This is a genomic window from Bradyrhizobium sp. SRL28, from assembly GCF_018596315.1.
GTDB lineage: Bacteria > Pseudomonadota > Alphaproteobacteria > Rhizobiales > Xanthobacteraceae > Bradyrhizobium.
This window is the reverse complement of record NZ_JAHEAG010000043.1, coordinates 1-44,927: the sequence shown is the minus strand read 5'-3', so window position 1 is coordinate 44,927 and position 44,927 is coordinate 1. Positions and strand designations below refer to the sequence as shown.

General features: G+C 58.9%; 36 protein-coding genes and 8 pseudogenes. 23 read left to right on the top strand and 21 right to left on the bottom strand.

Annotated features, from left to right (window positions below; all coding sequences use genetic code 11):
* The coding region (locus KIP88_RS38950) for a DUF736 domain-containing protein (protein ID WP_214493446.1) at positions 1-285 on the bottom strand (285 nt) is incomplete at its 3' end.
* 1,135 nt (positions 286-1,420) lie between these two features.
* Between KIP88_RS38950 and KIP88_RS38945 the strand changes: the two genes are divergently transcribed.
* The 4 genes from KIP88_RS38945 to KIP88_RS38930 are packed head-to-tail and all read left to right on the top strand — an operon-like array spanning position 1,421 to position 4,192.
* Positions 1,421-1,684, top strand: coding sequence for a hypothetical protein (locus KIP88_RS38945; protein WP_108522697.1), 264 nt, complete (start codon positions 1,421-1,423; stop codon positions 1,682-1,684).
* Positions 1,684-2,463 (top strand): glucose-1-phosphate cytidylyltransferase, encoded by a 780-nt coding sequence (rfbF, locus tag KIP88_RS38940; RefSeq protein ID WP_213256854.1) that lies wholly within the window; start codon positions 1,684-1,686, stop codon positions 2,461-2,463. Before KIP88_RS38945 ends, rfbF begins: the two co-directional genes overlap by 1 nt.
* Positions 2,460-3,215 (top strand): GDP-mannose 4,6-dehydratase, encoded by a 756-nt coding sequence (locus tag KIP88_RS38935; protein WP_214493445.1) that lies wholly within the window; start codon positions 2,460-2,462, stop codon positions 3,213-3,215. The genes rfbF and KIP88_RS38935 overlap by 4 nt, the downstream gene beginning before the upstream one ends.
* A 35-nt stretch (positions 3,216-3,250) precedes the next feature.
* The gene (locus KIP88_RS38930) at positions 3,251-4,192 is read left to right on the top strand and encodes an NAD(P)-dependent oxidoreductase (protein WP_214493444.1); all 942 of its coding nucleotides are present in this window, start codon (positions 3,251-3,253) and stop codon (positions 4,190-4,192) included.
* 447 nt (positions 4,193-4,639) lie between these two features.
* Here the strand turns inward: KIP88_RS38930 and KIP88_RS38925 are convergent, their stop codons facing one another.
* Both KIP88_RS38925 and KIP88_RS38920 read right to left on the bottom strand, forming a co-directional pair.
* Complete coding sequence (locus KIP88_RS38925; protein WP_108522692.1) at positions 4,640-5,953, bottom strand: DUF4910 domain-containing protein; 1,314 nt, start codon at positions 5,951-5,953, stop codon at positions 4,640-4,642.
* Between the two features lie 254 nt (positions 5,954-6,207).
* Positions 6,208-7,434, bottom strand: a complete 1,227-nt coding sequence (locus tag KIP88_RS38920) for a class I SAM-dependent methyltransferase (RefSeq protein ID WP_213256850.1) — start codon at positions 7,432-7,434, stop codon at positions 6,208-6,210.
* Positions 7,435-8,806: 1,372 nt separating this feature from the next.
* Here KIP88_RS38920 and KIP88_RS38915 point away from each other — a divergent pair.
* Complete coding sequence (locus KIP88_RS38915) at positions 8,807-9,892, top strand: NAD-dependent epimerase/dehydratase family protein (protein ID WP_214493443.1); 1,086 nt, start codon at positions 8,807-8,809, stop codon at positions 9,890-9,892.
* Entirely contained in the window at positions 9,892-11,235 is a 1,344-nt protein-coding gene (locus KIP88_RS38910) for a UDP-glucose/GDP-mannose dehydrogenase family protein (RefSeq protein ID WP_108522689.1), read from the top strand. Before KIP88_RS38915 ends, KIP88_RS38910 begins: the two co-directional genes overlap by 1 nt.
* Positions 11,236-11,384: 149 nt before the next feature.
* Here KIP88_RS38910 and KIP88_RS38905 read toward each other — a convergent pair.
* The 3 genes and pseudogenes from KIP88_RS38905 to KIP88_RS48680 form a co-directional block, all read right to left on the bottom strand.
* Positions 11,385-11,727 (bottom strand): annotated as a pseudogene (locus KIP88_RS38905) (transposase); the annotation flags it as partial.
* Between the two features lie 66 nt (positions 11,728-11,793).
* Positions 11,794-12,628: pseudogene (locus KIP88_RS48685) on the bottom strand (tyrosine-type recombinase/integrase).
* Positions 12,625-12,960: a site-specific integrase gene (locus KIP88_RS48680; protein ID WP_249727267.1), complete on the bottom strand. Its 336-nt coding sequence runs from the start codon at positions 12,958-12,960 to the stop codon at positions 12,625-12,627. The pseudogene KIP88_RS48685 and the gene KIP88_RS48680 overlap by 4 nt, the downstream one beginning before the upstream one ends.
* A gap of 1,126 nt (positions 12,961-14,086) precedes the next feature.
* Here KIP88_RS48680 and KIP88_RS38890 point away from each other — a divergent pair.
* From KIP88_RS38890 to KIP88_RS48670, 4 genes and pseudogenes are all read left to right on the top strand, one after another.
* Positions 14,087-14,302, top strand: a complete 216-nt coding sequence (locus KIP88_RS38890; RefSeq protein WP_249791352.1) for a hypothetical protein — start codon at positions 14,087-14,089, stop codon at positions 14,300-14,302.
* A complete protein-coding gene (locus tag KIP88_RS48675) occupies positions 14,302-14,580 on the top strand; it encodes an IS3 family transposase (protein ID WP_213290051.1) in 279 nt (92 codons plus the stop codon). The genes KIP88_RS38890 and KIP88_RS48675 overlap by 1 nt, the downstream gene beginning before the upstream one ends.
* A 114-nt stretch (positions 14,581-14,694) precedes the next feature.
* Positions 14,695-15,009, top strand: a pseudogene (locus tag KIP88_RS38880) (DUF736 domain-containing protein); the annotation flags it as partial.
* Positions 15,010-15,146: 137 nt separating this feature from the next.
* Positions 15,147-15,356 (top strand): annotated as a pseudogene (locus KIP88_RS48670) (type II toxin-antitoxin system RelE/ParE family toxin); the annotation flags it as partial.
* Between the two features lie 1,106 nt (positions 15,357-16,462).
* Here the strand turns inward: KIP88_RS48670 and KIP88_RS38870 are convergent.
* The 4 genes and pseudogenes from KIP88_RS38870 to KIP88_RS38855 all read right to left on the bottom strand — a co-directional run.
* Complete coding sequence (locus KIP88_RS38870; RefSeq protein WP_214493442.1) at positions 16,463-17,503, bottom strand: IS110 family transposase; 1,041 nt, start codon at positions 17,501-17,503, stop codon at positions 16,463-16,465.
* Between the two features lie 190 nt (positions 17,504-17,693).
* A complete protein-coding gene (locus tag KIP88_RS38865) occupies positions 17,694-18,341 on the bottom strand; it encodes a J domain-containing protein (protein ID WP_214493441.1) in 648 nt (215 codons plus the stop codon).
* A 295-nt stretch (positions 18,342-18,636) separates the two neighbouring features.
* Positions 18,637-18,972 carry an adenosylmethionine decarboxylase gene (gene speD / locus KIP88_RS38860; RefSeq protein ID WP_249791354.1) on the bottom strand — a complete coding sequence of 112 codons (336 nt, stop codon included), beginning with the start codon at positions 18,970-18,972 and terminating at the stop codon, positions 18,637-18,639.
* Positions 18,973-19,078: 106 nt separating this feature from the next.
* Positions 19,079-19,665, bottom strand: a pseudogene (locus KIP88_RS38855) (transposase); the annotation flags it as partial.
* A gap of 1,738 nt (positions 19,666-21,403) precedes the next feature.
* Here KIP88_RS38855 and KIP88_RS38845 point away from each other — a divergent pair.
* Entirely contained in the window at positions 21,404-27,973 is a 6,570-nt protein-coding gene (locus KIP88_RS38845; RefSeq protein WP_249791351.1) for a non-ribosomal peptide synthetase, read from the top strand.
* Positions 27,966-29,399 carry an MATE family efflux transporter gene (locus KIP88_RS38840; protein ID WP_214493439.1) on the top strand — a complete coding sequence of 478 codons (1,434 nt, stop codon included), beginning with the start codon at positions 27,966-27,968 and terminating at the stop codon, positions 29,397-29,399. The genes KIP88_RS38845 and KIP88_RS38840 overlap by 8 nt, the downstream gene beginning before the upstream one ends.
* A gap of 30 nt (positions 29,400-29,429) precedes the next feature.
* On the opposite strand, the gene KIP88_RS38835 is transcribed toward KIP88_RS38840, so the two are convergent.
* On the bottom strand, positions 29,430-29,777 hold the full coding sequence (locus tag KIP88_RS38835) for a TauD/TfdA dioxygenase family protein (protein ID WP_374226566.1): 348 nt from the start codon (positions 29,775-29,777) through the stop codon (positions 29,430-29,432).
* A 271-nt stretch (positions 29,778-30,048) separates the two neighbouring features.
* Between KIP88_RS38835 and KIP88_RS38830 the strand changes: the two genes are divergently transcribed.
* Positions 30,049-31,374 (top strand): MFS transporter, encoded by a 1,326-nt coding sequence (locus tag KIP88_RS38830; protein WP_108522680.1) that lies wholly within the window; start codon positions 30,049-30,051, stop codon positions 31,372-31,374.
* 586 nt (positions 31,375-31,960) lie between these two features.
* On the opposite strand, the gene KIP88_RS48665 is transcribed toward KIP88_RS38830, so the two are convergent.
* Together KIP88_RS48665 and KIP88_RS38820 are read right to left on the bottom strand one after the other, a co-directional pair.
* Positions 31,961-32,089 (bottom strand): DUF433 domain-containing protein, encoded by a 129-nt coding sequence (locus KIP88_RS48665; RefSeq protein ID WP_213253677.1) that lies wholly within the window; start codon positions 32,087-32,089, stop codon positions 31,961-31,963.
* Between the two features lie 465 nt (positions 32,090-32,554).
* Positions 32,555-32,965, bottom strand: a pseudogene (locus KIP88_RS38820) (cation:dicarboxylate symporter family transporter); the annotation flags it as partial.
* Positions 32,966-33,511: 546 nt separating this feature from the next.
* Between KIP88_RS38820 and modB the strand changes: the two are divergent.
* From modB to KIP88_RS48305, 5 genes and pseudogenes are all read left to right on the top strand, one after another.
* Positions 33,512-34,198 carry a molybdate ABC transporter permease subunit gene (modB, locus tag KIP88_RS38815; RefSeq protein WP_214493438.1) on the top strand — a complete coding sequence of 229 codons (687 nt, stop codon included), beginning with the start codon at positions 33,512-33,514 and terminating at the stop codon, positions 34,196-34,198.
* A pseudogene (gene modC, locus KIP88_RS38810) lies at positions 34,195-35,277 on the top strand (molybdenum ABC transporter ATP-binding protein); the annotation flags it as partial. The gene modB and the pseudogene modC, both read left to right, overlap by 4 nt.
* 433 nt (positions 35,278-35,710) lie before the next feature.
* Positions 35,711-36,286, top strand: a complete 576-nt coding sequence (gene modA, locus KIP88_RS48660) for a molybdate ABC transporter substrate-binding protein (RefSeq protein ID WP_374226565.1) — start codon at positions 35,711-35,713, stop codon at positions 36,284-36,286.
* Between the two features lie 324 nt (positions 36,287-36,610).
* Entirely contained in the window at positions 36,611-36,997 is a 387-nt protein-coding gene (locus KIP88_RS38800) for a DUF2478 domain-containing protein (RefSeq protein WP_308163742.1), read from the top strand.
* A 16-nt stretch (positions 36,998-37,013) separates the two neighbouring features.
* The gene (locus tag KIP88_RS48305) at positions 37,014-37,388 is read left to right on the top strand and encodes a DUF2478 domain-containing protein (RefSeq protein ID WP_308163741.1); all 375 of its coding nucleotides are present in this window, start codon (positions 37,014-37,016) and stop codon (positions 37,386-37,388) included.
* Positions 37,389-37,408: 20 nt separating this feature from the next.
* Here KIP88_RS48305 and KIP88_RS38795 read toward each other — a convergent pair whose 3' ends face one another.
* Entirely contained in the window at positions 37,409-37,636 is a 228-nt protein-coding gene (locus KIP88_RS38795) for a hypothetical protein (protein ID WP_214493435.1), read from the bottom strand.
* A gap of 34 nt (positions 37,637-37,670) precedes the next feature.
* On the opposite strand from KIP88_RS38795, the gene KIP88_RS38790 reads away from it, so the two are divergent.
* Positions 37,671-38,225 (top strand): peroxiredoxin, encoded by a 555-nt coding sequence (locus KIP88_RS38790; protein WP_057847949.1) that lies wholly within the window; start codon positions 37,671-37,673, stop codon positions 38,223-38,225.
* Between the two features lie 3 nt (positions 38,226-38,228).
* Positions 38,229-38,801: a carboxymuconolactone decarboxylase family protein gene (locus KIP88_RS38785; RefSeq protein WP_249791350.1), complete on the top strand. Its 573-nt coding sequence runs from the start codon at positions 38,229-38,231 to the stop codon at positions 38,799-38,801.
* A gap of 184 nt (positions 38,802-38,985) precedes the next feature.
* On the opposite strand, the gene KIP88_RS38780 is transcribed toward KIP88_RS38785, so the two are convergent.
* The 4 genes from KIP88_RS38780 to KIP88_RS38765 are packed head-to-tail and all read right to left on the bottom strand — an operon-like array spanning position 38,986 to position 41,916.
* Positions 38,986-40,521, bottom strand: coding sequence for an E2 ligase fold family C protein (locus KIP88_RS38780; protein ID WP_214493433.1), 1,536 nt, complete (start codon positions 40,519-40,521; stop codon positions 38,986-38,988).
* A 3-nt stretch (positions 40,522-40,524) separates the two neighbouring features.
* On the bottom strand, positions 40,525-41,013 hold the full coding sequence (locus KIP88_RS38775) for a Mov34/MPN/PAD-1 family protein (protein WP_108522674.1): 489 nt from the start codon (positions 41,011-41,013) through the stop codon (positions 40,525-40,527).
* Positions 41,010-41,633 (bottom strand): putative metal-binding protein, encoded by a 624-nt coding sequence (locus tag KIP88_RS38770; protein ID WP_214493432.1) that lies wholly within the window; start codon positions 41,631-41,633, stop codon positions 41,010-41,012. Before KIP88_RS38770 ends, KIP88_RS38775 begins: the two co-directional genes overlap by 4 nt.
* Positions 41,626-41,916: a DUF2604 domain-containing protein gene (locus KIP88_RS38765; RefSeq protein ID WP_214493431.1), complete on the bottom strand. Its 291-nt coding sequence runs from the start codon at positions 41,914-41,916 to the stop codon at positions 41,626-41,628. The genes KIP88_RS38770 and KIP88_RS38765 overlap by 8 nt, the downstream gene beginning before the upstream one ends.
* A 190-nt stretch (positions 41,917-42,106) precedes the next feature.
* On the opposite strand from KIP88_RS38765, the pseudogene KIP88_RS47040 reads away from it, so the two are divergent.
* A pseudogene (locus KIP88_RS47040) lies at positions 42,107-42,312 on the top strand (SOS response-associated peptidase); the annotation flags it as partial.
* Between the two features lie 482 nt (positions 42,313-42,794).
* Here KIP88_RS47040 and KIP88_RS38760 read toward each other — a convergent pair.
* The gene (locus tag KIP88_RS38760; protein ID WP_156434170.1) at positions 42,795-42,947 is read right to left on the bottom strand and encodes a hypothetical protein; all 153 of its coding nucleotides are present in this window, start codon (positions 42,945-42,947) and stop codon (positions 42,795-42,797) included.
* Positions 42,948-43,446: 499 nt separating this feature from the next.
* Positions 43,447-43,818, bottom strand: a complete 372-nt coding sequence (locus KIP88_RS38755) for a hypothetical protein (RefSeq protein WP_214493450.1) — start codon at positions 43,816-43,818, stop codon at positions 43,447-43,449.
* Positions 43,819-43,900: 82 nt separating this feature from the next.
* On the opposite strand from KIP88_RS38755, the gene KIP88_RS47035 reads away from it, so the two are divergent.
* Together KIP88_RS47035 and KIP88_RS47030 are read left to right on the top strand one after the other, a co-directional pair.
* Positions 43,901-44,386 (top strand): hypothetical protein, encoded by a 486-nt coding sequence (locus KIP88_RS47035; protein ID WP_057847955.1) that lies wholly within the window; start codon positions 43,901-43,903, stop codon positions 44,384-44,386.
* A complete protein-coding gene (locus KIP88_RS47030) occupies positions 44,280-44,567 on the top strand; it encodes a hypothetical protein (protein ID WP_308163740.1) in 288 nt (95 codons plus the stop codon). Before KIP88_RS47035 ends, KIP88_RS47030 begins: the two co-directional genes overlap by 107 nt.
* 116 nt (positions 44,568-44,683) lie before the next feature.
* Here KIP88_RS47030 and KIP88_RS38745 read toward each other — a convergent pair.
* A partial coding sequence (locus tag KIP88_RS38745; protein ID WP_214493430.1) for a hypothetical protein occupies positions 44,684-44,927 on the bottom strand: 244 nt, incomplete at its 5' end.

Below are 44,927 nucleotides of genomic sequence, written 5' to 3'. Positions count from 1 at the left end.
CGCAAACTCGCCATCGTCGCCTTCGAAGAGGTTGGCGTAGACGGGCGCGGTGAGGGACGGATCGTCGAGGTTAACCGAGTAGTAGGTGCGGTTGTCCTTCGAGGTCCGGCGCCAGGCGGCACCGATCTCGACCCCGGAGACGATCACGCGCAGGTCTGGCGCCTTGTCGCTGGTGGAGGCGGGCTCGCTGGGGACGAGGCGCGCCTTGGCGTTGATCGCAAGCGTCTTGATGATGCCGGTGTAGGTGCCATCGTTGCTGCGGGTGAACGAACCGATCTGGGACATGGTGGATCTCCTGTGCTGTGAAAGCCTGCGACCATCGCGGCCTTGTGGCGATCTTGAGCCCCGGGACGGCCGACCCGCACCGTCAGGCCGCCGCGCATGCGGAGGACGGCGTGCGGCGATCTTGTTGCTGCGCGAGGAGCGGCGCAGCCGCGGGGAAGAAGATCGCCGGCACGTTATTGCGGGGAACAGGCCGGGTCGCAGACCACATCTCGGGTCCGCCCAGCAAGGCCCGTCGGTCGTAGAGCATCACGGCACGCCTGGAGAACCACCCGCTCCCGTCGGGCTCGCATGGCATGATGACCTCTGGTCCTCTTCACAGCGTCAGGTCGGCACAGTGCGCATGTCGGCCATCAGCCGACGCGATTAATGCGTCGCTGCCGTCAACTACCAACGCTAGTGATTGATCCAAATGAAAGACACGGCAATTATTGGTGAACGTTGGGCCGATCGAACACCACGTGGCGCGAGCATCACATGCAAAGACTTCGGCATATAACATCAACCAAGGGTCCGCTCTCGCAAACGAACTTGATGCGCCGATTCGCCGGTCGCAGAAATGCCGCGTGCGCAGGCTCGATCCAGTATAATTTCTCTTGGAGATAGCATGATGGACTGTTCAGTGTGATCGCAGCCGCAGGCCCAAAGGCCTCGCGCATTGGCCTGTCAATCGTCCGCCCTCTGGACTGAGCATCTCATGATTCCAATTCGCCGACGTAGGCGAGCACATCGTGGACTCAATCGTGGCAGGTCTCAGCCAGATCAACTCGTGAGCCGCCCGAATGAGGCAGAGCTTGGCCAAAGAAGATTCAACGGAAGCAGAGCATCCACGTCAGTATTCTGTCACGCCGCCGCATTTAGGCGCACTTAGTCCTCTCTTAGATTGGATTAGATCGTTCGCAGCAGGGAATGAAGATGGCAGCAAGCGAGACAAGCTTTGAGCAATCGGTGATCCGCATGGCGGCTGGACGCTTCCGCCAGACGTCTACCGAGAAATCGGCTTGGCATTGGCCGCGATCGGCAAGCCGATCTGCATCGTACAGGAGGGCGGCTACCGACTGGACGCGTTGTCGGCCTGCGCAGCGCATTTATCCCCGGGCCTGCGAATTGGAATGAAGGAAACAGGCAGGAGCCATACATGAACGACACCTCAGCCCCCGATGCTGGCCTTCTTCCGTTTCGAGACCTCATCAACGAGTTGGACAACGATGTCATGGCTTCCTTTGGAGCTGGGCAGGCGAACTACGTCGCCGCCGCTACGTTCGATCTCCCCGTCCTCGACGGGAGGTCTCCACATGCTCGGCAGTTTCTGTTCAAGCCCGTACGCCCCGTCGCGCTGGCGGAGCAATCCTGCCGTGAACTCGGGCGACAACGGCCGGATGGCCGGAAGTGGAGCCAGTAGTGAAAGCTGTGATCCTCGCGGGCGGCCTCGGATCCCGAATCTCCGAGGAAACCCACCTTCGGCCCAAGCCCATGATCGAGATCGGCGGCAAGCCGATTCTGTGGCACATCCTCAAAATCTACTCGCACTATGGCATCAACGATTTCGTGATCTGCTGTGGCTATAAGGGTTATCTGATCAAGGAATACATCGCCAACTACTTCCTGCACGTGTCGGATGTCACCGTCGACATGACGAAAAACCGTATGCAAGTCCACCAGCATCATGCCGAACCTTGGAAGGTGACGCTCGTCGATACCGGCGAGAAGACCATGACGGGTGGTCGGCTCAAGCGAGTTGCTAATTACCTGACGGATGAGGACGCCTTCTGCTTGACCTATGGCGATGGTGTGGGAGACATCGACATATCCGCATCGATCGCCTTCCACCGTCGCCAGGGTACGCTCGCCACTCTAACCGCGACCTATCCGCCTAGCCGTTTCGGCGCCTTCAAAATTTGTAGTGATCACCGTGTTGCCAGCTTCAAGGAAAAACCTTGGGGTGATGGGGAAATGATCAATGGTGGCTTCTTCGTGCTCTCCCCGAAAGTATTTGACCTGCTGGTGGATGACTCCACTGTTTGGGAGCACGAGCCGCTCACGACCTTGGCCGAGCAGCAACAGCTTTCGGCTTACCAGCACCACGGCTTCTGGCAGCCCATGGATACTCTGCGTGACAAGACGTTCCTCGAAGCGCTCTGGATTGAGGGCAACGCTCCGTGGAAGGTGTGGGAAAAATGAGCAGCTTCCAGGCGAGCATGCGCATCTTTCTCATAGGGTACGCGGATTTCAAAGGCTCAAGGCTCGCGCTTTGGCTGCAACGTCTCGACGTCACGGTGACCGGGTACGCGCTGACGCCGCCATCCGCGACGCCCAGCCTTTTTGAAATCGCTCGCCTGGCCGGCATGGGGCCGATTCTGGGCGACGTGACCAACTGCAATCATTTGGTCGGCACGCTTCGTAGCGCTGCGCCCGATATCGTTACCCACATCGCGGCACAACCATTGCTACCCTATTCCCATGCCAATCCATCCGAGACCTATCGCGCAAATGTCATGGGAACGGCGCATCTGTTGCAGGCCGGTCGGCAGATGGATTCGGTCCGCGCGGTACTCACCGTCACCTCCGACAAGTGCTACGAGAACCGTGAATGGATCCGGTGCGATCGAGAGAACGGTCGGATTTGCCGTCTGAGCGAAACGAAGGCGGGGCTCGGCACAATTGAGCCCGTGTTCAGCGCTGACGGTTCAAGTGGTCTGACTTGGACAGAATTCGCGGGCATGGAGTCCTGCGTAAGCGCCATCCGCCTTAGCAAGAATGTCGGGGCTCAGCGATCGGTTCTCGTCGACGATAAGCATGCCCGTGGCGACGCCGTGATGCAGATCGAGGCCGATCTCCAGGATCCGTCCGAGCTTCGTGCCGAGCTCTTTGACTTGTGGCGATCGGCCGCCGGGGTGTCTACGGCAATTCGCCGTGTTCATCGTCCGACCTGATGCGCCATAGCAATTTCTGCCATTAGGATGCGGCTATGGAAAAGGTATTGGTGACTGGCGCACGAGGCTTCATTGGATCCCAGCTTTGCAAGAGGCTCACGGGCTTGGGCGTCGAATTACACGCGGTCTCGCGCCAGCCACCGGCCGACGTACCGGCCTGGTGGAAATCGATTGGCGGAGATGTCAGCAATGCCCGACGCGCCACCGCTATCTGTTGGTGGAACGTCAATCTGGTCGATCTGCAGGCAACGCGAGAACTGATCCGGACTGTCCGGCCTGACACGACCTATCACCTCGCTGGTCTGGTGACGGGTTCGCGCAGTTTCGAAATGGTGCTGCCGATCCTGCAAAACAACTTCCTCACCGCATTCAATCTGCTCCTGGTCACCGCTGAAAGCGGCGCCGGCCGGATCGTGTTCGCGGGCTCCGTTGAAGAGCCGCATAACCCCGATCACATACCTTCCTCGCCCTATGCCGCGGCAAAAGGGGCTACGTCGGCGTATGCTCGGATGTTCGAGGCGCTGTATCAGACCGAGGTCGTCATCGCGAAGATCGCCATGGTTTACGGCCCGGCGCAGGCGGACCTCACGAAGCTGGTCCCCTACGTTATCACCACCTTTTTGCGCGGCGAGCGTGCCAAGCTGAGCAGCGGCGTCCGGCCGGTTGATTGGATCTACGTCGATGACGTGGTCGATGGCCTTATAGTGTGCGCCCACGCATCTGGCGCCGAGGGCCGTGTGATAGATCTTGGATGGGGCGAGGTGTGCACGATCCGGGAGATTGTACAGCAGCTAAGAGCATTGATTCCCGGTGCGCCCGAACCGCTGTTCGGGGCAGTTCCCGATCGACCGCTCGAGCGGGTACTGAAAGCCGATGTTGCCACTTCCCGCAAATTGATCGGCTGGAACCCGTCGACAACGCTGTACGCGGGCCTGCGCCGTACAGTGGAATGGTATCGATCCCGACCCGCGGCATGACCGCCGGGCCGTCACCCTTTGCTCGGTTACCACGAACGCGTGGTTCCTGTGGGCCTCGTGCCGATAGTGATCGCGGGCTGCGGCTTGCGTGTCGCCACGCGGCGCGCGTTTCCAAGCGCATCATCATAAGAGGAAACCTCGCAAAACGCCGGGTTCAGGTTCCGCAATCGCGACAGCTCGAACAGGACTTGCATAGGGGGCCGCCGGGCCCAGATAGGCTTCGACATCGGGTTTCGAGCATGCTCGATCAGGTATTGCGTAGAATCTGCACAGGCAAAGCATAGGCCGTCGGCCAAGTCGACAAAGAATGTCTTCGTCGCCATCCAGGCGGAAAAACTCCGAGACGGCGCTACGTCGGCGGCCCGGACACCTATCCACAACGCCACCGAGCCGATCACCGGCAAGATGAACTCGCGGCGTGATGGTGTATCATTCGACCCGCTTCGATCACTCGGAACGTGCGTGGACAAGCCCTGCGTCCAGTGCGACCCGCGCGGCGGACTCAAGCCGAGCAAAGGGTACGTCGGCCCGCATCGCCATGTCCAACAGGCTATGGTCGCCATCCGCGAGGTTGAGCAACCATAACAGGTCCATCTGCGTGGCGCCGCCCGCCTCGCGTTGCCCAGCGATCGTTCTATAGAGATCGCGTCTTCCAAGCTGAGGCTCGCATCGACCGTCGACGCGCTCATACGTGCAGTCCGCATCAAGTAAGTCCAAGACCGTCTCTATTACCGAGTAAGATTGATCGAGGGCCTCCGGCTTCACGAAATCCAGATTGTCTGCCGACGTATGGTATTCGGGGAAAGCACCATGTACACCGCGCATAAGGCAGCCTACCGGCAGATCGAATGCAGGCGAACAAAACTGCCGCTCATCATATCCGTAGGGGGCGAACGGCAGTATTTCATGGCGGAGGCTGGAATGCCTGAGGACATGTGCCACGGCCCGATCGATCGTCGCCCCCTTGCGGCTCTGCTTATAGTGAAATTGCCCGCCATCACCCAAACACGTCAGCACGAGGCCATACTTGATGTTAGCCAATACCGGCTCGTTGCGGGCGAGCCAGGTGATGGCGCCGATCGTCGCTGGAAGGAAAAGAAATCGATATCCTAGCCGTCGTTTTTGGCGCGCCTGCCGCATGGCCAGAGCGGTCATGACTGCGATTCCCGAAAGATTGTCATTTGCGAGGCTGGGGTGACAGACATGGGTGCTGAGCAACACTTCGTTCGGCGTCTCGCCGGGAACGAAACACTCACCAAACGTCAGTGAACCAGCCGAGATATCGCTGTCAATCTCGACATGATAGACGTCATCATTCATGGTCTGCCAGAGATTATGAGGCAGGCAGAAGCCCCAATCGTCGGCGTAATAGCCAGTCCTGTATGGAATAAGATCTGGCTGATCAGGCAGCGTGTGGATGTGCCGCGCGAGTTCGGCACGCGTGAACACGCCCTGCACCGGCCTGCTATATCCAAGAACATGAAGATTGTTGCTGGCGAAGTCGACCAAGCATTTTCCGCCCACCGTGGAGATCGACCCGTGGCGAATATTCCATTCCATCGGAACGTGCCAGTCGAAAACAGAAGTTCCCGTTCGGACTTCATTGATTTCGAGATCAATATGGCGGGCGATGATGCTCAGGGTCTTGCGAACTCCTGAGCCGGTTTGACTGCGGTTGATTGGAAACAGCTCGCAGACCAGTTGATACAGGTCAATCGCAGGCTTCCTCTCAATTTCCCTTACGTCGAGCTTCATTGGCATCTCGTTTCTGCCGGGGTCACTACAGCTCGCGATCTGCGAGCGATGGTCGGGCCCCATCTTTGGGCGAAAACATTGTCACCGGTTCAGGCCGAGTCATAGAAAACATCGGATCGTCGAAGCGGAAGCCACCCGACAAACCTTCGACGTATTCGATATCATCAGACGTCCCACAAAGTGCCAAGCGGGAAGGGGGTACATGACCATCATGTTCGTCTGCCGCCCGATGAAACCGATCGCGCCGGTCAGCAAGACCTTCATGTCAGAACCTTCAGTTCGGGAACCGCAATGACAAAATTGCCGCCCCACCTCCTAGTCTGCTCATGCTGCTGCATCACCTCGGCAGCGATGTTCCAGGGCAGGATCACCACCCAATCTGGCTTTCGCTTCGCGAGTTCTGCTGGGTGAAGGATCGGAATGTGGCTGCCGGGCATGAACTTGTTCTGTTTCGAGGCTGCCGCGTCGCAGACAAAGCTAATCAGGTCGTGTTTCAAGCCGGCATAGTTCATCAATGTATTGCCTTTGGCAGCCGCGCCATACGCGGCGACCGATCTGCCGGCGAGCTTCTGCTCGATCAGGAAAGCTAGGAAGTTGTTCTTTACCTGGTCCGCCTTTTGCTGGAATGCAAGGTACAAACCGAGGTCTTGCAGCCCCAGCCTTGTCTCCTCCGCCAACATGGCCGTGACCGCTGCCGTTGTTTTGCGCGGATCATCCTTGTTGCAGCCATAGATGCGCAAGGAACCGCCATGCGTCGGGAGCTCCTCAAGGTCGAAGACCCGCAGACCGGCCTTTTCGAAGAGTTGGATAACCGCCGTCAGCGACAGGTACGAGAAGTGCTCATGATAAGCCGTGTCGAACTGGTTCTGTACAATCATGTTCTTGAGATGCTGGAACTCCAGGTTCACCGTACCTCCCTGCTTGAGTAGAATACGCAGGCCCAACGTGAAGTCATTGATGTCAGGCACATGGGCATAGACGTTGTTGCCGCAGATCAGGTCTGCTTGCTGCCCGCCTGCCGCCAGCCTCGTAGCGGTGGCTGCGCCAAAGAATTCACGAAGCACCGGCACGCCAATCTGCTCGGCAGCATCGGCCGTGCCGGCGGTCGGCTCGATGCCCAGGCATGGTACGCCCATCGTTACAAAATTTTTGAGGAGATATCCGTCATTGGAGGCGACCTCGACGACAAAACTGTCTCGGGTCAGATGCAGCATCTCGGCGATCTTTTCGCAATAGGTCCTGGCATGTTTCAGCCAGCTCTGCGACGTCGAGGAGAAGTATGCGTAGTCGCTGGAGAACAATTCGTCGGCGGCGGTGTGATCTTCAGTCTGTACGAGCCAGCACGCGTGACAGACAAAGATCTTGAGCGGAAAGGTTCTCTCCGGTTCGTGGAGCTGCGCTTCCGAAAGATAGGCGTTCGATGGCGGCGCGTGTCCCAGATCAAGGACCACGTGTTGCAATTGCGTCTGGCAATTCCGGCACTTCATAAGTCTAGTCCCTTGACGTCCGCATCAAGATGCGGATGCGTCGAGTCGCGTGTGGACAAATCCGTTGATGGAAAAGGCCATGAAAAGTCCGCCATCGGATCATCGAAATAAACAGCTCCTCGTGGGGCGACGGATTGAATGTGGTACTGCAGCGATTTTCGGCACAAAGGACGACATAGAGCGTAACGACGAGGGCAATGGCCGCCGCGGTGTCGGCCTGACCGTGAAGCAGCACCAGCCGCCAACGCCGACCAGGACCCGCCCCAACACCCGGCGGATGCGCCCCGGCCGGTCGGCCAGTAGCCTCATGAGTGATTGAGACGTTAGCGCGGAGTAGCTGGGGCGAGCAGCTAGAGGTAAGGGTTGACCAATGCGAGCCTGCCGATTCCTGCCGATAGCACCGCGGCATGCAGCCAGCCCGCCGTCCAGGGGCCCCCGGACCACGAGGAAGCTGCAAATCCAGCTCAGCGCTATGGTGAACGTGACGTTCGCCATGCGAAGCACTGCGATATCGCTACCTGCCGGGATTGAAACCGAAACTGCTGTAGTATTGCAGCCAAGCGAGACTGCGGTGGTTACGGCGGACAGAGCGAGCAAGGTCCGATCCAGGAAGACTGACGTTCCGTTTGCAAAGTGGTCGTCTCCTGCCATAGGTCTCTTCTTGCCAGCTTCGTCGACGAGCCTCATTCCAACGGGCCTCGAGATCCTTCTAACTGGCCTGAGCTCCGCAATCTCCTCCCAAAATTGGTAGAGTCTATCATTGGCGTGCAGCGAGACCGAAGTTTGGACCACTCAGAACTAGAGTTTTGCGCCTCTAATCAGGTTGGCGGGCTGGTTTGCGCCGACGTGGTTTGCAGCAAAATCGGCGCCTGTCTTCTCTTCCATGGTGGGCATGCCAAATGCTGTGCTCCGGTCAACTACCAGAGCCGGTAATTGATCTAGATGACGGAAGCATGTTGCCTGTCGATGATAAACGTCGGCCGGTCGGATGAAACGGCCGGTCAAACGCAAGGTCCGCTTTTCAACAAGCCCGGAAACCTCACATCGCAGGAGCAACCACAATGGACGTTTTTGGACCACGGAGAGAGCACTCCGAAAAGCCCAAGCAGGGCTCCAGCCGGTTCAACGGCGGGTACTTTTTTCTTCCGTCGGTCACTCTTGAACTACCTTTTAAATCACGCCGATCTCGTGCTGGAGAATGCGCCCTTCACCGATCGCGCCGGGCCACTGGCTTGCGCGTATGTCGTCACGCCGGCTTCTGGGCTTGTATGGATACGCAACATGACACGGATCAGCTCGAAGAACTCTGGGTCTCCGGTCGAGGCCCTTGGGTTCACGCCAACAACGCCCAGCCTTTCGTTCGGAGCGCTACGTGACAATCAGCCTCATCGTCAAAGAAGATATCGAGCAAATCCATGCGGCCTTGCCGCGAGGATGCTTCGCGGGGGCAACGGTCCTGGTCACAGGCTGCGCGGGCTTCCTTGGATATTACTTCCTCCAGTACTTCACGCGAAAGGCATCCGAACTCGGTCTGAAGCGGATCATCGCGCTCGACAGTTTGCTGCTGCATCGGCCGCGCTGGCTGACCGATCTGAGTGCGGAGTTTCCGGACGTGCTCAAAACGCATACGTTCAACATCGCCAGTGATGACCTTCGAATGGTCGACGGCGCTGACGCAGCGGACTACGTCATCCATATGGCCTCGATCGCTTCGCCGACGTTCTATCGTCAGTATCCGGTCGAGACCATTGACGCTAACATCTGGGGATTGCGGCGGCTGCTCGAATCCTATCGGAGTTCGGATCGGCTCAAAGGGCTGTTGTTCTTTTCGAGCAGCGAAATCTACGGCGATCCGGCTGAGACGGCGATCCCGACTGACGAGGAATACCGCGGCAATGTCGCGTGCCTGGGCCCGCGGGCCTGCTACGACGAATCGAAGCGTTTCGGCGAGACGATGTGCTACGTCTTCTCGAAGACGTATGGCATGCCTGTCACCGTCGCCCGCCCCTTCAATAACTATGGGCCTGGTATGCGCATCGACGACCGTCGGCTCCCGGCCGATTTCGCGCGATGCGTGATCAATCGAGAAGACATTGTCATTTTTTCCGACGGCAGCCCGACCCGGACTTTTTGCTACGTCTCCGACGCGATCACAGGCTATATCCTCTGCCTCCTGCATGGGAAATACGATTACTTCAACATCGGGATCGACGGGCCGGAGATCTCCGTCCACAACCTTGCCGAGATCTATCAGCAGGCCTCGCTGGAGGTTTTCGGGCGCCGCGGCGCGGTCGTCTTCGAGAGGAGTTCCGACTCAGAGTATCTTGTCGATAATCCAAACCGACGCCGCCCCGTGATCAAGAAGGCGCGGCACATTCTCGGGTACGCTCCCAAGGTCCTCGTAAATGAGGGCGTGCGCCGCTACCTGTCCTTTCTACGCGACGAGTTGAGGGCGTGATGCGCGTCACAGTTGTCGGGTCCGGTTATGTGGGTCTCGTCTCGGGCGTGTGCCTCGCGGTGAAGGGACACGACGTGACGTGCGTCGATCTGCGGAAGGATGTCGTCGCTCAGCTTAACGACGGCGTGCCGCATATCCATGAGCGCGGTCTCCCTGAACTGCTCAAGTCAGTGCTTGCATCGGCCCGCTTTCGGGCGACCACCGATCTACACGCCCCGATCGAGACAGCGGAAATCGCCCTGATCGCTGTCGGCACGCCGTCGAAGAACGGCGCGATCGACCTCAGCGCCGTCCGGCAGTGCGCTCGCCAGATTGGCGCTTATCTCGCGACTACTCCTCATCACCTATCAGTCGTCGTGAAGAGCACCGTCATCCCAGGAACAACGGACACGATAGTGCGGGAAGAGCTTGAGCACTCGTCCGGGAAGAAGCTCGGGGCATTCGGCTTGGGTATGAACCCGGAGTTTCTTCGCGAAGGAGAGGCGATCGAGGATTTTATGGAGCCCGATCGCATCGTGATCGGTCAGGAGGATGAGAGGACGCTGGCGCGGCTCGAGGAACTCTACGCTCCGTGGAACTGCGACAAAGTGCGGGTGAACACCCGCACGGCCGAAATGATCAAGTACGCCAACAATGCAATTCTGGCCACCCAGATCTCCATCGCGAACGAGATGGCAAACCTCTGCACTGCGGTGGGAGGTGTCGACGTCCTCGACGTCATGCGCGGCGTCTATCTCGACAAACGGTGGTCGCCGATCACTCCCCTGGGCCGCCTTGCTCCACAGATCCTGACTTATCTCGTTCCGGGCTGCGGATTCGGCGGGTCCTGCTTTCCAAAGGACGTACAGGCGCTGCGCAGCCAAGGCGAGAGCCTTGGCCTCCCGATGAATATGCTGAATGCCGTTCTCGACGTGAACGCCGCGCAGCCGGGCCAGATCGTCTCTACCCTCGAGCGGAAGCTCGGAGCGTTGTCCGGCCGACGAACCCTCGTTCTCGGCCTCTCCTTCAAACCGAATACCGACGACGTGCGAGAATCCGCCTCGATCAAGATCGCTCGCGATCTTCTGCGGGCCGAAGCGGATGTCAGGTGTTACGATCCGCTCGCGACGGAGAACTTCAAGCTCGCCATCGGAATCGCCGCGAACCGTATTCAGTTCTCGTCTGACTGGCGGCGCGAAGTCGAATGGGCCGAGATCGTCATCATCGCGACTCGGACACAGGAATACGGCGAACTCACCTCGTTGCGAGTCGCCGGCAAAACGGTGTTCGACGCGCGTCGACTGATCAATCCAGCCGATGTGGCCCCCGCGGACTACCTAACCATTGGCCGCCGCCTGAACTGAGTCGGGCCATGATCTTCGAACTGACACCCATATCGAGAGCTTTCCTCAGCCTCGAACCTAGCGGCGTCGATCGCCGCTTTCTTCCACGCATCTTCTGCGCCGAAAGGTTCGGCGTGCGCCCGCGGCCTGGCGACGGGATTCCGCCTCTGCCGGAAGCGGCCATGCCGGTTCTGGAGAACGTCGAGTGATCCGGCACCGCGCCATCCAAACCGAGCCGGCAGAACCACCGGTAAGCCAGATTGAGGTGGACCTACGCACAGCCGCCGCTCCAATCGGATGCCGAAGCAGTAACCGATCAAGAGCATCCGGATCATCAGTTCGGGATCGATCGAAGGTCGACCGATGCCGCTGTAGAAGGGCGCCAAGTCCCGCCTGACCTGTTCAAGGTCGACAAACCGGTCGATCGACCGCAGCAGGTGGTCGGCGGGGATATGTCTCGAGCGAGAACTCAGAGAACAACACAGCCTGTTCGACTTGCCGATGTCCCATCATGATCTTCAGTCCTGCAATTGGACAGACTGAATCATTGATACCCCTGCGTTGCAACAGCAGTCTTTTTCAACAGAACCGGCCCAACTCGACGCGATGGGTGTAGCGGCCGAGATAGGCCAGGACCTGGGCGGGTCCGCCGAAGGGCCGCTTGGCGTACACAACCCAGTTGATGCGTCGCATGGCGTCGAGGTGGGCCGCAAGGCATCCGGCTCGGCCAGAGCTCCGAGATCGCCGAAGAAAGGCACCGGAGTTGAAGGCTGCGGACAGACGTTTGAGAAAAGTGTGCGAAATAGTCTGGACAATGGTTTGACGGCCAGGAAGAAGTTCGGTCGGCTGGCGATCCAGCGCGCGCCATCGGGCGAGAGGCCGCCGCCCGGCACGACGCAGTGGACGTGGATCTCCAATCGCAGCCGGTCAAGCGGACTCGAGGTCTGGCTGATGGTTTTGGTGGCAACCTGGGCGTAGCGCGCCGTGCTTTGCAGGCTGGCATGGCCAAGCAGAACCTGGATGACACGAATGTCGGCGCCGTTCTCCAGAAGATGGGTCGCAAAACTGTGCCGTAGTGTGTGCAAACGCGCTTGTTCAGACCGGCTGCAATGTGAGCCGAGCGGCACGCCGCGTGCAGCACGGTCGCATCAAGCGGCCGCTCACTGTCGCGGCCGGGAAATAGCCAGCGTGTCGGTCGGGTTAGCCGCCAATAGGCCCTTAGAATCTTCAGAAGCTGCGGCGAGAGCATCAAGTAATGGTCCCGGCCGCCTTTGCCTTGTTCGACCCGGATCACCATCCGCTGGCTGTCGATATCCGCGAGGAAAACCACCTCCGACACGCGTAGTCCGGTGGCATAGACTGTCGTCAACGCTATGCGGCTCTTTAGGCTCGGGACCGCCTCCAGAAAGCTCACCACCTCGTCGGCACTTTCAGTACGACCGGCAGTTTGCGAGGCTCCCGCGCATAGGCGATGCGCTCTGGGATCGTGCTGTGGCCTAACGTCACGCCGTAGAAAAACCGCAACGCACAGACGATCTGGTTAAGTGCCGGCCATGATATCCCCGTCGCCACCAGATGAACCTGGAACGCATGAACATCCCCCAAGCCCAGATGATCGGGGGATCGACCAAAATACCGGCTGAACTTCGATACCGCGTTGAGATACGATCCCTGCGTCGCCGGCGACAAATTGCGGACCGTCATGTCCTCGATCATGCGTCGGCGGAGAGGGCTCACCTGGGCCATCGGAAACCTCCTGTCTGAAGGGTTGGGCTCTGAAAACCCTCGATCCTCTCAGACAGGAGGCGACGACCGTTGCTACCTCTCCTCAAATGCCGCGCCAGCGGCTTCGTTCAATCCCCAACCTCAATTCGCAAGAAAATCGACCCCGGAGCCCCAATTTCCGGCAAATCCAATCGCAGGAATTCCTGCCATTTCTATTGCCATTCAATCGCTTCGGGATATTTCACGGACGACGACCTGAAGACTGTCTACGCGTCGGCAAACGTCCGCAAGTGGGAAACGGAAGCTCGCTCCAGCGCCTTGGCGCTAGCGGGATTTCTCCATGCCACTGGAAATCGAAAGGTGCTGGCGGGCGCGATACTTTGCGCAAGCAATTCGCCTGAACTCAATAATGTTTTTTCTTACGCGAATTCGCGGTTTATGCCACACGTTCTTTGTCCCAAATTCTACGCACACCGTCTCGTATCGATCCTGGGTCGACAAGTGGCCGGCTTTAAACACTGTCCTGAGAGGCCAGCGGCAGTGCTGTGTTGGAACACGCCCACGGACGAGTTCGGCGCTACTCACATGCTCAATGACTCTGGCCGTCGACAGTCACTTGACGGAGCGTTTTTTCGATGAAACTCCGACCTGGAGATAGATTGAACGATGACGAGCGAGAAAATTAGTGGCGTGGAGTGGGACGGAAACGTATTGGTCGGCTGGGTTTCGATCAACGGGTCTCCGATCAGGATTGCGGTCGACCAGGACACCGTTCACCGACATGGCCCAGCTTCGACGACGCGCTCACCTGGAAAATCAAACTTCACGGAGCCGAAATTCTTGAAAGGATGATCCCATTTTTGGGTACGACCAATGGATGATGCTCACTGCAACACGCGTCAAGCTTGAACCAGGGCTTTACGAGTTGAATGCGCAGTCCTGGAGATATCAGGCCGTTAATCCGCTCCCAAACTTGCCCCCTCATTGGAGTAGGCCCCTGGACCCGGACAGGGTTGAATTTAAGGTTTGACCGCTATGCCGGGCTTTTGAAGGACGGAAGCCCATTGCCAAGCATCGAATTCACAGCCTGGAGTTCAAACGTCAGGTCGCGCAAGAGTTTCTCGCCGGCGAGACCTTGCACGGTCTGGTGAACCGCTACGATCTGTCGCGTAATCTGATCCGCATTTGGGTCCAGAAGTTCGAGGCCGGCGCCCTCGATGAGGCCGCCGTCGCGGCCGACCTGGTCGGGCAGTACGAGGCGCGGATAGCTGCCGCTATGAACAGCAGACCGCGGCCGAAAAGTGCGCCTACATCCGTGATTGTCGGCCCGTCGGGCCTTCCATCGCGGAAGGATGCCAGCTGATGGGGATTGCCGGCTCGACGTATTACGAGGCCTTGCCGGCGACGACCGATGACACCGCGATCGTCGCAGCGATGGCGGCGATTTGCGAGGAGTTCGAATGCTTCGGGTGGCGGCGCGTGCGCGCGGCCTTGCGGCAGCGGTGGATGATCGTCAATCGCAAGAAAATCAAGCACCTCATGCGCGAGCATGGTCTCCAGCCGAGGTCTGTCGCCACCATGTCGCAACGACCGATAGCGATCACGACCAGCCGATGTATCCCAATCGTGCGAAGGACATGACCGTTAATGGGCCCGACCAACTGCGGGTCGTCGACATTACCTACGTCGCGAACGCAGTCGGCTTCGTCTATGTAGCCGTCATTCTCGACGCGTGGTTGCGCCGTGTGGTTGGTTATGCGATCAGCCGTTCTAGGGGTCAATATTGCAGGCCGAATGACAACCACGGCCCAGATCGGTTCGTTCACCCGCAGCAACGATCGCACCTACACCGGCATCATCAAGACGCTTGCGATCAACGCCAAGGCGCGCCTCGTCCCCAGCGATCCCGCCTCCGCCAGCGACAAGGCGCCAGACCTGCGCGTGATCGTCTCCGGGGTCGAGATCGGTGCCGCCTGGCGCCGGACCTCGAAGGACAACCGCACCTACTACTCGGTTAGGCTCGACGATCCGTCCCTCACCGCGCCCATCTACGCCAACCTCTTCGAAGGCGACGAGGGCACGGTATCCGTGCGGAGGTGCGCCAGGCACTGGCGGATACCCGGCCCGATCTCGATGATTCCGAGGTCGAAGCACATTTCGCGCAACGCCGTACCGCTGCGCTTCGAAAAAGTGGCGGAGCATGAACGGTGGAACTCGTCTGGTCGCGATTCGCGCTGTCCGATCTCGATGGCATTTTCAGCTACATCGAAGCCGAGAATCCCCGTGCAGCGGTTCATGTTGATGAACAGATTGCCGATGCCGCGCGGCGCCTGCTCGACTTTCCTGACAGTGGCCGGCCCGGGGCGCGTCGCTGGCACGCGCGAGTTGGTCATCCCGCGCACACTTATGTCGCGGCCTACCTGGTCGACGGTGATACTGTTCGCATCTATTGCGTGCTTCACGGCGCGCAGATGTGGCCCGACGAACTTACCAATGACGATTGGGGCCGGCTCCATGCAGTAATCCTGCGACCGGAGCTGGATCTCTTTTTCTTGAATTGGATGTCCAGGTCGCAGTCAGACTACGATAACCTTCAGTAATCTAAATCGGGGGAAGGTCTGCCTCTACTTTAGGGTTCGACCGATCTGCGAGAGGCCCCGCAACGCCGAACGAGTGAGAGTCGGCGCTATACGCCGCGGGCAAATCGCGCCAGCTTCGGACGGATTGGTTCCCTCATTCTTGGCAAGTTGGGGATTTCTCATGCGTCTGACTGGTTCGTTCCAGTGGAGTTATGCGCATCTGCAATGGATTCGATTATCTCAAAGAGTATCAATTCGTCATTGTCCCACTTAACAGGTGCGTACTTCCAGTCGTGCTGCGTTCAGTGCGCGCAAGCAAGTCTGCTTGCGTGCAACGCTCCGATTTGAGGATGGCAAGATGGGTGATCTTGATGCGATACTCGCTCATCCGACTGAGGAAGCACATTGAATAAGTGCATTTTCTAGTCGACTCATTTATTGAGTCGTCCGTGAAGAACATCCTCTCCGCCATCGGCCACAACTTCCGCCGCATCCTCGCTTGGCTGAGGGCTCTTTGGTGCCTTTCCTGACCGCCCTCATCGCAGCCGCCCAGCGACCGGTCACCTCTTGAATCGGCTTCTTAACGGATGACATCGTAGCCCGGATGGAGCGAAGCGTAGTCCGGGAACGGTTAATCTATCTGCGAGAGAGACGCCCGGATTACGCTTGCGCTTCATCCGGGCTTCTGTAACGGGCCTCGATTAGTCAATCCCTTTTACGTCATCCGCTCGCCGGGAACTTGCTTCTGTACGGGATCGGCGCAAGGCCGTCGCCTGATGAGGTTCGTAAGAGGATAGGTCGGCCAATCTACGGAAAGCGTGATCACATCGTTCGATGTGTCGACATCCCGGATGACGGCCTGACCTGATCCATCGTCCCGGCGAAGGGACTTCGCTTCGGGAAGGCTGGTGTCGTGACCCGCCCGAAAACCTTGTTGTTCCTCCTTAAGTCGTTGCAGCGTTTGTCTTGGCGAGCGGATTGAAAGGCGCGCCGTCCTTGAGCATGCGATGCATGATCACGGCGAGCTTACGCGCCAGCGCGACCTTGGCCTTGTTCATGCCGGCACGTTTGGCAATCCGCATCGCCCAGCTCTTGAGCTGCGAACATCCCTTGATCGGCTTGGTCAGCATGAGGTGAGCGGCCTGGTAGAGCGCCTCGCGCACGGAGGCGTCCCCGATCTTGCTGATCCGTCCCGATCGGTCGGTCTCGCCGGACTGGTGCTTCTTCGGCGTCAGCCCGAAATGCGACCCGGCCTTCTTGGAGGATGTGAACCGCGCGGGATCGTCGATCGCCGAGGCATAGGTCAGCGAGATGATCGGTCCCACCGCAGGCGTCGACATCAACAACCTGGCTTTGGCATCCATCCGCGACATCTTGCAGGCCCGCTTCTCGAAGGCTTTGAACTCACTGAGCAGGGCGCTGCGAACCCGCAGCAGCGCTTCTGCGATCACTTCCAGGTTCGGATGCCCCTTTACCAACTCGTTGATCCGTCCGGCAAAATCTGTTCCCGTCGTCTTGCCAACCTTCAGCCCAAAGCCCCGCAGGATCCCGCGTAGACTATTCTCGACATCCAGAAGCTTGCTCTGGACCAGCTTGCGCGCCGTCAGCACGGCACGTACTTCCTGGGCATTTATCGACTTGCAGTGCACCGGCCGGAACCAGCCCAGCCGCATCAATTGCGCGATCCCCCGTGCGTCATTGCGGTCCGACTTCACCGGCATCGCCTTGAACGCATCGTGCACGTGCCGCGTCTCCAGTAGCTCAACCGCGAGCCCAGCCTGCTTCAGTGCCCCGTGCAGCCATTGCGACAGCGGCCCAGCTTCCAGCCCGATCCGGGTCAGCCCAAGCCCGAGTGAGCTGAACCAGCCAATCAGCGCCGCCGGCTCACTTGCCGCCTTGCCTTCCCGGACGATCTTGCCGTTCCCATCCACAACGCACACGCTCGAGCATTCCAAAGACACGTCGATTCCTGCATAATGCTCCATGGTCGTCTCTCCTTGATGCTTGGAGCGAGGTCCAACCCTCGACTCCGTAACACCATCCATGTGAGGGACGACCGCCCGCCTTCCAAGCAAGCCGCGCGAAGCGCGCACTCAACAGCGCCGTAGCAAGCGCGGCTTGCTTGGAAGGCAGACCGGGCCCGTTACCCCATCTACGGGTCTGACGCGCGGGGCGCTACGCCTCGCGCACCACGGTCTTCAGATAGTTGTACGCATTGATGATCTCGATCAGGCGGTCTTCGCCGGAGCGGTCGCCGCCATTGGCGTCGGGATGGTGCTGCTTCACCAGCGCCTTGTACTTGGCCTTGACGTCCCCGAGCGTGGCTTCGGCGGTGAGCCCCATCACCTGCAGCGCCTTGCGCTCGGCGTTCATCACCGTGCGGGTCTCGCGCTTGCCCTGCGCGCCGGGGCCAGGCCGCCAGCCGGCGCGGCCGTTGAGTTCGGCAAACACGTTGAAGGGATCGGCGGCTCCGCCGAGGTCTTCCTCGACGTTGCCCTTGCCGCGCTTGGCGCTGGTGTTGGCGCCCATCTTCCAGGTCGGGCGATGGCCGGTCAGCGCATCCTTCTGGTAGCGCGCAACCGCTTCCGGATTCATGCCCTGGAAATTGTAGGACTGGTTGTACTCACGGACATGGTCGAGACAGAAGTGCCAGTACTCGCGCGCGTTCTCGCGCCCCTTCCGCACGCGGTGCGAGCCCTTGTTCTGGCAGCCCGCCCATTCGCAGGTGACGGCCTCCTGACCCGCCTGCGCCTTGCGCTTCGCACTCACCTTGGTAGGCTTGATGCGAATGGAGTCGAAGAATTTTGATGAATCGATCGGCATGGCTGACTTTGACTACGCAATACTAAACGCTTCAAGTCCTGACATTGCGAATACCTCTCCTTCGACTACGCCATTGACGGAAAGCGGATGCCAAATTATGCCCGCCGCCGCCATGAGCACCAAAGATGTTATCATAAACAAGTTGCGTGAAGCTTTCACACCCGAAAGCCTCGCGGTGAAGCTTTCATACTAGAGGTTAGCCCAAGATGTTTTTCGATTGCGGCAGTGAGCTCGATAACCTCACCCGGGCGGTCGGAAACATGATCGGCTATTCCAATGAGATCGATCATCTGCTTCAACGCGTCGGCTTGATTGACACACCTCTCCGGAAGCTGCGAACGTCAGACTTTTCGGGCTGAAAGGCCTCAACTAGAACTGGCACGGCGCTCGCAGGATCGCTGTCGCCACATACGAAAATATCAGCGGCCGCGTAGGACCTCTCAGGCCAAGTATGTAGGGTAATGTGCGATTCAGCCAACAAGGCTATTGCGGAGACGCCGTGACCCGGACAAAACTTATGAACGTGAAGGTGGAGTAATGTCGCACTCGCCGCGCGGACGGCTTTTCGGATTGCGTCTTCCGCAATGGCCGGATCGTCGAGGTTCTTCGCTCCCCATAGCTCGATGAGCATATGCGTCGCACCGGTCGACAGAGCCGGTGGGGCTTCCCTCTCATTATCAATAGTCATTAAGAAATCTCCATTGAATTATCGGCCCAATAGCTGAGCTATTCGGGATTTAGGCGACGAGGTGATCAGGCGCTTGGTTTGCCGGCACTTGGATGCCCGCAATGCCGTCCTTGAAACTGACAACTGCGACGACCTTCGGCGACTGATTTGTGCTGTTGAGCCGCCGCCGCCAAAGTCCTTGATGCGGCGATCACCAGCTTGAACACCATCGGCCTGGCGTTGGTTGGCGACAAGGAGCCCTTCGTCCGCACGGTCCTGTATCGCCCCGTGGCGAATACGCTCTCGATGAGATTGGTGGTGGTGCGCAAGTGATCCCAATGTTCGGCAAGAAAATCGTAGAAGGCCAGCAGTGCGTCGCGGTCGTTGACCAGGCATTCGATCGCCCGGCCGTGCTTGGCCCAATACTTCTCGGCGAAGACGTCAATCGCCGCTTCGGCGGACGCTCGGTTCGCGCCCAATAGACCTTGCGCAAATCCTTCTTCATGGTGGCCTGCACAGAGAGTGGATCTTGTCCTGGACGTTCACAGTCTTGTGCACCCAGCATCGCTGGTGGCGTGTGCCGGGAAAGACCTCGTCGAGCGCCTTGTAGAAGTCGAGCGCGCCGTCGCCGACATCGGCCAAACTCGTTGTTATTGATGCCGTCGCCTTGATTGCTTTGCCAAGCCACGCCTCCCTTGAGGTAGGCCAGCGTGTGGCCCTCCGCGCCAAAAGCGTAACCGAGGCGACCGGCCCCGGGGACAAAGACGTTTGGACTTGCCTTGCAGTTTGCGCTCATTACTGTGCCGGAGGCTGCGAGGCAGGCATCTGTGCCGTTGGAGACAGCACCGCTGGCATCGAGTTTGAGGCCAAACACCCAGCTATTCTTCTGCCAGTTGTAGCCGATCTGGCCGCCTGCCAGGAACACAGGAGTATCGACGCCGCCGCCATAGACTGACGGACCGTAGGGATTACTGAAGGATTTTTGGCCGTAACCAACGCCTACGTGCCCGCCAATATATCCTCCGGACCAGCTCCACAGGGCCGATGGCAGTTGTACTGCTGGCTCAAGGTCCGCCGAATTGGCTGCACCGCTTGCCGCCAGCGCAATCGTTGTCGCTCCCCAAAAACGAACTCCAGATCGCATCAAACACTCCGCGGCGCTTTCCCGATCCACAACCGAGCGCCTTCAAGCTGGCATCGGTGATAGCACCGCGACTGAAGCAAGCAGCGTGCCGCTTGGAAATTGAGGGGTCTCCAGTTACTTCGTACCGGGTTCATGCGTCAGGTTGTGGACAATGGTCTTGAAGCTGACAATCTCGCTGTAGCGTCCGACAGTATGCTGCGCAGCAGGAAGTCGCCTTTTTCGCTGCAGCAGTAGAAGGAGACTTTTGTTCGCCTGGACAGAATTTCGATCTCACCTATCGAGGCTCTTGGGAAACGGTGAACGCCAATGGATATTACCGACGAGCGGAGCCGGCCTGGACCCTAGACCCGTCTACCCGCACAGGAATCGCACCTGCTATGCCGCGCGTTGTCGAAGTCCGCTCGTGGGAAAATCGCCACGAGCGATCAATCACGCAACGCGACACGCGCAGGAAAGGCTCATCATCAGCGTCTTCCAATTTACCACGAATACCCGCGTGATAATAACAGTCCGGCTCCGGCTTCGCCGTAGTGCTAAGTGGCTTTGCTGCAACATTCTTCGCATCGGTTCTGCTCTAGGAAAGGGAGTTACCGAGCATGCGTCTCGTGGAGGCTAAGCGAAGGCGCCATCCGCAATTCAATTCCGGTTCGGAAACCGTATCGGTACGCCCTTTCGGGTAGACTGGACGTCGCCTGCCGTTCACAGCAAACGTTTCTGAGCGCGTTTTCGTGTGCACCAAGGCGGACGACTGCGAACATCAGCAGACCAAGGACCTCCCGGTGGATGGTTCTGCACGCCCACGACTCGTTACGCCGCCCATAGCTCTCGTTATAGCCAAGAGCGTCAACACGTTTGAGCGCTTAACGACTGCCCTTCGGCGGCTATACAAACAACGCCGGCCTCGTGGAAAACGGTAACACGCCTCTGTGTTGGTTCTTGCACATTCGATGTTACCGCTTGGTCGCCGCAGGCGACCTGCAGCCCGGCGAGCGCCAAATCCGCTTTCATGAGGAGCGCACAAAACCATTGTCCAGGCGCCTACAAATGCAAGAAATCACAAGCCGGAGCGAGTCCCTGGGCGGGTTTGGTTGCGGGCGCCATGCAGACTACCCGCGTGTCTACTACCAGATCCGGTAGATGCCAACGCCAGCTTGAGGCCCTAGCGTCCGGCCGTGTTCCCCTGCCGATCATCGAGGAAACAGTAGTGAACGCAAAGGACGAGAAGCTAAGAAACGGACAAAACGGCACACCATGACTGGCAGCACCAGGGTGGTTACGCAATGGACACCCTCAACCGAGGATCCTCGGTATTCTACTTTAAGTGCCGCAGAAGGCGACGAATGGCGGGACGCGTTGCCTGCGGAAAATCGATCAGGCAAAAATCCGCTTGTAGAACGTCAACCGACCGACGCGATCTCGGCGATCGATCGCGTTGCGAGATCGGATCCGGAGAGGGTTGCGCTGAGGTACGGCGCAGACGAACTCACCTACAAAGCGCTGCGATTAAGATCGGATGCCCTCGCAAGGACGTTACGAGAGCGGGGCGCTGACCGCTTAGTCGTTGGCTATTGGGGTGAGCGGGACCTCGACTGGGCGACGGCGGTAGTTGCAATTTTGAGGGCTGGAGCAACGTACCTGCCGCTCGATCCATCGTTACCGGCTTCGCGCACATCATTCATGATCGAGCAGAGTCGCTGCGCGCTGATTATTGGCCCAGACCAGCCGGATTCGCTCAGCCTATTTCAGGCGAGCAGCAAAGGCACCACGCAATTCATGGCGATAGAGGCGGCGCTGCGCGAGGGCCAGACTTCGCCTGTTGTGCCACCATCGCGCGAGGATGGACTCGCCTACATTCTGTTTACGTCGGGTTCGACGGGCAAGCCTAAAGGCGCAATGATCGAGCGCGCAGCCCTAAACAATCATTTGGTGGCAAAGATTGATGCCCTAACCCTCACTCGGACGGATTGCATCGCGCAGACGGCATCGCACTGCTTTGACATCTCGCTGTGGCAGCTTCTGGCAGGGCTTTGCGTCGGAGGCTGTATCGCGATCATTGATGATGCGACACTGAAATCGCCAGTATCCCTTCTCAAAGCAATTCAAGGATACGGCGTGACGGTTGTTCAATTCGTTCCGTCGATGCTTGCAATATTTGTTGAATATCTGCAGTCGCTTGCGGCGGCTGAGCGAGCTCTGGACAGTTTTCGGATTATTTCAACGGTCGGAGAACCTCTAACACCCGGACTGGCGCGTGCGTGGCTTGCCTTATATCCCCGGGTGCCCATTCTCAATCATTACGGGCCGACCGAGTGCGCGGACGGCGTTACGCATCATCTGGTTTCCGTAGCGCCTGCGCTGGCTGACCCTTATGTGCCGATCGGCAAACCGATTTCTAATCTTGAGGTTTATGTCGCCGACGGACCGCGGCTGTGCAACACGGGAGAGATCGGCGAAATCTGTGTTAGCGGCGTTGGTGTCGCTGCTGGTTACGTCAATGATGATGTTCGCACCAAGGACGCCTTTGGGCCAAACCCGTTCTCAAACGACCCGTCGTTCCAGCGTCTATACAGGACAGGTGATCTCGGGCGCGTTCGTTCCGATGGCCTTTTGGAATGTCTTGGTCGACGGGACCGTCAGGTCAAAATCCGCGGGCACAGAATTGAGCTGGGAGAAATCGAGGCCCGCCTCGCCGCTCATCATTTGGTACGTGGCGCCGTCGCGGTCGCCTCCGTCTGCGCAGGCGTAAAGCTTATGGCGAGAGATATAACCAGGGCCGAGGGGGAAACCGGATCGAGACGACTCATCGCGTACGTGTCAGCTCCGGCTGAAGTGACGGAAGGGGAGCTTCAGAACTTTCTTGCCGAAGCGCTTCCCACCTACATGCTCCCAGAAAGGATCATCCACCTCGCCAGTATTCCACTGACCAGAAACGGAAAGGTCGATTTTGGGGCATTGCCGGACCCGACCAGTGTTCGCCCTGCATTGTCGACGCCATTCGAGGAGCCGCAAACAGAGCTCGAAGCCCAGCTGCGTCAAATTTGGGCCGGCGTTCTGCGTATTGAGAACATTGGCGTGAAGGACCAGTTCATAAGCCTCGGCGGAGACTCGCTCCGGGCAATGCTCATATTGGGCCAGTTGCAGACCCAGCTCGAAGTGAGAACGGATTTCAGGCTAGTCCTCAATGGAACGATCCGATCACTTGCGGCTTCGATCTCGGCCGGGGTCGGCTCCAAACCGCGCACAGCCCCGACGTACGGAAAGTTTATGCGATCGCCTCTGACGCGAGTTCAGGAGCACCTATGGTTTCTCTCGCAGCTCGATCCGTCTGCCAGGAACTACATCATTCAAGGCGGCCTGCGGATAAGGGGCATGATCGATCTGGCGGCGTTCAATCGCGCCTGGACCGATGTCGTCCATTCCCATCAGGCACTTTCGGCACGCTTTATCGACGAGGACGGTCCGGTTCAGCTTTTTGATGCTCCGCAATACGCAAGCCTTGAATTGGCTGATGCATCTCATCTCACGGCGCAGGAAGCTGAGGAGCTGGTCGCAGAGTTACGGCGAACAGAGCTGAACGGCAGCTTCGATCTCAGCCAAGGCCATCTTTTTCGCGCGCGCATGATCCGTTTTGGCCCTGACAACCATCTCATACTGATCACCGCTCACGAAATTATCATCGATGCCTGGTCGATCTCTGTTCTACTCAGGGACCTTCGACAAAGGTACGTAGATGCCGCGGCGTTTTTGCCAGAGAACCGCGCGTCACTCTCGACCTACGCGGTCTGGGAAACACAACACGCTACTTCAGAGGCGCTGGCCAACCAGCGTAGCTATTGGCGTCGTCAGATTGGCGATGATCCGCCGGTGCTTTCGCTTGGAACGGGACGAGCGCGGCCGCAGACAAATTCCTACCGCGGCGCCTCGCATGCGGTGCTGCTTGGCAGCGAGCTCTCCAATCAGGTACGGGAGTTTGCGCGCCGACATAGGTGCACCACGTCGACAACACTCCTCGCGTGCTTCAAGCTGCTGCTGCGGATGTATAGCGGCCAAGACGATATTATCGTCGGCATACCGCACGTCGTACGGGATCAACCTGGCAGCGCCGAAATTGTTGGCTTTTTCCTGAATATGCTGCCAATCCGCACCGCGATCGATGTCGGCCAGTCCTTTGCGGTTCATGCCATGCGCATCCAGGGCCTGGTCAGCGATGCCATCGCAAATTCGGCATATCCGTTCGGCTGGATGGTAAGGGATACCCGGCTATATCGCGAAGCTGAACGATCACCGCTCTTCCAGGTCATGTTTAACATGTACTCCGAGGCCGCGGAGCCATTTGGCCAACATGAGTTGGATCTGACATTCCGCGAATATGAGACCGGCTATGTAAAATTCGATCTGACATTGTACGCACAAGATCACGGCGATGAAATTGCCCTCCAGCTAGCGTATGCGGAAGACATATTTTCCAGTGATCTGATTGTCCGCATGGCCGACAATCTGCGCTGTCTGATTGCAGCCTGCATTGAGAGGCCGCTTGCGCACATTAAAGATCTGAGCTGCCTCAGCGCGTCAGACGTCACTGTGCTGGACTCGCTGGATGGCTCGGCGCAGCCATATGAGACTGAATGTCCGCTTGTCGAGGCGTTCGAGCAAATCAGCGTCTCTAATAGCAGCCAGGTGGCATATTTTGGTGATTTCGGTGAGATCACATTCGACCACCTGCGTGAGCGCGTAACAGCTATCAGGTTGTTACTGCGGGCTTCTGACGTGGGGGCTGGCGATATGGTCGCCATGCTGGTCGACCGGTCGCCTGACGTGGCCGCTGTTATTCTTGCAGCACGAGCCTTGCAGTCCATTGTTGTCCCCATATCGCCGGATTATCCGCGTGATCGGATCGAACATATCCTGCGAGATAGTCAGGCAAAGCTTTTGGTTCACGCAAATACCTCTGATCTTGGTTTTGACGTGCCGTCGATTCGTCTATTGACCCTTGAAGGGTGCGGCGCGCCCGTGCACGATTTTGAGCGCAGCGACAAACCATCAGATCAGGGAATTGCGAGCCTCATATACACGTCGTCCTCAACCGGGAAGGCGAAGGGGGTTCTTATACCGGAATCGGCAATTCTCAATCGACTGAACTGGATGTGGCGACGCTTTCCCTTCGACAGTACCGACGTGATGGTTGTCCAGAAGTCCGCATCACTTGTTGCGTCGGCATGGGAGTACTTTGGGGGGCTTCTGAGAGGTGTGCCCGCGCTGATCTTGACCCAAGAGCAGTTGCTGGATCCAGATCTGTTGTTGTGCACGTTGGCGAGACGTCGCGTGACACACTTATTTGCCTCGCCGCCGCTCCTATCCGGCCTCATTGCTTCCCAAGAACGGCACCCGCGACCGACCGCCTTGCGGTTGGTCACGAGCAGCGCCGAACCGATGCCTTCCTCGCTCCCGGGTCGCTGGCACGCGTATTTCCCGGACGTGCCGTTGTGGAACTTCTATGGTGCTACGGAATGTGCATCCAATGCAGCAGTCTACGAAACATCGGGTGCCTACGACGGCTCGTCGCTCATCCCTGTTGGGCGCCCAATCGATAACGTCAAACTCTACGTGCTCGATGCACAGTTGAAGAGAGTCCCTGTCGGAGTCGCCGGCGAACTCTGCATCGCGGGACGCTGCGTGAGCGCTGGGTACTGGCGGGATCAAGATCGGACCAACCGCTGTTTCGTGCCGAATCCGTATGATGACGGACAATACAGCGTTCTTTATCGAAGTGGCGATATCGCCCGTATCTCAACCAGCGGCCTTCTCAAGATTTGCGGCCGATCGGACAACCAGATCAAAGTACGGGGCTTTCGCATCGAGCTGGAGGAGGTCGAAACGGCCCTTGAGTCTCATCCCGCAATCGCAAAGGCCGCGGTCCTCGCAGAAGGCGTGGATGACCATCGTCGCTTGACGGCTAGCGTGGTTCCGGCTCGCGACAGTCTAAGCTCTGGAGATATTGTCACCCACCTGCGCCACACATTGCCGTCCTACATGATTCCCGCCGCCTTCCGTTTGGTTGACACTATCCCCCTTACCGCGAGCGGAAAGATCGATCGTGCTCGCCTATCGTCCGTTCCTTACCGCGAGGTCGGGCCTGTTCCATCTGTTGAGCCACGCACGAGGAAGGAGCGTATTCTTGCTGGGATCTGGCAGGATCTATTAGTCGCCAAGTGGGTCGGAATCGATCAGAGCTTTTTTGATATCGGCGGAGACTCTCTTCTGAGCGTGCGCTGCGTCACGCTGGCGCGCAAAGCCGGACTGAATCTCACTGTCGACCAACTCTATCGAACACCGACCATCAGGGAATTGGCGGCAGACGGAGCGGCGGTTACACTCCATACCTTGCCTTCCGCGGATGCCTCATTGCCAGTTATCCCGGCAATCTCATCTTGGAACCGTCTTGTCGGCTTCGATGAGCATTTCAACATCGGCGATCTGTTCTTCTTGCCCGGCGGCGTCCTGAATATCCGAATCCTGGAGCGCGCCCTTGCCCATGTCATGGATAGGCACGAAGGTCTCAGACTCCGTATTGCCCGAACTGACGATGGTCTACGTCTGACAATCGGACCTTCCGTGGCCGAGCGCCTCGTGGAGGAGATCAACCTTGTCGGAATGACCGACCTACAGCAGCGTAAGGCAATCGAGAGCGTCTCAGCAAGACGTCAACATACCTTTCGGTTTGACGGCCAGACGCCTCTTGTTAACGTCACGGTGTTCCGCACATCGCAAAGTGGCGATTACTACCTGCTGGTCCTGATGCATCATTTTGTAGCGGACGGGATAGGCTATCGACTGTTCCTGGAAGCATTGGATGGGGCGTACAACGCCCTTGCCTCAGGCCACGCCGTGAGTGGTCCCGAGAACATACAAATGCTCTCTCCATGGTTGAAGCGCCTTGAGCACTACGCCAACAGCGAAGCGCCAGCCGAACTCGAATACTGGGAGAGGATTGACTACCATCAGTTCAATTTGCACGTCAGCGACACTTCATCGGACGGCGCGAGCTTTTCGAAAGTGACCGCGAGAGAGCTTCACCATGCACGCCTTGAAGGTCGCATCGATGAGGCGAATTGCCGATCCCTTTGGGAAGATCAGGCCAAGTACCATCTCGAGATTGACAAAGAAGCGACAGCTGATCTCCTCAATATTGCAGCCAGATTGGCACATTGTCAGGACTTTGATGTGTTTCTTGCCGCCATATCTGGCGCCTTTGGACGCGTTTTCGGCAACTATTCGCTCTGGATTGATAGCCTTACCTCAATCCGAGGTCGGCTGTTTGACGATCTCGATCCATCTCAGATCATCGGCCATATCAGCGAGCTCGTTCCGCTTCCCTTGAGTCTCACCGGAACGGAGCCCCGTCCCGATCGTGCTCGTTCAATATACCGCCAGCGCAATGCCCTGCCGCGCAGGGGAATAGGCTTTCGGGCCATGAAATTCCTAAACCGAGATCCAGCCGTGCGGAGCCGGATCGATCGCCTGCCCTTACCCAGAATTGGATTGAATTATCGAGCGGGTTTGCAGCGCCATTTTCCACGCCGTCTCTTAGCCAAGGAACCTTCTCCACTCTGGATCGGCGCAGACATGGATGAAGCGGCCATGATTCACCTCTTCTGGTTCGATGTCGGATATCAAGCCGGCCATCTCCAGATCGAAACGACGTATAATCCAACCCAGGTCGGTTATGAGGTGACCCGCAATCTTTGCACGGTATTGCAACAGGAGCTGTTGCAGACGATCAGCGAATTCGGAAGAGCTCGCGACACTTTCATCCATGAATGAGCCGGATACGGAATTCGCCGTCGAGGGCGATCGCGATGTCTTGCCGAAGAAAAATCAGCACATCGATCTATCGGACCCTAATCTCTCGAGCCTTATCCTGCGGCTCGCCATTCCGTCTGTTGTTGGCTTATCGATCAACGCGTTACAGCAGGTCGTCAATGCGATCTTTGTTGGCGCACTTGGCGCGCAGGCGATCGCAGCTGTCAGCATGACCTTGCCGATCGTGGTCCTGCTCGCGGCAGCCGGACAGGGGATCGGTGTTGGAACAGCGTCGTTGATATCTCGTCACCTTGGCGCTGGTGAGCACCTGGAGGCGAGTCGAGGCGCGAGTACTGCACTTGCGCTCGCCGCTCCGATCGGTATCACCTTTACCGTCGCTCTGCTTCTAAACCTGCGAGGGATCTTCGTAACGCTCGGGGCCACTCCAACCATCATGCCCGTGGCGCTCGACTACGCGGAGACGCTTTTGTTCGGGTACACCCTGATGCTTCTAAACATCGTCAACGGCTTCATCGTCAGAGCCGAAGGCAACACACGATTCAGCATGTGGACGATGATTACCGCCTTCATACTCAACGCTGTGCTTGATCCCGTCTTCATATTCTTACTGGACCTCGGTGTGCGAGGCGCAGCCCTCGCAACGCTGGTATCTCAGATCGCCGCTATTAGCCTGTATATCGCGTATTTTACGAAGCTTCGCGGGATAGTCCTCGTCAGGATATCTCACATCTCATTGCGAGCAGATCGCATCAGACAGCTCGCGCTCATAGGGGCGCCGGCGACTATGACCAGTATTTTATCTGCTATTGCCGTTATGCTCTTGTACTGGGCTGCTGCGCCGTTCGGCGACGATTCCATCGCGGCCGTGGGAATAGCTGTGCGAATCTTGACGATCGGCGCACTGCCTATCACCGGCTTCTGTATAGGCTCTCAAGCTGTCCTGGGTTTCGGTTGGGGCGCGCGCGACTTTGCTCGTGTATTGAAGGCTGCGAAGTTCATACTCTCCATGACTATCGCTCTTTCCGTTGCGTATTCTGCGGCTGTTGTGATTTTTGCCCGGCCTTTGGTCAGGCTGTTCAGCGATAGCGATAAGGTCACGGAAATTGCCGTCTCGACCTGCATCGTCTTCCATCTCTTTTTTGGACTTTTTGGTATTGAGAGTTTCGTGACGACGATGCTTCAGTCGTTCGGGAGAGCACGCCTCAGTGCGGTTGTGTCCTTGGCGAGGCAGGGCTTTCTCTTCATACCGGCCGTACTGTTATTCCCGGTCGTATGGGGTTTCAGCGGCCTGTTGGCCAGTCAAGCAATCGCTGAACTGGGCGCCGGAATGATCGCGCTGTTCGTCATGTTCCACCAGTTCGCTGAGCTCAGACGAGCGCTCCGGCACCGTAACTTCAAGAGCGATCGAGCACGCGGGTTGACCTGACAACGGACATCATCGGGGCCCAATGCATTGTCACGGGATGCTCGGTCTCGAAGATGGTTTGGTGAAGACCTCGTCAAAATGCTTCTTGTCGACCTCGTGGACACGGGCCATTCCGGCGTAGTCGAAGACGTTGCTGTGAACCGCCCAGAGCTCGTCTGCAAGCCGTTGCAGCGGCGGCGGCAGGTCGAGATAAGCGGCCGCGGTGTTTGACCGGACCGTATCGCCGCCAAATGGTGGGATTACAACGGCTCGCAGCACCAAAATCTTATGATAGGCATCGGCAAAGGTTCCATCGACGTGCTCCATCGGCCTGGCCACTCCGCGGGCGGAATCAAGCTCGAGGATCGAGCCGTTCCCTTGGTGACACCGAGGTCGGATGCGACACCAGCTTTCCCAAACGGAAGCGAACCGCTCCTGCTAGGCGTCATCGAGATGACATTGGCCGCGGAAGAAGATGACCTTGTGCTCGAGTAGAACCCTTTTGATCGCAGCAATCGTCGGGTCCGGCAAATCGCCCGAGAGATTGATATTCCTGATTTCAGCGCCGATGGTGAGTCGCGCGAACCCGCTTCTTGCTCATGAGAGCTCAAGGTGCTCCACATAGTTGGTCGAAATGTTTTAGGACCGCATTCGAGACGGATCAGCATGCATGGCTAAACAATTCACTCAGCGAAGCTCGAAGCCGACCCTCCTTGCGGCAGATGAAGGCTTGACCAGCCATGCCGTGTTGGGCGCGACGATCGGCAATATGCTCGAATTCTACGATTTCGGGACCTATAGCTTTTTCGCCATCCAGATCGGTCACGCGTTCTTCCCGGCGCAGGATCAGTTCGCCAGCCTTATGCTGTCGCTCATGACCTTCGGAGCGGGTTTCGTCACCAGACCCATCGGGGCCATTGTGATCGGCTCATACTCGGATCGAGTTGGACGCCGGCCCGCAATGACCGCCAGTTTTGTCATGATGAGTGCCGCTATACTCGTGTTGGCTGTGACGCCTTCGTACGACACGATAGGGATCGCCGCTCCGTTATTGGTTATTCTCGCCCGTTTGGTGCAGGGCTTCGCCCTGGGAGGCGAAGTCGGTCCGACGACCGCCTATCTGATGGAAGTGGCCCCGGCCGGACGCCGGGGCCTTGCCGTCTCGTTTCAGCCTGCTAGCCAACAAATAGCTGCAACGGCCGGAGCGCTGGTCGGAGAAACACTCTCCCTCACCATGACAAGCGAGTCGCTGGATGCGTACGGATGGCGGATCGCGTTTCTGCTCGGTGCCTGTACGTTACCGGTCGGATTTTGGTTGCGCAGGGCCCTGCCCGAAACGCTGCACCGACCTGAAGCGCCGGCCCTCTCCGTCGAGCCCGCAAGGAAATTGCGTGCCAGCCGCCGCATGATGAGCTTGGGATTGATCATTTTGGCCAGCTGCACGATTATCACCTATGTCACGGAATATATGACGACTTATGCACTGAACACCCTGCAAGTTGCCGCGCCTCTCGCCTTTGCGACCACGGTCGTCAGCAATGCAGTAGGCATTGCTGCCGCACTCCTGGGCGGTTGGCTGGCAGATCGGGCCGGACGCCGGCCCATCATGATATGGCCGCAGATCGCCGCGCTGCTGATGACCTATCCGGTGTTCTTGTGGATCGTAGAGAGCCGCAGTCCCATGGCGCTTCTCGGAGGTCTCGGCGCGCTCACCCTCGTCGGAACGATTCCGTATAGCGCCTTCTATGTTGGTATGGTCGAAGGCATGCCCAAGAGCATCCGCGGCGGCGCCTTCGCGACGATCTACGCGGTTGCGATAGCGACCTTCGGAGGCACAGCTCAACTCGTTGTCGCTTGGCTGACCCACGTTACTGGGAACGCGCTGGCGCCGGCTTGGTACATGCTTGTCGCTACCGCGGCCGGGCTCTGCGCCATGCTGATGATGCCCGAGACGGCACCGTCGAAAATTCGAGCCGCGAACGCGCGGAGCCCGTAACAGCTTTGGACAATGCGATAACGGGTTACGGCTCCAGCCAGGTTCCCAATCTCATGATGCGTTGCATCGGCTTCCGCTCTTTGCGGAGCCGGCCTGCCAGACGAGGGCGACTGGACGATGCCGGAGGATGGGCGCCGCGCCTTTAGCGACGTAAGCTTGCGTCCAGCCGGAATCGATTGCTTTCACCTGTTCGTCCGAAGTTGGTGCGCGCCGAGTTCGATCCAGAGGCGGCGAGAGAATTTATCTCCGCCGAACGTTCATTCATGCTCAATGGGACTAATTGTCCGATCAGGCCGTTTTGCTGCAAGCACTTCATTACAGCACAGCCGTATCAGACTAAGTCGGTCAACTGGTACTGGCGTGGCTGGATGCCGAAGCGTTTCGGAAACTACTTCATATCGCCGTCCATTGCGATGAGGATGGCATTGTTAAGCTAATGGCGTATCGCACACCACGTCATCCGCGCCATTTTCGTGTAAGAGATCGCGGTAGAAAATTGCTTCGTGACCATGCTTGATGGGTATGCTTCCTACGGAAAGCCAGAACTCCAGCATCCAAAAAGTCTCTCGGATATGCACGCCGACGCTCAAGCTGCAACGTCTTTGTGAGCGATCGCCGCGCGGATGGCGTTTTCCGTCACAGTCGGGTATTTCTTGCGGATATCCGCACCTGAAACTCCACTTTCTGCGAATGACTTGATGCTGCGAACAGAAATGCGCCTGCCGGCATCCCCGGCTGACCCAAATCAATGACTGCTCTGCGCACAGCAACTATCCTATTGCCAATTTCTCGCACAACGAAAGCTGCGGTAGGCAGGGCTAGTCCATGAGAACTGCGCTGAAATTGCTCATTCTTACGACGCCTTAATGCTCGCGGGCCAGCCCTTCTTCGCGCAAAGCCTACGAACTGCCCAGCTTGAAATCGTCGATGTCTCGCCAGCCCGGCTCTCCCGAATTCGCTCGATGCTGAAAGAGGATGTCGACGCGGAGCGTATGCAAGGCGCCGTACCGCCTTGCCGCTTGGCCTCACGGTTACCGAGTGAAGCCGAACTGATTGGCTCGCCGCCAGCGGAAAGCCTTTTCTCGAGCCCAACACCGCGCCGCCAGTGCAGAGCCTACAGAATCGTCGGTGATTAGCACTACTTTGGCATGTTCGTCAGTTTGGTGAGCTTATCAGCGTTGAAATGGACGGCGTTGGAGGCTTCCGCCTGCTTGACGTAATTGGCCACCGCCGCGCTGTCGGGCTTGGCGGCAAGCCCTTGGCCGATCTGGAACTGCCCATGGTCGGGCCGAGAATGAGGGCGAAGGTGGAACGATCTCGAAGTAGACCAGCGCCTTGACGCCGACTCAGCCGACCTTTTTCGCATGACGGATGCGAGCGATGCCGGAAACCACCTTACAGAAGATGATCAGCGCGATCACCATCTTGATCGGCTTGATCAAGCCGTCGCCGAGCGCCTTGACCCAGTTATTGGTCGGAAGAGACGGCGACAGCAGCGGACGAGGACACCGATCAGGATCGCGATCAGCGCTTGGACATAAAGGAGGTTTCACCAGGGTCGAGACGCCCGCGCGGCCGCCGCAGTTCCGATCTTGTCATGATTTTCCTGCCCCAATACGAACTCGAATATCTGGTCGCCGCGCGTTGAGAGGCGGCCGACATCACACGAGCGGCCAGCTTGTCCGCTCCAATACGACGATGTCGGAAGTCCGACAATCGGCAACGTCATCCAAAAGCAGGCAGTTACGCGCGTTTTCTCTCGCCAAGCAAGGCGCTCACCAGAATCCTTCGAGCGGCACGGCGATTGCTGGGATCAGGCACAAACCCGCCGCAGCCAAAGCGCTCGCAGCGGCCCCGTCTCAGGATTGCCCGATGAGCCGCGCTCGATTGATCCCGATTAAAGCACTGATGGCGCTTATGCTCAGTGAAGAACCGGCGGACATCAATGTCGCGGTTGCCGCCAAGTTCACCGAGCCGGCCGGGGACATCGCACCCCTTAAGCAGAAATCTTGGTGCGGTTGGAGAATGACGCCAATAACCGAGCGACGCGCGCCTTCCGTAAGGGGCCCGTTAGCCTACGCAATCATTGCGCGAGCATGACCATGTGCTCTGTGCTCGAACGCTTAAGTTGACGCACATGGATGGCTTTTCGCCAGAAATCTGGCAGTCGCTCGGGCTCACGATCGAGCTCGCGAGCGTGACGACCGTGATCCTGCTGATCGTTGGCACGCCGCTCGCGTGGTGGCTAGCACGCTCGAAGAGCCTTTGGACTGAGGCGGTGGCCACGATGATCGCGCTGCCGCTGGTGCTGCCGCCAACAGTACTCAGTTTTTATCTGCTCGCCCTGCTCGGCCCGAACGGCCCGGTCGGCCTTCTCGCCTCTCTGTGGGGCGGGCGCACGCTGGCCTTCACCTTTGCGGGGCTCGTGGTCGGATCGGTTTTGTCGGCGCTGCCTTTGGTGGTGCAGCCCATCCGCAACGCCTTCGCTGCCATGGGTGACCGCCCGCTGGAGATCGCGGCCACTCTGCGCGCCTCACCGTTATATGCCTTCTTCACGGTCGCCCTGCCTCTGGCGCGACCGGGTCTTTTGACAGCCGCCGTGCTTGGCTTTGCGCATACGATCGGCACGTTCGGCGTCGTGCTGATGATCGGCGGCAACATTCCTGGGCGCACCAAGGTGCTGTCGGCCTTTCTCTTCGACTTTGTCCAAGAGTCGCGCTGGCGCGAAGCAAGCTGGCTTGCCGGCGCCATGCTGATGTTCGCCGTTGCGGTAGTCCTCGCCTTAACCTTGATCGACAAATACAGCAGAAGGAGGAGCACGTGAGGACAGCCACACCGGGCCGGATTGAAATTGCCTTGAGTGGCAGTATCGCTAGCTTTCCACTCGATACGCGATTCAGCGTACCGGCCAAAGGCGTGGCGGCGATTTTCGGCCCGCCAGGCTGCGGCAAGACTGCGGTGGCGCGCTGCATCGCCGGCCTCGAGCGTCTGCCGGCCGGCTTCTGCGCCATCGATGGCGAGGTATGGCAGGACAAGACTACCTTCCGCCCACCGCATCTGCGTCCCATCGGCTATGTGTCTCAGGAGGCGAGTCTCTTTCCCCATTTGTCGGTCAGGCGCAACTTGCTTTACGGTGCGCCCAAACCCAAACCGACGCCGATCGCGTTTGATGAGGTGCTCGAATTGCTCGACCTGGCGCCGCTGCTCGACCGCTCTCCCTCGCATCTCTCCGGCGGCGAGCGGCAGCGCGTCGCCATGGGTCGCGCGCTGTTGTCTCAGCCCAGACTGCTTGTGATGGACGAGCCGCTTGGCGCGCTCGACAGCTGCGCCAAACGTGAGATTCTGCCGTTCGTCGAGCGCCTGCCCGAGAAGCTCGCGCTGCCGATGATCTACATCGGCCATGACATGGCGGAGATCGAACGCTTTGCCGATCATCTCGTTATGATGGAGCGCGGCATGGTAACCGCGGCTGGGCCGCTGCATGTCTTGCAGACCGATCCTGCGCTGCCGCTTGCGGCGAGCCGCGAAGCCGCCATCAGCCTTGATGCCGTGGTGAGCGGCTATGATGGGCGCTATGGGCTTCTTATTCTCCGCCTAAAAGGTGCGCGCCTGTTGGTGCCGGCGCCGCCGCTTGCACCCGGCGTGCACCAACGGCTGCGCATCGCTGCCTGCGACGTCAGCGTCGCGCGCGAAGCACCGCGCGCAGGCTCCATCCTCAATGTCTTTCCGGCGCGCATCAGAGCCTGTTTGCCACTCGGCGCGGCTGAGATCACGCTGGTACTTGCGCTCGGCACCGGGGGCTCGGGCACGGAGATTTTGGCGCGCATAACGCGTTTCTCCTTTGATTCGCTAGGCCTCAAGGATGGAGTGGACGTATTCGCCCAGCTCAAGCACGTTTCGCTGCTCTCGGCCTCTGAACGGCCACTGCAAACCATACCAGCTTCCACGCCAACAGCAGATCCTGGGGACAGGCAAGCGACGCCGCGGCGTGAAACGAGAAGCTCGCTCGGCACGAGAGGCGAGCGGCATCTTCTTAAGCCTCCACTCTTGTCGTGCCACGCATGTAACTTGACGGCGATATCGGAAGCTGGCAAAGCGACCCAGCATTCCACGGGCACGCTGGCAGCTATGCGCGTTTCAGTGTCGTCAACCAAGGCGCGCACCATGTTCCCGAACGGCACGCCGATTGCTGGGATGAGAAGCAAAGAGCCGCCGCGGCCAGAGCCATCGCAGCGGCCCATCCCTGGAATGCCCAATGACGCTTACCCGACTGATCCTGATCAACTCAATTCTGACGCTGCTTATGTTCGGAAATGCGGAAGCGGCGGAGATCGATGTGGCGGTCGCCGCTAACTTCACCATACCGTCCAAGGAGATGCAGCGTCGTTTAAGCAGAAGACTGGGCGAGGCCCTGTTGAGCTTTGGCGCGAGCGGACAGTTTTACAGCCAGATCACGCAAGGGGCGCCATTTGAGGTGTTTCTCTCGGCCGACAACGCCCGCCCGAGCAAACTGCTCGAGAAACGTCTCGCGGTTCCGGAAAGCCGCTTCACCTATGCGATCGGCAACCTCGTGCTCTGGAGTTCGACTCAAAAGTTCGTGAACGACGCGGAGACTTTCGCAAAACGGTCGATCTACAATCCGGCCGCGGCGCTTTATGGCGCAGCCGCGGAGCACGCTATTAAAGCGCTCGGCGCCTATGAGTCGACGCAGCCGAAGCTGGTCGCGGGATTCTCGCCTCTCTCTGGGGCGGGCGCGCCCTCGCCTTCACCTTCGGGCTTGTGGTCGGATGGGTTTTATACGCGCTGTCTTTCGTGGTGCAGCCGCTTCCCAACGCCTCCGTGGCCAAGCTGGCTTGCCATGGGCATGGTGATGTTCGGCCTTGCGGTAATTCTCGCCGCAACGTTGTTCTAGAAGTGCAGCGCAAGGAGAGCACGTGAGGACAGCTACACCAGAGCGAATCGAAATCGCCTTCAGCGGTAGGCTCGCTAGCTTTGCGATCGATGCGCAGTTCAGTGAACGGGCCAAAGGTGTGGCGGCGATCTCCAGCACAGCGCGCATGACGCGCCGCTGCCTATGCGCTAAGGCTCAACTATGGAATGGACGTGTTCGCCCTGGTCAGGGGTCGTCTCATTGGTTCACGACCTCTGAACGCTAGGGCATCGCGCCATCTACGCCAGCAGTAGATGCTGGACAGGTAAGCGCCGCGGTTTGAAACGAGCCAAGAGGATCAAGCCCATGATCGCCAACCACGCCGAGATCTATCCCAAGCGCGTCGCGGCAATCCTCTATAGGCCCGAACAAGACGCGGATACGCTGCTCGCCGACTTCACCCAGGATCTCGCGCGGCAAGGCGTGCGCGTCGGCGGCATCGTCCAGCGAAACTTCAAGGGCGCAAACGGCATGAAAACCATGCTCGCGCGCGACGTTGCGACGGGGCGCGAGATTCCGAGCTGTCAGCCACTCGGCAGCGGCGCCATTTCCTGCAAGCTCGATGCTAATGGGCTTGCCGATGCCGCAGTTGTCGCGTCCCGCGCGATCAAGCGGCACGTCGATCTGCTCGTGATCAACAAATTCTCCAAGCAGGAGGCGTCCGGCCGGGGCCTGCGCGACGAATTTTCCTGATGCGATCATTGCTGGCGTGCCGCTCCTCACCGCCGTCCCCGAAAAATGCCATGCCGCCTGGCGGACTTTCACCGGAAATGTCGGCACGACGCTGCTGTGCGGGCGCCAAGTCGTCAAGGAATGGTGGCGCGACATCGCCCAGCGCCTGCCGCGCATCCGCGCATTCCATCCCGTCAACGGCTATTTACCGATCATCAGATCCGACAGCTTGATCACGGGCGGGAGGGCATCCACAATTTTGACCCCGAGAATGTCCGCCGCGTCATTGGCTCGATCAAAACACCGTCAGTGCCGGTTCCCGCGCCACCTCACATCAGCTGTCCTCGTGCGCGTCGTGGGAGCGACCAGTGGCTTGGCGGAACATTGCCGCGCGCGCTGGGTTTCATCTTAATCAAGCGCATTCTTTTGGCATCATAACACACCCGAACAGTTGACTTGGGCTAATCGTTCAAAGGCGCGCAACCGGTCGCGCACGGCAACATACTCAGTTATTGAATATTGAAGCAGGACGGCAGGACCATTCAATCGAAACCATGCTGTTAAGATGCCTCCACGACGAGCATCCGTTTGTTGCATTTCCGCCAGTTGAATCGCGAGATCACCTGGCATATCGCTTGCTTCGCCTGAGGCTGGAATCATCGGTTTCCACGCGAAGCAATCTTGTGAGGACAATATGCTTGGAATTGGAAGTAAGTTACCGTCGTTCGAAATCACAGGCGTGAAGCCCGGTTTTCACCTGCACGAGGAGAACGGGCAGAGCGCGTTCGAGACGCTGACGGAGAACAGCTTCCCTGGGAAATGGAAAGTCATCTTCTTCTACCCCAAGGATTTCACCTTCGTCTGCCCAACCGAGATCGCGGAGTTTGCCCGCCTGTCGAAGGATTTTGCCGACCGCGATGCGGTCGTGCTAGGCGGATCGACCGACAACGAGTTCTGCAAGCTCGCTTGGCGGCGCTCGCACAAGGACCTGCACCATCTGCCGATCTGGCAGTTTGCCGACACGAAGGGCGGGCTGGTCGATGGCCTTGACGTGCGTTCGCCCGACGGCGTCGCCTATCGCTACACATTCGTCGTCGACCCCGACAATACGATCCAGCACGTCTACGCGACCAATCTCAATGTCGGCCGCAGCCCGAAGGACACGCTGCGCGTGCTGGATGCCCTGCAGACCGACGAGCTCTGCGCCTGTAACCGCGAAATAGGCGGCGAAACCCTGAAAGTTGCTTGAGGCATGATGTCGATTGAACAGCTAAAGGACCAAATTCCCGATTTCGCCAAGGACGTGAGACTCAACTTGGCGTCGATGATGTCGGATGAGACGCTATTACCGCAGAGCAAATACGGGCTGTTGCTCGCCACCGCGATTGCGGCCCGCAATCCCGTGGTGATCGGCGCAATGGAATCTGCGGCGGCCGTCGTGATGACGCCGGCCGCGGTCGCGGCGGCGAAATCCGCGGCCTCCATGATGGCGATGAACAACGTCTACTACCGCTTCGTTCACCTCGCCTCCAATCCGGAATACAAGACGATGCCGGCGCGGCTGCGCATGAACGTGATCGGCAATCCCGGCGTGGACAGGACCGATTTCGAGCTGTGGTCGCTGGCGGTAAGTGCCATCAACGGCTGCGGCGCCTGCATGGACGCCCATGAGAAGGCGCTGCGGGAGGCCGGCGTCAGCTCGGCGGCTATCCAAACTGTGGTCCGCTTTGCCGCGATCGTGCAGTCGGTTGCGGTTGCGATCGAGGCGGCCGGCATGGGCGTGACCCAGGGGTGGAGTGATCCACCCCCTCCGCGCTCTTGTTGAGGGTGTTCTGGAATCCAAATGCGGTTGATAATCCAACAACTTCAAGGCGCATTTGGAAAAAGGCGCCCCCTCAGCAATTTCAATAGCTTGGCAGCCGTTCCAAATGAAAACAGCGCGTCCGGTTGGAGTGCACGTTCGCCGCGCCTACCGTGAGGCGAGGCCTTCCATAGTGATCAGATCGAAGTTAACGAGCTCTGCAGCTTGGGTACTTTCGTCGGTATGCGGCTAAGAAGTCTTCGTCGGCGCAGATGCACCGTCCCGACGTATCTTTCGCCTTGGGATCGTGAAGATGCGACGCGAGTGGACGAAGCAGGTTAATCCGTGTGCTTGTGGTCCGCAGGTTCAGAAGCCCGGAAGCGTGCTTCACGAGATCCGCCGCCAACATTATGCCAGCGAGAGCCGACTGAAATGACATCGGCACAACGGCTCTCACAGGCTGCGCTCCGTCCGTCAGGCGCATGACAATCCCCCCGCAGATTGCCCGCTGGTGAAACGATCGGACGGACTGGCCGACAAACTCTTTAAGGGCTTCGGACGGGATGTCGAAGGCCTTGGCGACACGCTCGACGAAACCTACATCCACCGGCCTGTTCGTCTGAAGGAGATCCCGGATCTCTTGTTGGGCCTCCGGCATCTTCAGCTCCTCAGCCATCTTCTCGTCGTCGTCCTTTATCTTCCCGTGAGGCAAGTAAAGGCAGGCCAGACATGCCCGGCCGTCATCAAAGCCGTGGCGCGACACTCCGAGATCAAGCTCCTGTGTCCAGGCGTTTACGATCCATTTCGGCAACGCCCCCTGCACGGCAATGCGGTCCGGAGCGTTGTCCAATGCGACAGCGACTCTTTCGAACATCCAATCGTTCCGGTCGCTCGCATAGACGTCCCATTTGGCGCAATGCGCCGATACTTCCAGCACCGTGTCCGCGAGCGCGGCACGCGCCAGATCCACTTTTGGTGAACCAACATCACATTGGCCGGCCAGCACGTAGCGCTGCAGATTCGAAAGATCGACCTCCTCATGGTCTACCAGACGGAGCGATCCCTTAAGGCTCGCCGTGCGAGCCAAAGCCCAAATGGCGCCATTGCCGATCGCGCCGAGCCCGACGAGGTGAGTCTCGCCGATATCCGTTCCCTCAAAGCCAGGACCGGAGTCAGGGGTGCCCTGGGCGTAGGTCAGCATTGACAGGTCGATAAGTTCGTCAGCGTCGCCCTGATCCAGCTGGTCGGCAAATACCGTCCGAAAGACGTTGGCTGCGGCGAAGCATGACGCAGCTCCTGCGCCAAACGGATTCATCGACTCGCCGGAGCCAACCAGACCGCGGCTCGAAAGCTTGGCTCTCCATCCGTCCGAGCCGATGAAGAAGGTCGGACACTTAGTGCGCGACGGACTGCTTCCAACGACCACGGAAACCGTGACGGCCTTCCTGGTCTTGGCGAGCTCGATCTCAGGATTTATGGACTTCGCCAGGAACTCCAGGATTGGACCATGATCCTTCGCCTTTGCATCGAGCGGCCGCAGCGCGATCGTCGGATAAAGACGCGACAACAGCCTGATGATCATATCCAGACTGGCCCTGCCTTCCGGCGACTGCACGGCTGCGCCGTCGAAAGACACTCCGATCACTTGCGCGGCAAGCCTTTCCTCGAACGCCGAGAACTTGAAATTGGTCAGCACCCGCGACGCCGCCGACGCCGCACGGTCCATGAAGTTGGCCATGGCCATCGTTCAGTCCTTGATTAAAATCATCCGCGTAACCTGGCCAACCGACAGGGGGCGCCACACTCCAGCCCCGTCAAGCCGGTACGATGCGACGTTCCTGAGATCGAAGGGCACTCGCGCGAAGTCCGGCACGACCAAAGACAAGCACCCCACCGTCGTGGCGATCGCGTACTCGTCGTCCGTGCTGGAATGATAGGCTCGGCCGGGATGACTGTGTATCTGGGCAATTAGCGCAAGCTTCTCCCGGTACAGCCATACATTTATGCGATGCAGCTCTTCAGGTCCTGTTACGACGCACACCCCGTCGGCAGTACGTATGTGGCGTTGGGCGGGAATGAGAGTCCTATGTACCTGAAAATGGTGCCCCGTCTGACGGCCTACCCAAAGGCCGAGACCTTCATGCCCTTCACGCCCCACTTTCCGCAAATGGCCATGGAGTTCGTCCACGCAGCCCCGCGGTACCGAGAGGACCGTAACGTCCGCGATCTGATTCATTCCGGTACGGCCAGTAATAAGGGCAGCACGTTCAGCGCCGGAATCTGGACCTGGACCTGCACCTGGTAATGCTCGATCGGATTTACCCCGTGCTGCCAGATCTTTTCGAGGATAAAAGCTAAGGATCCTTCGCCAGAGCTTCGATGCATCAGCCATGAATCACCGGTGTGAGCGGGATTGTCGTGGTATTCGCGAATGCCGGGAAGACAAATAATTGGCCGATCATCAGGGCTGTTGTACTGAATCATGTTTGTCAGTTGCACCCCGCCCTGCTGGGCCAGCGCCTGAATGGTTTCGGGAGTTGCGCCGGGGATTGCCGCACGGCGAAGCATTTGCACCTGGAGCAATTTGGCGGGTATCGGTTCGCGCGTGAAGGGGTCCACGAACCTGACGGAGGGCGGCCGCAGATCGTAATCCGTAAAATTCAGCACGATGGCAGCGACGATCGGAGGCGGTCTCGGCTTAGTCGCCGCGAAAACCACGAAGATTTCCGGAAACTCTGCGTCAAGCAGGATCCAGCCCCTCTTGCGATAGGCCGATTCCATGCTCCGATAGTTGGCAAGCTCCCGCTCGAACTTTACGCGCGAGACCTCGGGATCGACAGTTTGGAGGTCAGCCACCGGCCACGCCAGCCTTGAGACTCAGGAACAGCGTCACTTCCTTGCCAAATCCAAACTCGCCTAGCTTCTTGTCCGGATCCAACAGCTCGCCCGCTTCGTTCTTGATCTCCCAATTCTCGGGCGGTTGAGCCAGGTTCTTTGTCTCCTCCAGCGCTTTTTGGCGGGCCACATGCAGCGGCTGCTGCTCTACGGCCTTAATGACGACAGGCTGACCGTTCACGACCATCGTGATTTCGACGAAATCCGTGCCCTGATCACTTCCTGGCTTCTTCTCATTCTTCATTTTTGGTCCTTTTGTGTGTGGGCGGCGCTTGGAATCGATGCTGCCGATCGTATGCAGGGGACGACGTGTAAAAAAAGGGAGCATGCCACAAGACGCAATCGAAAAGCCTTCATTTGACGCGTGCGTACGCAGTTTTCAGGCGTTAGCGCTCTTTCGTCCACATCTCCGACCCGTTGCGGCTTGAGTCGCCCAGACCGGCGGCCCGCCAGTGAGCAACATCCGGAACACGTCGTCGCCACACTGGCGCGTGTGGCTCAAGCTGGACAACCGATGCCTCGTGCCCTTCAACGGCTTTGCCGAATGCGCCCCGAAGCGACCCCCGAAACGAAGAGGGATGTCGTCTGGTTCGCGCTAAACGAGGATCGGCCGCTCTGTGCCTGCGCCGGCATCGGGACCCACAACATTCCTGTTTACCGAGATGGCGAACGCGCCGAACGTGGGGAGCTGACCTGAATCGGCAGGAAGTCGGTCATGCCGTGACGAATGGTCGCGCAGTATCACAAGATCCGCGGCAACGAAGCTTCGATTATCAATGACATAGCGAGATGTGCACCATGTCACCAACCCGATAGGGTCAACAACAACGTGCTCGGTGTGGACTCACAGTTCGGGCACGTAAATATCCGGCTTTCGAGCCCTGTGCCCTCTGGTTCGATGCGTTACGAGCGCGGTTCGAGTGCCGCACCGCTTACAAGCGGGACGTTTTATCGATTCCGGGAACATACGCATATCCAACCCCGAAGGGGGCTGGGAGCGACTCCGGTGAAAGCCCCCTTTCCCGCCACAACAATTAATCTGGTTTGTTTGTCGGGTCTGCAACATACCCGACATAATCGTTTCGGCATGGGCAGCAAACCGAGACGCCGCCCCGCCGGCTGTCAGGTCGCTCGGTTGACAAACGCAAAATCCGAGTCACGCTTGGCCTCTTTTTGATTGGCCATTTGCATGACGTATCGGCGCCGAGGCCCTGGTTGGGTTGCCGCCATTTTCATCACCGCGGTGATGTGGCTCGCCGTCGTTTCAGCGTTCATGACCTTGTGGTCCTGTGACGCTGCCGCTCCGTAATTTCCCGGAGCAGAAATAGTGCCCGCTTGCTATTGCTGGTGCCAGCAGCCGAGGTGAAGCATTTCAGCACGGACAAGCATAATCTGACCGGTAAGCCGCAGAGCAAGCTGCGGCCATTCCGTTTGTGGGTAGCGAGCGCTTCGCGCTGACAGAAGCTCCAGTCCGCGCCGGCCGCCCAGCGCGAGCGACCGGCGACGGAAGGAGGATGACCTGCCTTCGGGGCTTTGGGGGCATAGAGGCCAGGCCGCCTCGCATGCAGTCCAGCACGCCTGGGTCAATGTCGTCTACCCGCAAAGGTCCCGCGTATCGACGGTCGGACGAGGAACGTTCGGCGAGGGCGGCGCGTTTCGGGCCATGGATATCATCTACTGGATCGCCGGTTTTGCCGCCCTGGTCGTACTTGCCGCGGTCGTCTTCGCTCTCATACGAGAGATGCGCTGAGTTTCCACCAGCGCTTCGCGCGATCTATTGTTCATCTGGCTTTGGCTTACCCGTTAGATCGAGCGGCTGCTCGCCGTGCATATGCGCCATCACCTGGCCGAGGCCGCGCATGTCAACCAGGGCGCCGCAAACCGGGCAGTTGCCGAAATGCTCGATCTCCGGCCGGTTCGGATCATCCATGTCGACGCCGGTGTAGCGCGGCAACTGCTGAGAGCTTTCGACATCCGCCTGAAATCCCTCGGGAAGATCCGGCGCGGTGGACTCATCGGATTGATTGCAGACCGGGCATGCCGCTCCGGCAGCGCCGCAGGTACAAGCGCGCGCGCCTAACCACGGCTGGTCCGGATGCTCCTCGCACACCCAATGACAGTTGTCGCAGCGGGCACACCACTTCATTGCAGGTCCTCCCTCTGGGCACAGAAACCAGCACGGGAAAGGTCCGGGAGGAGATTCCCGCAGGGGTCCTGGAATTGCTACCATGCCGGGGCTGCGCCCGGACAAGGTCCTGCGCCTCTACAAGGATCTTGGCATCACCTCGCTTGACGAACTGAAAGCAGCTACCAAGCAAGACCGGATCAAGAAGGCCAAGGGGCTCGGTGCGGCAGTGCAGACGAAGATCCTGCACAATCTCGAAACTGCAAAGGGCAGCGCGGGGCTGCTTCATCTGCATCGCGCCGCCGCCCTGCTCGAGCATTCGAAGAAAACTCTCGAGAAGACACAACCCGAACTGAAGCACGTGACCATAGCCGGCGACTTGAGACGGAGCTGCGAGCTCGTCGGAGAGCTCGCCCTGGTGGCAGAAACGCCGGTTTCGGAAAGAACCGACCATCCGGGATTCGTCGGGCCTGAAGGTTTACGTGGCCGACCGCAAGCACTTGGGCGCTCTGCTCCTCCAGGCCACCGGATCGGCCGATCATTTGGAAGGGCTCCGGTCTCTCGCCGACACGAAGGGCATGAGGCTTGAGGTGCACGGGCTCCACAAAGGCCGAACCGTGATCGCCGCCAAGGAGGAGGACATCTACCGAGCTCTTGGCCTTCCCTTCATCGAACCCGAATTACGCGATGGCCGCGGCGAAATCGAGCGCGCGCTAAGAGGCAAGCTGCCGAAACTGGTTTCGATCATCCCGATTGAAGGGACGTTCTGAGGGAGCCCCAGGTACCATGTCTGCGTCAGGATCGACGCCGCAAGGCCGATGCCGCGCGGGCTCGCTTCACGCGAGCCTGCGTCCGGACGTCTCAAGGCGCCCCGGGGCAACCCGGATCACGATAGAAGCTGCTGAACTTTTTGCATTAAAAGCGGATCATGCAGATACACCGCCCATTCCAGCAGGGTCTGGCGCACCGTGGTCGCCAAGATGCCATGAAGCGCCAGCCGATCCAGAGCAAGTGAACGATCCGCATCGACACGCGTCGCGATCAGGTCCGAGAGGAGGCGTACGTCATATCCGCGCTCGGCGGCCTGCAGAGCGGCAATGAAGATATCTTCTTCGAGCCAGCTTCCTCCG

Excerpts from the sequence above, each read along its gene's own strand:
- KIP88_RS38945 (WP_108522697.1), top strand. The coding sequence starts at position 1,421 with ATGAACGACACCTCAGCCCCCGATGCTGGCCTTCTTCCGTTTCGAGAC.
- KIP88_RS38935 (WP_214493445.1), top strand. The coding sequence starts at position 2,460 with ATGAGCAGCTTCCAGGCGAGCATGCGCATCTTTCTCATAGGGTACGCG.
- KIP88_RS38930 (WP_214493444.1), top strand. The coding sequence starts at position 3,251 with ATGGAAAAGGTATTGGTGACTGGCGCACGAGGCTTCATTGGATCCCAG.
- KIP88_RS38925 (WP_108522692.1), bottom strand. The coding sequence starts at position 5,953 with ATGCCAATGAAGCTCGACGTAAGGGAAATTGAGAGGAAGCCTGCGATT.
- KIP88_RS38920 (WP_213256850.1), bottom strand. The coding sequence starts at position 7,434 with ATGAAGTGCCGGAATTGCCAGACGCAATTGCAACACGTGGTCCTTGAT.
- KIP88_RS38910 (WP_108522689.1), top strand. The coding sequence starts at position 9,892 with ATGCGCGTCACAGTTGTCGGGTCCGGTTATGTGGGTCTCGTCTCGGGC.
- KIP88_RS48680 (WP_249727267.1), bottom strand. The coding sequence starts at position 12,960 with ATGGCCCAGGTGAGCCCTCTCCGCCGACGCATGATCGAGGACATGACG.
- KIP88_RS48675 (WP_213290051.1), top strand. The coding sequence starts at position 14,302 with ATGGGGATTGCCGGCTCGACGTATTACGAGGCCTTGCCGGCGACGACC.
- KIP88_RS38870 (WP_214493442.1), bottom strand. The coding sequence starts at position 17,503 with ATGGAGCATTATGCAGGAATCGACGTGTCTTTGGAATGCTCGAGCGTG.
- KIP88_RS38865 (WP_214493441.1), bottom strand. The coding sequence starts at position 18,341 with ATGCCGATCGATTCATCAAAATTCTTCGACTCCATTCGCATCAAGCCT.
- speD (WP_249791354.1), bottom strand. The coding sequence starts at position 18,972 with ATGCTCATCGAGCTATGGGGAGCGAAGAACCTCGACGATCCGGCCATT.
- KIP88_RS38845 (WP_249791351.1), top strand. The coding sequence starts at position 21,404 with ATGACTGGCAGCACCAGGGTGGTTACGCAATGGACACCCTCAACCGAG.
- KIP88_RS38840 (WP_214493439.1), top strand. The coding sequence starts at position 27,966 with ATGAATGAGCCGGATACGGAATTCGCCGTCGAGGGCGATCGCGATGTC.
- KIP88_RS38830 (WP_108522680.1), top strand. The coding sequence starts at position 30,049 with ATGGCTAAACAATTCACTCAGCGAAGCTCGAAGCCGACCCTCCTTGCG.
- modB (WP_214493438.1), top strand. The coding sequence starts at position 33,512 with ATGGATGGCTTTTCGCCAGAAATCTGGCAGTCGCTCGGGCTCACGATC.
- KIP88_RS38800 (WP_308163742.1), top strand. The coding sequence starts at position 36,611 with ATGATCGCCAACCACGCCGAGATCTATCCCAAGCGCGTCGCGGCAATC.
- KIP88_RS38795 (WP_214493435.1), bottom strand. The coding sequence starts at position 37,636 with ATGATTCCAGCCTCAGGCGAAGCAAGCGATATGCCAGGTGATCTCGCG.
- KIP88_RS38790 (WP_057847949.1), top strand. The coding sequence starts at position 37,671 with ATGCTTGGAATTGGAAGTAAGTTACCGTCGTTCGAAATCACAGGCGTG.
- KIP88_RS38785 (WP_249791350.1), top strand. The coding sequence starts at position 38,229 with ATGATGTCGATTGAACAGCTAAAGGACCAAATTCCCGATTTCGCCAAG.
- KIP88_RS38780 (WP_214493433.1), bottom strand. The coding sequence starts at position 40,521 with ATGGCCATGGCCAACTTCATGGACCGTGCGGCGTCGGCGGCGTCGCGG.
- KIP88_RS38775 (WP_108522674.1), bottom strand. The coding sequence starts at position 41,013 with ATGAATCAGATCGCGGACGTTACGGTCCTCTCGGTACCGCGGGGCTGC.
- KIP88_RS38765 (WP_214493431.1), bottom strand. The coding sequence starts at position 41,916 with ATGAAGAATGAGAAGAAGCCAGGAAGTGATCAGGGCACGGATTTCGTC.
- KIP88_RS38760 (WP_156434170.1), bottom strand. The coding sequence starts at position 42,947 with ATGAACGCTGAAACGACGGCGAGCCACATCACCGCGGTGATGAAAATG.
- KIP88_RS38755 (WP_214493450.1), bottom strand. The coding sequence starts at position 43,818 with ATGAAGTGGTGTGCCCGCTGCGACAACTGTCATTGGGTGTGCGAGGAG.
- KIP88_RS47035 (WP_057847955.1), top strand. The coding sequence starts at position 43,901 with ATGCCGGGGCTGCGCCCGGACAAGGTCCTGCGCCTCTACAAGGATCTT.